The 56550-nt window shown below is 72.5% G+C and carries 54 protein-coding genes, 2 tRNA genes and 1 pseudogene (2 of these 57 only partly in view); 35 read left to right on the top strand and 22 right to left on the bottom strand.

The window, feature by feature from the left end; translation table 11 throughout:
* Window positions 1-1273, top strand: the 3' portion of a protein-coding gene (locus P696_RS0135720) for a hypothetical protein (protein ID WP_026416080.1). It extends 32 nt beyond the left edge of the window; the window shows 1273 of its 1305 coding nt (coding positions 33-1305); its start codon lies beyond the left edge, outside the window; the stop codon is at window positions 1271-1273.
* A 257-nt stretch (window positions 1274-1530) separates the two neighbouring features.
* Window positions 1531-2967, top strand: coding sequence for a cytochrome P450 family protein (locus P696_RS50295; RefSeq protein ID WP_064744209.1), 1437 nt, complete (start codon window positions 1531-1533; stop codon window positions 2965-2967).
* Here P696_RS50295 and P696_RS53305 read toward each other — a convergent pair.
* Complete coding sequence (locus P696_RS53305) at window positions 2958-3377, bottom strand: DUF3592 domain-containing protein (protein ID WP_051468542.1); 420 nt, start codon at window positions 3375-3377, stop codon at window positions 2958-2960. The two genes, P696_RS50295 and P696_RS53305, sit on opposite strands and share 10 nt — an antisense overlap.
* A gap of 340 nt (window positions 3378-3717) precedes the next feature.
* Here P696_RS53305 and P696_RS0135705 point away from each other — a divergent pair, with 340 nt between their 5' ends.
* From P696_RS0135705 to P696_RS0135695, 3 genes are all read left to right on the top strand, one after another.
* Entirely contained in the window at window positions 3718-4320 is a 603-nt protein-coding gene (locus P696_RS0135705) for a response regulator transcription factor (RefSeq protein ID WP_245627936.1), read from the top strand.
* 346 nt (window positions 4321-4666) lie between these two features.
* Window positions 4667-4739 (top strand) — tRNA-Lys (locus tag P696_RS0135700).
* Between the two features lie 158 nt (window positions 4740-4897).
* Window positions 4898-5248 carry an STAS domain-containing protein gene (locus P696_RS0135695; RefSeq protein WP_026416078.1) on the top strand — a complete coding sequence of 117 codons (351 nt, stop codon included), beginning with the start codon at window positions 4898-4900 and terminating at the stop codon, window positions 5246-5248.
* Between the two features lie 136 nt (window positions 5249-5384).
* Here the strand turns inward: P696_RS0135695 and P696_RS0135690 are convergent, their stop codons facing one another.
* From P696_RS0135690 to P696_RS0135665, 5 genes are all read right to left on the bottom strand, one after another.
* Window positions 5385-7391 (bottom strand): xanthine dehydrogenase family protein molybdopterin-binding subunit, encoded by a 2007-nt coding sequence (locus P696_RS0135690; RefSeq protein ID WP_026416077.1) that lies wholly within the window; start codon window positions 7389-7391, stop codon window positions 5385-5387.
* Window positions 7388-8332 (bottom strand): FAD binding domain-containing protein, encoded by a 945-nt coding sequence (locus tag P696_RS0135685; protein WP_026416076.1) that lies wholly within the window; start codon window positions 8330-8332, stop codon window positions 7388-7390. Before P696_RS0135685 ends, P696_RS0135690 begins: the two co-directional genes overlap by 4 nt.
* Window positions 8329-8847, bottom strand: coding sequence for a (2Fe-2S)-binding protein (locus P696_RS0135680; RefSeq protein WP_026416075.1), 519 nt, complete (start codon window positions 8845-8847; stop codon window positions 8329-8331). The genes P696_RS0135685 and P696_RS0135680 overlap by 4 nt, the downstream gene beginning before the upstream one ends.
* A gap of 486 nt (window positions 8848-9333) precedes the next feature.
* A complete protein-coding gene (locus P696_RS0135670) occupies window positions 9334-9858 on the bottom strand; it encodes a GNAT family N-acetyltransferase (protein ID WP_026416073.1) in 525 nt (174 codons plus the stop codon).
* Between the two features lie 68 nt (window positions 9859-9926).
* Window positions 9927-10364, bottom strand: coding sequence for a hypothetical protein (locus P696_RS0135665; protein ID WP_026416072.1), 438 nt, complete (start codon window positions 10362-10364; stop codon window positions 9927-9929).
* A 137-nt stretch (window positions 10365-10501) separates the two neighbouring features.
* Here P696_RS0135665 and P696_RS0135660 point away from each other — a divergent pair, with 137 nt between their 5' ends.
* The gene (locus tag P696_RS0135660) at window positions 10502-10972 is read left to right on the top strand and encodes a hypothetical protein (RefSeq protein ID WP_157430109.1); all 471 of its coding nucleotides are present in this window, start codon (window positions 10502-10504) and stop codon (window positions 10970-10972) included.
* Window positions 10973-11341: 369 nt separating this feature from the next.
* Here P696_RS0135660 and P696_RS58520 read toward each other — a convergent pair whose 3' ends face one another.
* Window positions 11342-13273 carry an ATP-binding cassette domain-containing protein gene (locus P696_RS58520; protein ID WP_051468540.1) on the bottom strand — a complete coding sequence of 644 codons (1932 nt, stop codon included), beginning with the start codon at window positions 13271-13273 and terminating at the stop codon, window positions 11342-11344.
* Between the two features lie 1347 nt (window positions 13274-14620).
* Window positions 14621-14869, bottom strand: a pseudogene (locus P696_RS59455) (FHA domain-containing protein); the annotation flags it as partial.
* Between the two features lie 770 nt (window positions 14870-15639).
* On the opposite strand from P696_RS59455, the gene P696_RS0135640 reads away from it, so the two are divergent.
* The 3 genes from P696_RS0135640 to P696_RS50280 all read left to right on the top strand — a co-directional run bounded on the left by P696_RS0135640 (window position 15640) and on the right by P696_RS50280 (window position 17854).
* Window positions 15640-16332 carry an LmeA family phospholipid-binding protein gene (locus P696_RS0135640; protein ID WP_026416068.1) on the top strand — a complete coding sequence of 231 codons (693 nt, stop codon included), beginning with the start codon at window positions 15640-15642 and terminating at the stop codon, window positions 16330-16332.
* A 73-nt stretch (window positions 16333-16405) separates the two neighbouring features.
* Window positions 16406-16478, top strand: a tRNA-Lys gene (locus P696_RS0135635).
* Between the two features lie 224 nt (window positions 16479-16702).
* Complete coding sequence (locus tag P696_RS50280) at window positions 16703-17854, top strand: CapA family protein (RefSeq protein WP_170026672.1); 1152 nt, start codon at window positions 16703-16705, stop codon at window positions 17852-17854.
* Window positions 17855-17876: 22 nt separating this feature from the next.
* Here the strand turns inward: P696_RS50280 and P696_RS0135625 are convergent, their stop codons facing one another.
* Complete coding sequence (locus P696_RS0135625; RefSeq protein WP_026416067.1) at window positions 17877-18281, bottom strand: roadblock/LC7 domain-containing protein; 405 nt, start codon at window positions 18279-18281, stop codon at window positions 17877-17879.
* Window positions 18282-18491: 210 nt separating this feature from the next.
* On the opposite strand from P696_RS0135625, the gene P696_RS50275 reads away from it, so the two are divergent.
* The 9 genes from P696_RS50275 to P696_RS0135580 all read left to right on the top strand — a co-directional run bounded on the left by P696_RS50275 (window position 18492) and on the right by P696_RS0135580 (window position 25767).
* On the top strand, window positions 18492-21020 hold the full coding sequence (locus P696_RS50275; RefSeq protein WP_157430108.1) for a sensor histidine kinase: 2529 nt from the start codon (window positions 18492-18494) through the stop codon (window positions 21018-21020).
* On the top strand, window positions 21017-21436 hold the full coding sequence (locus P696_RS0135615; protein ID WP_026416066.1) for a roadblock/LC7 domain-containing protein: 420 nt from the start codon (window positions 21017-21019) through the stop codon (window positions 21434-21436). Before P696_RS50275 ends, P696_RS0135615 begins: the two co-directional genes overlap by 4 nt.
* A 6-nt stretch (window positions 21437-21442) precedes the next feature.
* Window positions 21443-21811, top strand: coding sequence for a DUF742 domain-containing protein (locus tag P696_RS0135610; RefSeq protein ID WP_026416065.1), 369 nt, complete (start codon window positions 21443-21445; stop codon window positions 21809-21811).
* Window positions 21792-22409 (top strand): GTP-binding protein, encoded by a 618-nt coding sequence (locus P696_RS0135605; RefSeq protein WP_026416064.1) that lies wholly within the window; start codon window positions 21792-21794, stop codon window positions 22407-22409. The genes P696_RS0135610 and P696_RS0135605 overlap by 20 nt, the downstream gene beginning before the upstream one ends.
* 71 nt (window positions 22410-22480) lie before the next feature.
* On the top strand, window positions 22481-23245 hold the full coding sequence (locus P696_RS0135600; protein WP_026416063.1) for a glucose 1-dehydrogenase: 765 nt from the start codon (window positions 22481-22483) through the stop codon (window positions 23243-23245).
* Between the two features lie 143 nt (window positions 23246-23388).
* Window positions 23389-23610, top strand: coding sequence for a hypothetical protein (locus P696_RS0135595; protein ID WP_026416062.1), 222 nt, complete (start codon window positions 23389-23391; stop codon window positions 23608-23610).
* Window positions 23610-24077, top strand: a complete 468-nt coding sequence (locus P696_RS0135590; RefSeq protein WP_026416061.1) for a Clp protease N-terminal domain-containing protein — start codon at window positions 23610-23612, stop codon at window positions 24075-24077. Before P696_RS0135595 ends, P696_RS0135590 begins: the two co-directional genes overlap by 1 nt.
* Window positions 24074-24934, top strand: coding sequence for an ABC transporter ATP-binding protein (locus P696_RS0135585; protein ID WP_026416060.1), 861 nt, complete (start codon window positions 24074-24076; stop codon window positions 24932-24934). The genes P696_RS0135590 and P696_RS0135585 overlap by 4 nt, the downstream gene beginning before the upstream one ends.
* Entirely contained in the window at window positions 24934-25767 is an 834-nt protein-coding gene (locus P696_RS0135580) for an ABC transporter permease (RefSeq protein WP_026416059.1), read from the top strand. Before P696_RS0135585 ends, P696_RS0135580 begins: the two co-directional genes overlap by 1 nt.
* Window positions 25768-25877: 110 nt before the next feature.
* Here P696_RS0135580 and P696_RS0135575 read toward each other — a convergent pair whose 3' ends face one another.
* On the bottom strand, window positions 25878-27080 hold the full coding sequence (locus P696_RS0135575) for a S53 family peptidase (RefSeq protein ID WP_026416058.1): 1203 nt from the start codon (window positions 27078-27080) through the stop codon (window positions 25878-25880).
* Between the two features lie 261 nt (window positions 27081-27341).
* Here P696_RS0135575 and P696_RS50270 point away from each other — a divergent pair, with 261 nt between their 5' ends.
* Window positions 27342-27911, top strand: a complete 570-nt coding sequence (locus P696_RS50270) for a hypothetical protein (RefSeq protein ID WP_064744205.1) — start codon at window positions 27342-27344, stop codon at window positions 27909-27911.
* 58 nt (window positions 27912-27969) lie between these two features.
* Here the strand turns inward: P696_RS50270 and P696_RS0135565 are convergent, their stop codons facing one another.
* The gene (locus tag P696_RS0135565; RefSeq protein ID WP_026416057.1) at window positions 27970-29106 is read right to left on the bottom strand and encodes a serine hydrolase domain-containing protein; all 1137 of its coding nucleotides are present in this window, start codon (window positions 29104-29106) and stop codon (window positions 27970-27972) included.
* Window positions 29107-29452: 346 nt separating this feature from the next.
* On the opposite strand from P696_RS0135565, the gene P696_RS0135560 reads away from it, so the two are divergent.
* Window positions 29453-30946, top strand: a complete 1494-nt coding sequence (locus tag P696_RS0135560; RefSeq protein WP_157430106.1) for a S53 family peptidase — start codon at window positions 29453-29455, stop codon at window positions 30944-30946.
* A gap of 129 nt (window positions 30947-31075) precedes the next feature.
* On the top strand, window positions 31076-31717 hold the full coding sequence (locus P696_RS50265) for a restriction endonuclease (protein WP_051468537.1): 642 nt from the start codon (window positions 31076-31078) through the stop codon (window positions 31715-31717).
* Window positions 31718-31741: 24 nt separating this feature from the next.
* Here P696_RS50265 and P696_RS0135550 read toward each other — a convergent pair whose 3' ends face one another.
* Window positions 31742-32389 (bottom strand): response regulator, encoded by a 648-nt coding sequence (locus P696_RS0135550; RefSeq protein ID WP_034488390.1) that lies wholly within the window; start codon window positions 32387-32389, stop codon window positions 31742-31744.
* Window positions 32386-33624, bottom strand: a complete 1239-nt coding sequence (locus tag P696_RS0135545; protein ID WP_211245928.1) for a sensor histidine kinase — start codon at window positions 33622-33624, stop codon at window positions 32386-32388. Before P696_RS0135545 ends, P696_RS0135550 begins: the two co-directional genes overlap by 4 nt.
* 164 nt (window positions 33625-33788) lie before the next feature.
* Here P696_RS0135545 and P696_RS0135540 point away from each other — a divergent pair, with 164 nt between their 5' ends.
* Window positions 33789-34334, top strand: a complete 546-nt coding sequence (locus P696_RS0135540; RefSeq protein ID WP_026416053.1) for a GlcG/HbpS family heme-binding protein — start codon at window positions 33789-33791, stop codon at window positions 34332-34334.
* Window positions 34335-34430: 96 nt separating this feature from the next.
* Here the strand turns inward: P696_RS0135540 and P696_RS50260 are convergent, their stop codons facing one another.
* From P696_RS50260 to P696_RS0135520, 4 genes are all read right to left on the bottom strand, one after another.
* Complete coding sequence (locus P696_RS50260; protein ID WP_034488388.1) at window positions 34431-36242, bottom strand: DUF2207 domain-containing protein; 1812 nt, start codon at window positions 36240-36242, stop codon at window positions 34431-34433.
* A gap of 121 nt (window positions 36243-36363) precedes the next feature.
* On the bottom strand, window positions 36364-37989 hold the full coding sequence (locus tag P696_RS0135530; RefSeq protein WP_026416052.1) for a phospholipase C: 1626 nt from the start codon (window positions 37987-37989) through the stop codon (window positions 36364-36366).
* A gap of 225 nt (window positions 37990-38214) precedes the next feature.
* Entirely contained in the window at window positions 38215-39387 is a 1173-nt protein-coding gene (locus P696_RS0135525; RefSeq protein WP_026416051.1) for a Dyp-type peroxidase, read from the bottom strand.
* 52 nt (window positions 39388-39439) lie between these two features.
* Window positions 39440-40591 carry an EfeM/EfeO family lipoprotein gene (locus P696_RS0135520; RefSeq protein ID WP_026416050.1) on the bottom strand — a complete coding sequence of 384 codons (1152 nt, stop codon included), beginning with the start codon at window positions 40589-40591 and terminating at the stop codon, window positions 39440-39442.
* Window positions 40592-41040: 449 nt separating this feature from the next.
* On the opposite strand from P696_RS0135520, the gene P696_RS50255 reads away from it, so the two are divergent.
* The 5 genes from P696_RS50255 to P696_RS0135495 all read left to right on the top strand — a co-directional run bounded on the left by P696_RS50255 (window position 41041) and on the right by P696_RS0135495 (window position 45696).
* Window positions 41041-42930, top strand: a complete 1890-nt coding sequence (locus tag P696_RS50255) for a sensor histidine kinase (RefSeq protein ID WP_084338669.1) — start codon at window positions 41041-41043, stop codon at window positions 42928-42930.
* Window positions 42931-43036: 106 nt separating this feature from the next.
* Complete coding sequence (locus P696_RS0135510; RefSeq protein ID WP_026416049.1) at window positions 43037-43441, top strand: roadblock/LC7 domain-containing protein; 405 nt, start codon at window positions 43037-43039, stop codon at window positions 43439-43441.
* A complete protein-coding gene (locus P696_RS0135505; RefSeq protein WP_026416048.1) occupies window positions 43438-43791 on the top strand; it encodes a DUF742 domain-containing protein in 354 nt (117 codons plus the stop codon). The genes P696_RS0135510 and P696_RS0135505 overlap by 4 nt, the downstream gene beginning before the upstream one ends.
* Window positions 43772-44419: a GTP-binding protein gene (locus tag P696_RS0135500; protein ID WP_026416047.1), complete on the top strand. Its 648-nt coding sequence runs from the start codon at window positions 43772-43774 to the stop codon at window positions 44417-44419. Before P696_RS0135505 ends, P696_RS0135500 begins: the two co-directional genes overlap by 20 nt.
* On the top strand, window positions 44416-45696 hold the full coding sequence (locus P696_RS0135495; protein ID WP_026416046.1) for a cytochrome P450: 1281 nt from the start codon (window positions 44416-44418) through the stop codon (window positions 45694-45696). Before P696_RS0135500 ends, P696_RS0135495 begins: the two co-directional genes overlap by 4 nt.
* 7 nt (window positions 45697-45703) lie before the next feature.
* Here P696_RS0135495 and P696_RS0135490 read toward each other — a convergent pair whose 3' ends face one another.
* Complete coding sequence (locus tag P696_RS0135490) at window positions 45704-46921, bottom strand: cytochrome P450 (RefSeq protein ID WP_026416045.1); 1218 nt, start codon at window positions 46919-46921, stop codon at window positions 45704-45706.
* A 251-nt stretch (window positions 46922-47172) separates the two neighbouring features.
* Here P696_RS0135490 and P696_RS57135 point away from each other — a divergent pair, with 251 nt between their 5' ends.
* The 6 genes from P696_RS57135 to P696_RS0135460 all read left to right on the top strand — a co-directional run bounded on the left by P696_RS57135 (window position 47173) and on the right by P696_RS0135460 (window position 52537).
* Window positions 47173-47316 (top strand): hypothetical protein, encoded by a 144-nt coding sequence (locus P696_RS57135; RefSeq protein WP_170026670.1) that lies wholly within the window; start codon window positions 47173-47175, stop codon window positions 47314-47316.
* A 202-nt stretch (window positions 47317-47518) separates the two neighbouring features.
* Window positions 47519-48991: a hypothetical protein gene (locus P696_RS58515; protein WP_034488386.1), complete on the top strand. Its 1473-nt coding sequence runs from the start codon at window positions 47519-47521 to the stop codon at window positions 48989-48991.
* Window positions 48992-49109: 118 nt separating this feature from the next.
* The gene (locus P696_RS0135475) at window positions 49110-49526 is read left to right on the top strand and encodes a hypothetical protein (RefSeq protein ID WP_026416043.1); all 417 of its coding nucleotides are present in this window, start codon (window positions 49110-49112) and stop codon (window positions 49524-49526) included.
* Window positions 49527-49608: 82 nt separating this feature from the next.
* Complete coding sequence (locus tag P696_RS0135470; protein WP_034488843.1) at window positions 49609-50730, top strand: hypothetical protein; 1122 nt, start codon at window positions 49609-49611, stop codon at window positions 50728-50730.
* Entirely contained in the window at window positions 50727-51710 is a 984-nt protein-coding gene (locus tag P696_RS50250) for an ABC transporter ATP-binding protein (RefSeq protein WP_051468535.1), read from the top strand. The genes P696_RS0135470 and P696_RS50250 overlap by 4 nt, the downstream gene beginning before the upstream one ends.
* A complete protein-coding gene (locus P696_RS0135460; RefSeq protein ID WP_026416041.1) occupies window positions 51707-52537 on the top strand; it encodes an ABC transporter permease in 831 nt (276 codons plus the stop codon). Before P696_RS50250 ends, P696_RS0135460 begins: the two co-directional genes overlap by 4 nt.
* 21 nt (window positions 52538-52558) lie before the next feature.
* Here P696_RS0135460 and P696_RS0135455 read toward each other — a convergent pair whose 3' ends face one another.
* A complete protein-coding gene (locus P696_RS0135455; protein ID WP_211245927.1) occupies window positions 52559-53374 on the bottom strand; it encodes an esterase/lipase family protein in 816 nt (271 codons plus the stop codon).
* Between the two features lie 45 nt (window positions 53375-53419).
* On the opposite strand from P696_RS0135455, the gene P696_RS0135450 reads away from it, so the two are divergent.
* Window positions 53420-54082, top strand: a complete 663-nt coding sequence (locus P696_RS0135450) for an MOSC domain-containing protein (RefSeq protein WP_026416039.1) — start codon at window positions 53420-53422, stop codon at window positions 54080-54082.
* 56 nt (window positions 54083-54138) lie between these two features.
* Entirely contained in the window at window positions 54139-55116 is a 978-nt protein-coding gene (locus tag P696_RS0135445) for a quinone oxidoreductase family protein (protein WP_026416038.1), read from the top strand.
* Between the two features lie 25 nt (window positions 55117-55141).
* Here P696_RS0135445 and P696_RS0135440 read toward each other — a convergent pair whose 3' ends face one another.
* The 3 genes in view from P696_RS0135440 to P696_RS50245 are tightly spaced (at most 21 nt apart) and all read right to left on the bottom strand, a layout consistent with a single transcriptional unit that may run on beyond the window.
* Window positions 55142-55543, bottom strand: a complete 402-nt coding sequence (locus P696_RS0135440) for a VOC family protein (RefSeq protein WP_026416037.1) — start codon at window positions 55541-55543, stop codon at window positions 55142-55144.
* Between the two features lie 21 nt (window positions 55544-55564).
* Window positions 55565-56239 carry a response regulator gene (locus P696_RS0135435; protein ID WP_026416036.1) on the bottom strand — a complete coding sequence of 225 codons (675 nt, stop codon included), beginning with the start codon at window positions 56237-56239 and terminating at the stop codon, window positions 55565-55567.
* A protein-coding gene (locus P696_RS50245) for a sensor histidine kinase (protein ID WP_064744201.1) crosses the window boundary here: on the bottom strand, window positions 56236-56550 show its final stretch. The gene runs 1071 nt beyond the window's last position; 315 of the gene's 1386 nt are visible here — the last part of the coding sequence; its start codon lies beyond the right edge, outside the window; the stop codon is at window positions 56236-56238. The genes P696_RS0135435 and P696_RS50245 overlap by 4 nt, the downstream gene beginning before the upstream one ends.

Here is a 56550-nt window from a genome sequence, read left to right as displayed (position 1 = left end):
CCTGGTGGCGGCGGGAGGACTGCTCACCGCGCCCGCGCAGGCGGCGGCGACGCGTCCGCCCCTGCAGAAGATGACCGACGTGAAGGGCGTCCAGTACCAGCTGACGGAGAAGTACGACAGTCCCCTGTCCCCGCCCCCGGGATACGAGCAGGTGGGCATCGACGGTGCTCTGAGCGGGGATGATCGCGTAGCCCTCCTGGGCGTCGGCGACCCCGCGTGTCCCGCGAGCGTGAAGGCCAACCTTCCCAAGATGGGCACCACCAGGGCGTTCTGCTGGGACAAGGCGATGCAGGGCGTCGCCGGTTCCGCGAACGCCTGGAAGCAGCCGTGGGTGCCGCAGGGCATCGCGACGTCCGGCGAGGCGCGGGCCGGAGGCGTCCTCAGCGGCGGTCAGCAGGCCGCCGTGGCCAGCTGGAACTGGCAGAACGACAACCCGAGCGACATCCAGCACCCGACCAGCGACGGCAAGGACTACCGCAACAACTCCGTCAAGCTCGCCTTCGCGAACCTCGACGACGGCAAGTACCGCTGGGTCCTGCCCGTCTGGGACGACGGGACCGGCAACCTGCGCCGCGTGTACGGGCACGGCGGCGGGCTCGCCTGGTACGGCAAGTACCTGTTCATGGCGAACACGAGCAACTGGAACCACCAGACCGTCCCGCCCGGGGACGCGGGCAAGGGCGCCGTCCGGGTCTTCGACACCACCAAGATCTACCGGAGGCTGGACGGCAGGACCGGCGACTACCAGTACGTCATGCCCGAGGTCCGGCGGTACACGACCGGCTTCGAGCCCGCCTACATCTCGCTGGACCGCAACAGCACCGGCGGCGCCAGCCTGATCGCCGGGACCTACGAGTCGTCCCAGAACTCCGTCGCGGGCACCCGGATCGTCCGGTACGACTTCCTGGACGACGACTACCGCCTCGCCCCCGTGGCCACCGAGGGCTGGGTGTCCACCACGACCGCCGACACGGCGAACGCGATCAGCGACGTCCAGGGCGTGCAGGCCAACGGTGACACCCTCTACATCAACATGTCCGGCGGCTGGGTGAAGCCGCCGACCGTCAACAACAGGCTCGCCGTCGTCAACGTGCACGGCGACCCGAGCACCTGGACGATCAGCACCCGGACGGACTGGGCCGAGCACCCCGAGGACCTCGCCCCCTGGTACGAGGCGGGGAGCCCCTACCCGGTCAAGGAGCTCTGGGGCCTGACCGAGGCCGAGGAACAGCGCGCGATGTTCGCCGTGGCTCCGAGCCTCCTCAACGGCTGACGGCCATTCGCAGGGCGATGCCGCCCAGAGCGTCCCTCGCGGAGGGCTGATCACGGGTGTCCGGCGAAGCTCGATGATCACGCGGATGCCGGGGACCGATGTTCCGTAGGGGCCGAATCCGATCATCGGATTCGGCCCCTACGCCGTTCACCGGCCGGCCTGGCCCGCCCCTCCGTCGGCGGGACGGGTGGGTGGCCTGGCCGGGGTAGTAGTGGGGCGCTTGGGGTCAGGGTGGCGGCCCTGGGCGGCGGTTACACATGGACACGACGCATCGTTCCGCCGCGTCCGGACGCCGCCGGGGTGGTGGTGGCCCGGAGCACGGCGCCGACGGAGAGGACGCCGTGACCAAGCCCGTGGCGGAGCCCGTGACCGTGGACCTGATGGACGCCGACCTGCTGCGCGACCCCTTCCAGGGGTACTCCCGGCTGCGCGAGCGGTCGCCGATGCTGCAGGTCGCCTTCGGCGGCGCGGGATCGCCTCTGTGGCTCGTCACGCGGTACGAGGACGTCCGGTCGGTGCTGGGCGACCGGCGGTTCGTCAACAGCCCGGCGAACGTGCCGGGGCTCGGGCTGAAGGACGTCCGGGAGGCGACGGTCCGGAGCATGGGCGTCGCCGACGAGTACGCGCCGTACCTGCTCAGCACCGTCCTGGACGCCGACGGGGACGATCACCTGCGCCTGCGGCGGCTGGTCGCGCGGACGTTCACGCCCCGGCGCGTCCAGGAGCTGCTGCCCCGGGTCCAGGAGATCACCGGCCGGCTGCTCGACCGGCTGCCCGCCGAGGACGGCGTGGTCGACCTCGTGGAGCACTTCGCCTACCCGCTGCCGATCACGGTGATCTGCGAGCTGGTCGGCATCCCCGAGGAGGACCGCGGACTGTGGCGGGTCTGGGGCGCGGCGCTGCTCCGCCAGGACGAGCCGGAGGGCATCGGCGCGGCCGTCGCGGGCATCGTCGACTACGTGAGCGAGCTGGTCCGGCGGCGTCGCGCCGAGCCCGCCGACGACCTTCTCACCGCGTTGATCCGGGTGCACGACGAGGACGGCTCGGTGCTCAGCGAGTTCGAGCTGGTCACGATGGTCCTGGCGATCGTCCTCGCCGGGCACCAGACGACGGCGCACCTGATCGGGAACGGCATCGTGGCCCTGCTCGACCACCCGGACCAGCTCGACATGCTGCGCGCCGACCCGTCCGGGCTGATGCCGGGGGCCGTCCACGAGCTGATGCGCTGGTGCGGGCCGGTGCAGTCCACCCGGTTCCGGTTCGCGACCGAGGACGTGGTGATCGCGGGCCGGATCCTGCGGAAGGGCTCGCCCGTCCAGGCCAGCCTCGTCTCCGCCAACTTCGACCCGCGCCGCTTCGACGACCCGCACCGGTTCGACATCACCCGCCAGCCGGACGGCCGCCGCGAGGCCCATGTCGGCTTCGGGCACGGCCTCCACTACTGCCTCGGCGCGGCCCTCGCCCGCCAGGAGGCCGAGGTCGCCTTCACCTCCCTCCTCGCCCGGTTCCCGAACCTGTCCCTGGCCGTCCCCAGGGACGAGATCGACCGGGCCCGGACGCCGGGGGTCTGGCAGCTGGGCTCGCTGCCCGTCCGGCTCGGCCCGGAGGCACGCCGGGAGGCCGGTCGGGAGGCCGGTCAGGCGGCCGGTCAGGCGGCCGGTCGAGAGGCGGGCCGGGTGGCCGGTCAGGAGTAGGTGGTGATCGTGATGGCGGCGCCGGCGGTGGCGGCCAGCGTGCCGAGCAGGATGAACAGGACGCCCATCAGGGTGCCCACGCCGAGGAGGTTCTCCGGGCGGGCGCGGTCGGGGCGGGCCGGATCGTAGACGACGGTCACCTGGTCGCCGGGACGCGAGCGGGCGGGGTTCGTCCCCACGTCGGACGTGGTCCGGACGAACGAGCCGTCCATCGTGTGGAAGTGCAGGACGGGGTAGTAGTTGCCGCCGCCCTCCGACCCCCGCTCGAAGTTCAGCCCGTGGACGAGGCCGGGGACGCGGTGGCCGTTCCTCCGCAGGCGCCGGGTCGAGCGGATGCTGTACACGCCCGCCCCCGCGAAGAGCAGGCCGAGGAGGATGAACGCGGGCGGAAGGTACTGATGTGGGTTCATTTCGACCAGTTCGCCGGGATCATTGCGGGCCAGTTTCCCGCACCGGGGCGCTCCCGGCCAGCGAGCCCCGATCGGCCGGACGAGCCACAACCGGCCACCCAGCCGGGGCCTGATGGCGGCCGACGGGAGGTCTTACGCATTCGGTTGAAGGCAGTTGCGAGCCGGTTCGGACGTCGTGCCAGCCGTCACCGGAGGCGCGAGACGGCGGCTGAACTGGACGAACACCTCCGATCGAGGGCCGGGCATGGCCTCGCGGGGCGTGGACGGGAACCGGTCGTCCGTCCGACCCCGTGGTATCCGAATGATCGTCGGGTTATGCTCCTGCCCTGCACTGCCCACCGTGAACGCGACCACCGGAGACGGGATGAGCGTGGACGAGACGGCCCCCCTTCGCGTACTGGTGGTGGGCGGTGACGCCTCCGCCAGAGCGGACGTCGCCCGCCTGCTGTCGGCCAGCGACGAGCTGAACGTGGTCGCCGAGGCCGACCAGGCCGCGGCGGCGGTCGAGCTGACCGGCCGGCTGCGGCCCGACATCGTCCTGCTGGACGCGTCCGCCGCGCGTGCCGGACGCACCGCCGAACTGGCCCGCGCCGCCCGCGTGTTCGTCCTCGCGGGGCCGGACGACCCCGTCGCGGTCGACTCCGCCGTGCGCGGCGGCGCCTGCGGCCACCTGGTCCCCGGCGCGTTCACCGCCCGCGACGTCCTGCGCGGCGTCCGGGACGCGAGCCGGATCAGCATGGGCCTTTCCGCGCGCGAGTCCGAGGTGATGGACCTGATCGCCAGCGGACGGTCCAACGGCGAGATCGCCCGGCAGCTGTTCCTCAGCGAGAAGACCGTCAAGAACCACGTGAACCGGATCTACGCCAAGCTCGGCGTCAGCTCCCGCGCCACCGCCATCGCCCTCTGGCGCGGCATGGTCAGCGTCCTCCCCGGCCGCGACTGACCCCGACGCAGCCCCTCCGATCCGCCCCCGGGCCGCGCTCGTTCGTCCAGCGCTCGCCCCTCGGGGCCGCACTCGGTCCTCGGGCACTCGATCCCTTCGGCCCACGCTCGGCCCTCCGGCACTCGGGCCTCCGGGCCACAGCCTCCCGCCTGGCTCTCGATCCTTTGTGATCAATGGCGCTTCCCGACGGCGTGATCGAATTCCCTCCGGGGCCTGGAGGACGGGTTCCAGGGGCCTGGTGGGGCGGGTCCGCGGGGTCGGATAAACCGATTCGCGCAGGAGGGCGGGGCCCTGCTAATCTCTTTCTCGTCGCCAGGGAGGCCGCAGAGCCGACCGGAACGACAACGCGCCGTTAGCTCAATTGGCAGAGCAGCGGACTCTTAATCCGCGGGTTCGGGGTTCAAGTCCCTGACGGCGCACCCGCTACGAAAGCCCCGGGCTCGCTTCGACGCCCCGGGGCTTTCGTGCTTTCTTCGCCGAGCGCCCGTCCCGGCGGGAGCGTTCCTGGTTCACTGGAGGGCACCCCCGCCCCGGCGGGAGGCGACCGCCCGCCGTCGCGGTGAACAGGGGCGAAGCGATGGACGACTTCCAGGCGATCGTGGTCCGCAACCCGGACCACCGCGTCGTCGCCCTCTACGGCGACCTCGACACGGCCAGCATGCCGGCCCTGGAGGCCGAGCTCTTCTGCCAGCTGACCGAGAGCGACCTGCCGCTCGTGGTGAGCCTCGACGGGGTCGCCTTCTGCGACACCGGATGCCTGCGCTCGCTGATGCAGGCCGTCCGGCACGCGGACGCCGTCGGCTGCCGGCTGGCGTTCTGCTGCCGGCTCGAAGACCTCCTCCGCGTCCTGCGGGACGGGCGGATCACCGACCGCCTGGGGATCTGGCCGACCATCGAAGAGGCCGTGGAGGCCGTCCTCCGTCCGTGACCCCGGTCGGGGGGGGGAAGCCCGTCCTGCGTCCGTGGCCCTGGTCAGCGGCGGAGGCCGTCCTGCACGGGGCGGAGCCGTCCTGCGCCCTGACGCTGCTCAGGGGGGCGGGGCCGTCCCGCGTCGGTGATCCGGGTCAGGGGCGGGGGCCGTCCAGGTGTGGGAGGACGGTCTGGGGGGTCAGGGGGAGTTCGCGGAAACGGACGCCGGTGGCGTCGTGGACGGCGTTCGCGATGGCGGCGGCCATGCCGACGGTGCCGATCTCGCCGATGCCCTTGGTGCCCATGGGGTTGAGGTGCGGGTCGTGCTCGTCCAGCCAGACGGCCTCGACGGACGGGACGTCCGCGCTGGTCGGGACGTGGTACTGGGCGAGGTCGGTGTTCAGGAACCCGCCGTCGCGTTCGAGGACGGACCGCTCGGTGAGCGCCATGCCGACGCCCATCGTCATGCCGCCGATGAACTGGGACCGGGCCAGGACGGGGTCGACGACGCGTCCGACGGCGTAGACACCGAGCAGGCGCGGAACGCGGATTTCGCCGGTGGCGCGGTCCACGCGCACTTCGGCGAAGTGCGCGCCGAACGCGTGGTGGGAGTAGCCGGAGTCCTTCTTGACCTCGTCGGTGGTGTCGGCGGTGGCTTCGCGTGCGCTCGGATCCGCCAGGAGCTTCTCGCACGCGCGCACGATGGCCGTGCCCCAGCTCGCCGTCCCCTTCGAGCCTCCGGCCAGGGTCGCTTTGGGGAGGTCGCTGTCGCCGATCTCGACCGTTACGGCGTCGGACTCGACACCGAGGGCTTCGGCGGCGATCCGGGTGAGCGCGGTGCGCGCGCCTGTGCCGATGTCTATGGCGGCTATCCGAACGGTGTAGCGGCCATTGGATTCGCGGCGTGCCGTGGCCTTACTGCCGCTTCGGTAGACGGGGTACGTGGTGGCGGCGACGCCGAGCCCTTTTCCACTGTGAGCCTGCCAACCGAAGCGGCGGGCGCCTTCACGTAGGCACGCGACGAGATTCCGAGAACTGAAGGGGTGTCCTGTGGTGGGGTCGGTTTCGGGCTCGTTGCGTATGCGGAGCTCAATCGGGTCTATGCCGAGGGTCGTGGCGAGTTCGTCCATGGCGCATTCCAAGGCGAACATGCCGGGGGTGTCGCCGGGGCCGCGCATCCAGGACGGGCTGGGCACGTCGAGGCGGGCGAGACATCCGGCCATCCGGCGGTTGGGGGCCTGGTACATGACGCGGGACGGGTTGGTGGAGTCCTCGGTGAAGCTGCGGACGGTGGAGGTCAGCTCGTTCGCCTCGTGCGCGATGACGCTGAGGCGTCCGCTGTCGTCCGCGCCGAGCCGAACGCGCTGGATGGTCGGCGTCCGGTAGCCGGTGATCGCGAACATCTGCCGCCGGGTCACCGCGAAACGGACGGGACGTCCGACGACGCGGGACGCCAGCGCCGCGAGGACCACGTTCGGGCGCGGTGTCCCCTTCGAGCCGAAGCCGCCGCCGACGTGCGGGGAGATCACACGCACGTTCCGCTCGTCCAGGCTGAAGAGCCGCGCGAGGGTGGCGTGGACGCGGCTGGGACCCTGGTTGGAGTCGTGCACGGTGAGGCGGGTGTCACCTTCCCAGTAGGCGAGTGTGGCGTGCGGCTCCATCGGGTTGTTGTGCTCTGCGGGGGTTCGGTAGGTCGCGTCCACCATGATGGGGGCGTCCGCGAAGGCGGCGTCCGGGTCACCCATCTCGACCGGTGCGCCGTAGGGCTCGTCGGCCTGGGACTCGGCCGGGGATCTCAGGACGAGGTCGGGGACGCGCTGGTCGCGGTAGGTGACGTGGAGGAGGCGGGCGGCCTCGTGCGCCGTCTCGCTGGTTTCGGCGATCACCGCCGCGACGAGTTGTCCCCGGTAGGAGACCTGGGGGCTCTGAAACACGTTCAGCTCGCCGTCGCGGGGGTCCTGGACGAGCGGCGGGACGTTCTCGCAGGACAGGACGGCCAGGACGCCCGGCATCGCGAGCGCCTCACCGGCTCGCACCTCGTCGACCTCGCCGCAGGCGATGGTCGAGAGCACGGCCGCGGCGTACGCGACGTCCTCGGCCGGGAAGTCGACGGCGTACCGGGCCGCGCCGGTCACCTTCTCACGTGCCTCGACACGGCTCACGTCAGCTCTCCGAGGGTGCGGACGACCAGGTTGCGGGCGAGCGGGATCTTGTATCCGTTGTCGCGCAACGGCTCGGCCGCCGCGAGCTCGGCGTCGGCGGCGCGGGTGAAGGCGTCCTCGGTCGCGGGCCCGCCGCGCAGGGCCGCCTCGGCCCGGCGGGCGCGCCATGGTTTCGCGGCGACCCCGCCCAGCGCGATGCGGCAGTCACGGACGACACCGTCGGCGACGTCCAGCGCGGCGGCGATCGAAACCAGGGCGAACGCGAACGACGCGCGCTCGCGCACCTTCCTGTAGGTGCCCCGCATGGCGAGCGGCGGGACGCGGACGTGCGTGATCAGGTCGTCCGGGCGCAAGGCCGAGGCGCGGACCGGATCGTCGCCGTAGAGGTCGTCCAGGCCGGTTTCGCCTCGTCCGTGGACACGGACCCGCGCGTCCAGGGCGGCGAGCGCGACGGCCATGTCGGACGGGTGGGTGGCGACGCAGTCCGGCGTGTGGCCGAGGATGGCGAGGTTCTCGTGCTCGCCTTCGCGCGCGGGGCATCCCGTCCCGGGATCGCGGCGGTTGCAGGGGCGGGTGACGTCCTGGAAATAGGGACAGCGGGTGCGTTGCAGCAGGTTTCCGCCCACCGTCGCCATGTTCCGGATCTGGCCGGACGCACCCGTCAGCACCGCCCGCGCCAGCATCGGAAACCGCTCGCGGACGACCGCGTGCGCCGCGAGATCGGAGTTCCGGACGGCCGCGCCGATGAGCAGCCCGTCGCCGTCGGTCTCGATCTGGGCGTGGGGCAGGCGCGTGACGTCCACGAGGTGGGACGGGAGGGCGACCCCGAGGCGCATGAGGTCCACCAGGTTCGTCCCGCCGCCGAGGTAGGCCGCGCCCTCGGTGTGCTGCGCGACGGCCTCGTCCGGCGTCGTGGCCCGCGCGTAGGTGAAGGGCCTCACTCGGCGACCCTCCTGACGGCCTCGACGATGTTGACGTACGCGCCACAGCGGCACAGGTTCCCGCTCATGCGCTCGCGGATCTCCTCGCGAGTGAGGTCGGTGGGTTCGGCGAGGTCGTCCGTGACGGCGCTGGGCCAGCCGTCCTTGGCCTCGGCGAGCATCCCGGCCGCCGAGCACAGCTGGCCGGGCGTGCAGTAGCCGCACTGGAACGCGTCGCATTCGACGAAGGCCCTCTGGAGCTCGGACGGCTCGCCCGGCTCGCCCGCGTCCGCCAGGCCCTCGACGGTGGTGACCCGCGATCCGTCCGCCGCGACGGCGAGGACCAGGCAGGCGTTCACCCGGCGCCCGTCGAGCAGGACGGTGCAGGCCCCGCACTGGCCGTGGTCGCAGCCCTTCTTCGGCCCGGTCACGCCGAGCCGCTCGCGCAGCAGGTCGAGCACGGACGTGCGGGTGTCCACGGCGATCCGGCGCGTCCGGCCGTTCACGACCAGGGTGACCAGGGATTCCTCCGGCATGCTCGGAACCTACCCATGATCCCGCCGGAATCCCGCCGCGCCGCCCGGTGATTGTCCCGACATCCTCCCGCCACTTTTCAGAGCCCGCACGCCCGTTCAAAGCCCCCACGCACTGCGGAACTTGCGCGCACTGCCGAGCTTGCGCGCACGCCGAGCTTGCGCGCACGCCGAGCTTGTGCGCACTGCCGAACTTGTGCGCACTGCCGAACTTGCGCGCGTCTCAGAGCCCCGCGCACGTTGCGGAGCTTGCGCCGCACTACCGAGTTGGCGCGCGCGTTTCAGAGCCTGCGCGCCTTGCGGACCTTGCGCGCGTTGCGGAGCTTGCGCGCGTTGCGGACCTTGCGCGCGTTGCGGAGCTTGCGCGCGTTGCGGAGCTTGCGCGCGTTGCGGAGCTTGCGCGCGTTGCGGCACCAGGTGTTCAGGCGGTCGGCCGCAGATCCGGCGAGGTTCTGAGTCGACGTGGCCGGTTCCAGGCCACGCGTCAGGTCAGGGCAAGTCCTTGGCCATACAGACAGAAAAGGTGAGCTTTTGGTATGCGGGCAGGAGAGGGATGTGCTGGTATCCCTCTCGCTCGTACATGCGGACCGCATCGGGTTGCCTCGGGCCTGTCTGCAGGACGATCCGGGCCGCTCCGCGCGCACGAGCGGCCCCCTCCGCCGCGTACAGCAGCACCCGCGCGACTCCCGTCCCCCGGAACGCGGGCGCGACGTACATGCGCTTCAGTTCCAGCGCGAACCGGGTCGTTCCGGTGGGCGTGCTGGCTGGCTCGGGCTCGTCGTCCGCGTGACAGAGCGCCACGTGACCCGCCGCCACTCCTGCCACGCGCGCGATGCCGACCCAGGCGACCCGCTCCGGGTGGACGGTCATCGCCGCGACCATGTCCTCCACGACGGCGCCGGGCGGTAGCGGGATGTCGCCGTAGCGCTCGTCCAGTTCGGACTGCAGGGCGGCACGCAGCGCGGTCGCGTCCGAATCGTCCCAGGGGACGTCCCCGACCTCGATATCCGTCACGCCCGCGAGGCTATGCCAGCGGCATCATTTCAACCATCGACCTCCCGTGCTCAATCGACCTTCCGTACTCAGACGACGAACCTGCAGTAGAGCCGCCGATCGCGCTGGAGGGCCTGGCGCGCGAGCGCGCACAGATCCACTAGGAACTCCGTGAGCACGGCCGTGTCGGCCCGCTCGTCGAACTCCTCCGTTCGAGCCCACTGCTCGGCGGCCTGCGCGAACGCCTCCGGCTCCCCGGCCGCGAGCGCCCTGGTCAGGCCGTCCGACAAGGTGACCACGCAGACCTCGTGCCCAGGCGTGGACGCCACCAGCTTCGCCCACCGCCCGTCCGAGGACACCTCCTCGTAGGATCGCTCGGTCAGCAGCGCCTCGAGCGTGCCCAGCTGGACGGCGGGCTCGATCCCCTTGACGTCGAGCGCCCCCAGCGCGCACAACGACGGAAGCTCCAGGGCAGCCGCGGCGGTCGCGTCGTCCGCCGCGGCGAAATACTCGAACACCGCACCCACGTCACCACCCTGACATCCGCCTCCGACATTTCCGGGCCCTTGCCGTCCCATGCCCTCGCCAGTAGCGTGCCGCTCCACCGCCGCCTCAGACGGGAGGACGGGCCACCGCGCAGCTCATGGACCGGTCCGGTGCACTCATGACGAACCCGTTCGACGAGGCATCGCAGGGCGCGTTGCCGAAGGGCTGCCTCGTGGGCTGTGGCGCACTGTGCGTCGCCGCGTTCCTCCTGCTCGGCGGCATGTTCGTGGTGGGCAGGTGGCTACCGGGCGGGTTCTCGTGCGAGGACCAGGCGCCTAAGGTCAGAGCGCTGTCCGAGCCCGTCCGACAGGAGCTGTCCGGGTTGCCGATGGCCTCGGTCACGGCGGTCGCTTATTGCGACTCCGGTGACGCGCCATACCTGGATGTCAGCCTGTCGCGCGTGATGGAGCCGTCCGACGTCGTCCGGTATCTGGAGCGGACGGGATGGCGTCACGAGGCGGCGTCCGAGCGCGTTCAGCCGTTCGCTGATCGGGTCCTGCACAAGAGCGTCGCGGACCGGCCTTGCAGAGCCGTCGTCTCAAAGCACGGCAACAACTCCGCAACCCACGTTGAGGTGACCCTGCGCTGAGCGCGGAACGTCCCTGCGCTGAGCGCGGAACGCCCCTGCACTGCGCGCGAAACGTCCCATGCTGAGCGCGGCGCTTCCCTGCGCTGAGCGCAACGCGTCCCGGCACAGGGCAGGACGCGTCCCCTGCACTGGGCGCGAGGCGTCCCTGCGCTGAGCGCACGCGTCCCGGCACGGGCATGAGGCATCCCTGTGTTGAGCGTGGCGCGTCTCTGCGGCTGAGCGGATCGTTCTCGCCAGCACTGTCTTCCTAGAGCACCCTTCGCGTTGTCCACAGATCGCCGTTGGGCTTTCTGGGCAGGTGAGGCGGGTGCCACGATCGAAAGCGCGGGGTGGTGCCGGTCATGTCATGTCGTGGGAGGAAGGGGGTGATCAGAGGCGGCCACGGCGGCGCTTGGGGCGGAGCCGTTCGAGCTGCCACCAGGCGAGCACGGTGAAGACGACGCCGAGTCCGGCGAGGACGCCCATGTCCAGGGCCCAGGTGTTCAGGTCGGGCAGCCAGATGCGATCGGGAGGCTGGGACGACGGGACGATGTGGCCGAGGTCGACGGTGGAGGCCGCGGCGGCGAGGCCCCAGCGGGACGGGGCCAGCCAGGAGACCTGTTCGAGGCCCGGTTTACCCGCGAGGCGGACCAGGGCGCCGCACAGCACGAGCTGGGCCATCGACAGGACTATCAGCAGCGGCAGGGTCTTCTCGGAGCTGTTCACCGACGCCGACACCAGCAGGCCGAGGGTCATCGAGACCAGGCCGAGCAGGCCGGTGGCCAGGACCAGTTCCAGGAACGGGGAGGTGAAGACGCCGGACGGGGGCAGCTTCACGCCGGCCAGGCCGATGCCGACCAGCACCACGGCCTGGAAGGTCGTGATCAGTCCGAGGACCAGGAGTTTGGAGGTGAGATAGACGCCCGCGGAGAGGCCGGCCGCGCGTTCCCTGCGGTAGATCGTGCGTTCCTTCACCAGCTCGCGGACGGCGTTGCCGGTGCCGACGAAGCACGACGCGAAGATGAGCACCATCAGCTTGGACGCCGCGTCCGCGTTGCTGCCGGGCGGGCCGGTGAGCCCCTTGGGGGCGGGGATCGCCGCGATCAGCCCGCCCATGATCAGCGGCATCAGGCCGAGCAGCACCAGGTAGGAACGATCGGAGGTGATGACCGACAGGTATCGGCGGCACAGCGTGGAGAGCTGGGCGAACTTGCTCTGCCGCGGCGGCGGCGGGGCGGGCGGCCTGGCGTCGGTCGGCCCGACCGCACCGCCCATCCCGTACCCCACGTACCGGGACCAGCGTGGGGACGTGCGGAACTCGCCCGCCCAGTCGCGATCCGGTTCACGGTCGAACGCCTGGAACACCTCCGCCCACGCGTTGGCGCCGAAGTGCTGGAGCCCCTCCTCGGGCGGGCCGTAGTAGGCCATGCGCCCGCCGGGGACGAGCACCAGCAGCCGGTCGCACGCGTTGAGGTTCTCCGTGCTGTGGGTGACGACGATGACCGTCCGGCCGTCGTGCGCCAGGTTCCCCAGCAGTTCCATGACCGTCTTGTCCAGGCCGGGGTCGAGACCCGACGTCGGCTCGTCCAGGAAGAGGAGCGATGGCTTCGTCAGCAGTTCGAGCGCCACCGACACGCGTTTGCGCTGGCCACCCGACAGTTTGTCGATGCGTGTGCCGGCGTGCGGGGTGAGGCCGAGTTCGGCCAGCACCTCGTCCACCCGCCGCTCCCGCTCGTCCCGCCGGGTGTCGCCGGGGAACCGCAGCTCCGCCGCGAACAGCAGCGCCTGCCGCGTCGCGAGCTGGGTGTGCAGGATGTCCTCCTGCGGCACGAGCCCGATCCGGTGCCGGAGCTCGTCGTAGTCGGAGTACAGGTCGCGGCTGTCGTAGCGGACCGTCCCCTCGGTGGCGGGACGCGTCCCGGTCACGGCGCCGAGCAGTGTGGACTTGCCCGCCCCGGACGGCCCGATCACCGCGACCAGCGACCGCTCGGGAATCGGGAACCCGACCCCGTCCAGCAGCACCTTGCCCTCGGGCGTCCGCACGGTGAGGTCCTGCACGAGCACGGACACGTCCCCCGTGTCCACGAACTCGCGCAGCTCGTTCCCCACCAGCCGGAACGTGGCATGCCCGATCCCGAGCAGGTCGTCCTCGGTCAGCACGGCCCGGTCGATCCGGACCCCGTTGACGTACGTCCCGTTGTGGCTGCCCAGGTCCACGATCTCGGCACGCCCGACCCCGGTCACCCGCAGCTCGGCGTGGTACCGCGACACCACCAGGTCCGGCACCACGACGTCGTTGTCCGGCGACCGTCCGATCCGCACGCCCTGAACGTCCCCGCGCCCGCCCCGTCCGCGCCCGAACCCCCCACCACGCCGAGTCCCCGGCCCCCCAACCTGCGAACCCCCCACAACCTGCACGGCCCCACCCGCGACAGGCACGCCCCCGTGCCCCTCCACACCCCCAGCACCCCGCACGTCCGCAGCCCCAGCCCCAGCCCCACGCAAGGCTCCCTGCCCGCCCGCACCCCCACCGCGCGCGACCGCCTGCCCCTCCACACGACCAGCCGCGCGCGCACCCCACTGCTCACCCGCACGATCAGAACCCGAGGCAGGCCCTAGCCCCTCCGCAGGAACCGGCCCACGCAAGGCTCCCGCCCCACCCGCGCCACCACCTCGCACAGGCGCTTGGCCCTCCACACGGCCGAATGCTCGTGGAAGCCCCTGCTCGTCCACACCCTCAGGAATCCGCGCAGATCCCCGACCTTCCAATCCAGCAGGCCCGCGTCCCCGCCACTGCCCCTCGCCACCTGCACCCCGCGCGGGTCCCTGACCCGCCGCGCCGCCGACGCCCCGCCCAGGGGCCTGGGCCGCCGCGCCGCCGGCGCTCCGCGTGAGTCCTTGGCCTTCAGAGCCGCCGGGGCCTCGTCCAGGCCGCTGGCCTTCCGCGCCACCGGGACCCAGTGCGGAAGGTTGGCCCTCCGCACTGCTGGCACGCCGCCCGGGGTCCTGGGCCGTCGCGCCGCCGGGGCTCCGCGCAGCTCCTTGGCCCCCCGCGCCACGCGGCCCCCGCGCGGGGGGTTGACTCTCCGCGCCACTGGCCCCCCGCCCAGGGTCGCGGGCCGTCGCGCCTCCCGGGCTCCGCGTGAGTCCTTGGCCTTCGGAGCCGTCGGGGCCTCGTCCAGGCCGCTGGCCTTCCGCGCCAGCGGGACCCCGGGCAGGGCCCTGGGCCGGTGCGCGGCCGGGGCTTCGCGCGGGTCCTTCACCTTCTGGGTCCGCTGCGCCTCGTTCGGGCCACTGGCCGCCGGGGCCTTGGGCCGGTGCGCGGCCGGGGTTCCGTGCGGGGCCCCTATCCGCTGCGTCACGGGGGCTTCGTGCGGGTCCCTGGGCCTCAGCGTTGCCGGGGTCTTGGCTGGGACGTTGGGGTTGCGCGCTGCCCGGGGCCCGTGCGGGGGCTTGGCCTTCGGCGGCGCTGCTTCTCTGGGCTGGTGGGTGGCCGGGGGGTTGGGCGGGCTGGTGGGGGGTTGGGGCGAGTCTTTTGTCTTCGGCGGGGGCGGGGGGTTGGGGGAGTTTGAAGATCTGGCTGGGGTTGCGGTCGACGCCGGGTCTCGGGTCGGGGGGGTAGGTGGCCGAGCAGGCCAGGGGGGCGCCGTCGGTGGCGTGTCCCAGGTGGAAGAGGTGGTCGCCGTCGAGGGGCATCCGCTGGACGCGGTGGCCGTCGAGGAAGGTGCCGTTCCGGCTGCCCGCGTCCTCGATCGTCCAGCCGTCGGGGCCCGACCGCAGGATCGCGTGGTGCCAGGAGACCCGGGCGTCGGTCAGGACGATGTCCGACTGCGGGTCGCGTCCGACCCCGTACGTTCCGCCCGGACGCAGCCTGTGGATCCGCTCCCGTGTCCGGACGACCAGGAGCGGCGGTGCCATGGACCCAGCTGAGGGACCCGCCGTCATGTCCGGAGTGTAAGACGTCGCACCTGCCATTGACAGGACGGATTCGGCGGCTTTGCATGAGTCCATGCCGACCGGAATAGGCCGCGACCCGGAGAAGCGGGCGCGTCCGGTCCGGCAGGTCCCTCCCGCCCCAGCACCGCGCTCCGCCCCCACAGTTCACGTCGCGCGCGTCCACGATGTGGACGGTCGGACGCGTGCGGCTCGGCGCGTTCCGCGGCGGTGCCGGGCATCGGCCGCGGGGTCCGGGACGCTCGGGTCCGTCGGTTGCGGGGGTGTCCGGGGGCTTGCGTGGCGTGGCAAGTCGCAGGTCATGCCCGTGGAGGGATGGGGGTGCGGTCGGCACGGTCGCTTTGCGGTGCCACTCGCGTCGCAGAGGTGGCGCTTGCATCGCAGGGGTTGGGGCTTGACGACGTTCTCGGTCGTGCGCGTTCGGTGCTGGTGGTCGCAGGTGCGTGGGTGGCGGGGTCGCGTCGCTGGCGCTCGTACGGGTTTCGGGGCGTGTTGTCGGCTTGGTCGCGTCACGCGCGAGCGGGGTCGGGTGCGGTCCCGGGTGGCCGGGTGTGGTCTCGGGGCGTCGGGGTGGGCGGCGGACGAGTCTGTTCTCTGTGTGTCGCTTTGCGCGGTTCGGGGTTGGTGAACGGGGTGCGGAGGGTGATCAGGGTGCTTGAGCGGGTGGACGTCCGGGGTGGAGTCGTCGTTTCCGGTGGGCCTCGGTGGGCGGATTCGTTGGGGCGGTGGGGGGTGTGAGCGCGGCGGTCACCCGGGTGGACCGGCTGCCCCGGCCCCGGCGGCGGCGGTGGCCGATCGTGCTCGTGGTCGTCGTGGTGGCGTTGGGGCTGCTGGCGGTGATCGCGGACCGGGTGTCGTTGTACGTCACCGAGGACGCGATGGCCGGGGAGATCAAGAAGCAGGGGTTTCCCAGCAAGCCGGACGTGACCATCGAGGGCTTCCCGTTCCTGACGCAGGTCGTGGGACGGCACTTCGGGGGTGTGCGGCTGAAGGCGAGGAACATCCCGGCCGGGCCGTTGAGCGTGACGCGGCTGGACGTGCGGGCGACGGACGTCCGGCTGAAGTCCGACTACCAGAGCGGGACGCTCGGGAAGGTCACGGGGGAGGCGTTCGTGGGGTTCGGCGACCTCGCGAAGGCGGGCGGGAGCGAGGTGGAGCTCCAGGCGGACGGTCCGGACAAGGTCAAGGCCACCGTCGGGGCGTTCGGGCTGGGCGCCACGGCGATCGCTTCGGTGACCAAGGAGGGCAACAACATTCGCGTGAAGGCGCTCTCCGCCGAGGGGTTCGACCTGAGCGACCTGGGTGACGATCTCGACTTCACGGTGCCGGTGAGCGGGCTTCCGCTCGGGATGCGGTTCGACAGCCTGTCGGTGACCGGATCCGGGGTGATGCTGCGGGTCAGCGGCTCGCAGGTGAAGTTCGGGTAGGCGGACGGAGCGTCCTGAGCACGGATGGGGTCCTGCTAGAGTTGTCCTGTCGCCGGGGATGACCGGCGGCAAAGCGCCGTTAGCTCAATTGGCAGAGCAGCGGACTCTTAATCCGCGGGTTCGGGGTTCAAGTCCCTGACGGCGCACCCGTTTTCCTCAGGAAGTCGGCGTTCTTTGGACGCCGACTTCGTCGTTTCCACGCCCGATTCTGTACCAGGGCGGGTTTGCTCCTTCTCGGAACCCGGCGATAGGCCAGGGCGGGGAAAAAGCTGCTCATGGCAGGCCTTCTTCCGGTAGATCGCCGTTTCGAGTTCCGTGAAGGGGTTGAAGACCTCCCGGTATGGGAGCTTCGGTTCGGTTCGCGGCAGGCGTGCTGGCGATCGGCGCGCTCGGCGCGCTCGCGTCGGGGTGCGGGAGTGTGGACGCGCGATCCGTCCTCTCGCGGACGGTGGGCAGGCCGCCTGCCGTCCATGGAACCGACCGGTTCACCGTTGTGGGGACCGGGGACTTCCTTCTGCATTCGGTGCTCATCGAGCAGGCGGCTTCCGACGCGCGCGGTCATGGGTACGACTTCATGCCGATGCTCGCGCAGCTCAAGGCCCTGATCAGCGGCGCGGATCTGGCGGTCTGTCACCTCGAGACGCCGGTGGGCTCGCCGTCGGGGCCGTTCCGTGGATATCCGGAGTTCAACTCGCCGCCGCAGATCGTGAAGGCGATCCGGCGACTGGGCTACGACACCTGCTCGACGGCGTCCAACCATGCCATCGACCAGGGAGAACGGGGGGTGCGGCGGACGCTGGACGCGCTGGACCGGTCGGGGATCGGGCACGCCGGGACGGCTCGGAGCGCGCGTGAGGCGGAGAAGATCGACATGCGGGACGTCAAGGGGGTCAGGGTCGCGCATCTCTCCTACACCTACGGCACCAACGGCATTCCGAAGGCGGATGACTGGCTGGTGAACGACACCCTCAAGTCCGCACGGATTCTCGCCGACGCCGCTCGCGCGAAGAGCGCCGGAGCCGAGGTCGTGGCGGTCAGTCTTCATTGGGGCGAGGAATACCAGCACGCGCCCACGGCCGCGCAGCGGCGCTTGGCGAAGAGGCTGTTGCGCTCTCAGGATGTCGATCTGATCCTTGGCGACCATGTTCACGTCGTTCAGCCGTTCGAGCGGTTCAACGGCAAGTGGGTCGCTTATGGGATGGGCAATCAGGTCGCCAATCCGTCCGCGAATGCCGAGGCGACCCATGAGGGGCTGGTCGCGCGGTTCACCTTCGGCCGGGACGCGGAGGGGCGGTGGAGGGCTCAGCCGTCGTTCGTGCCCACGCTCGTCCGGTCCGGGCCGCCCATCAGGCTGCGGACGCTGACCGCCGATTCTGCGGAGCGAGGTGCCGTCGAACGCACGGAACGGGTGGTCCGCAGCCTTGGGTTCGACGTTCCGATCGCGCCGGACGCGGTGATCAGGCCGCCGTCCGCCCCGCCGAACGGTGAGGCCTCGCGGGTGACACCGCTCTCACGGCCGTGAGGCACCCCCCGGGCCCGGGGGGTCAGGAGAGGCGGGGGGACGAGGTGAGGTGCTCACCTACCTGGCGGACCAGGACGGCCATCTCGAAGCTGATCTGGGCCGGGTCGACCTCGGCGTCGCTGAGGACGGTCAGGGAGGCGCCCTCGCCCGCGGCGGTGACGAACAGGAAGGCGTCCCGCATCTCGATGATCGTCTGGTGCACCTCGCCCGCGCCGAAGTGGGACTGGGCGCCGCGGGCCAGGCTCTGCAGACCCGCGGCCAGGGCCGACAGGTAGTCGGCGTCCTCGCGGCCGAGCCCGGCGGACGCGCCCATCAGGATGCCGTCCGCGGACTGCAGGACCGCCCGGTTCACGTGCGGCACACGGCGGACCAGGCCGTCGATCAGCCAGTCGAGCCGGTCGTTCGGTTCGCCCCGCTGCGGCGTCACGGGAGCTCCTCTCGTCGGGGTCGGGCTCGCGGTTCCGGCGGCGCGGTCGGCGTCACCGAACGTCGCCACATGATCGCACCACCGGTACAACAAGATCCACAAAATCAGACAAATGATCAAACCAGCGGCTATGGTGTCCCGAGTTTTCGTCCCGTCCGACCCCCCGTCCGCCCCCGCCCGACGCTCCCCGACGCTTGAGAGACGATCACCGTGAAGAGCTCTCGACGACGCTCGATCAAGTTCTCGCTCTACAGCATGCTCGTCATCCCCCTGGTCTCCCTGGTGGTCCTCTGGGCCTTCGCCGCGCAGAGCGTCGCGAACCAGGCGATCGACCAGCGGCACATCGACACCGCCAACAAGATCTACGGCAACGCCGTCCAGCCCATGCTCATCACCCTGGCCCAGGAGCGCCAGGAGTCGGTGGTCTGGATCGCCGCCCACGGCAAGCAGCCGCGCACCGCGATGGACGCCGTCCGCAAGCGGATGGACGGCACGATCGTCCAGATGAACAAGGCGGCCAAGTCCGGCTCGTTCCAGAACACGCTGACGCCGCTGATGAAGCAGCGTCTCGCGACGCTGATCGACAGGCTCAACCGGATCGACACCGTCCGCGGGCAGGTGGACTCCGGCGCGTTCAACAAGCTCGCCGCGTTCGACGCCTACAACGAGGTGCTCGACACGCACTTCCGGTTCATCTACCTGCTCGTCGCCGAGAACGGCTACCAGCAGGCGTACCACCTGACCGGCATGTCCCGGGCGATGGAACTGGCCGGGCGCGAGGCCGCGCTGGTGGGCGGCGTGCTCGTCAGCGGCGGCCGGATGAGCGCGGACGAGCGCGCCGCGATCGCCAAGCTCGTGTACGAGCGCCGGTACCTGGAGGAGTCCAGCCTCTCGGAGTTCAACGGGGCCAACGGCGCGCCCTACAAGGCCGCCCTCGGGTCGCCGGAGGTGAAGAACTTCACCACGGTGGAGGACAGGGTGCTCGCCGTCCCCACCAAGTCCAGGCTCAAGATGAACCCCGTCACCTGGCAGACCGCGGTCGGCGGTTACCTGCAGCAGATGGACGGCGCGCTCGGCAAGTCCCGCGTCACGCTCGCCGCGGACGCCAAGAAGACCTCCGACGACACGTTGCTGCGGCTCGCGCTCATCGGCGCCATCGGACTCGTCGCGCTGCTGCTGACCGCGGGCCTGATGCTGCGGTTCGGCCGCCGGATCGTCCGCGACCTGCGCGGCCTGCAGAGCGCCGCGCACGACCTCGCCGACCAGCGCCTGCCGGACGTGGTGACGCGGCTGAAGCGCGGTGACGAGGTGGACGTCGCGGTCGAGGCCCCGCCGATCACGGTCGGCCGGTCGGCCGAGGTGGACAGCGTCGCGCAGGCGTTCTCGACCGTGCAGCGCACCGCGATCGAGGCCGCCGTCGGCCAGGCCGACCTGCGCAAGGCCGTCAGCGGCGTGTTCCAGAACCTCGCCCGCCGCAACCAGTCGCTGCTGCACCGCCAGCTGTCCATGCTGGACACCCTGGAGCGCAAGGCCGGCGACCCCGACGACCTCGCCGACCTGTTCGCGATCGACCACCTCACGACCCGCATGCGGCGGCACGCGGAGGGCCTGATCATCCTGGCGGGCGCGACGCCGGGCCGCGGCTGGCGGCATCCGGTGAGCATCCTGGACGCGCTGCGCGGCGCGATCGGCGAGATCGAGGACTACGCGCGCGTCGAGGTCGTCAGCAACGCCGAGGAGGGCATCGACGGCGCGGCCGTCGCCGACGTCATCCACCTGCTGGCCGAGCTGATCGAGAACGCGGTCACCTTCTCGCCGCCGAACACCCCGGTCGAGGTGGACGCGGGCATGGTCGGGCGCGGGTTCGTCGTGGAGATCCAGGACCGCGGCCTCGGCGTCAGCCCGGACAAGCTCGCCGCGCTCAACGATCGGCTGAGCCGCGAGCCGGAGTTCGAGCTGGCCGGCGGCGAGCAGCTGGGCCTGCTGGTCGTCGGGACGCTGGCGCACCGGAACGGCATCAAGGTCGTCCTGGAGCCGAACTCCTACGGCGGGCTGAAGACGATCGTCCTGCTGCCGCACTCGATCGTCGTCTCCGCCGACCGGATCGGCCGTCCGAGCGAGTCCGCACCCACAGACGCCGAGGCGGAGGCGCCGCCCGCGCCCGAGCAGGCGTCCACGGACACCGGTGGGTGGGTCGCGGTCGCTCCGACCGGACGGCTCACGCCCGCGACGACCGGTGGCATCGGCGGCTGGGGTGACGGATCCGAGGGGTCCGACGCCGCCGCCGGGGCGAGCGGACCGTACGCCGGTGCGCACGCCGCACCGCAGTCGAGCACACAGGAGGCGCGGCAGTTGGGAGTGCACGAGGCTCAGCCGTCCGGCGCGCACGCGGCCCCGAGCGCGCACGAGGCGCGGCCCGCGGGCGCGCGCGACGGGGCGCGGCCGGGTGCGTCCGGCGGCTATCCGACGGCTCCGAACGGGGACGGCGGGACGCACGCGGGCATGCCCCGGCGGGTGCGGCGCGCGAACCTGGCCCCGCAGCTGCGGGACGCCGAGCGGCCGAAGCCCGCCGCCGTCCCGGAGGACGAGCCGGGACGCGAGGCCGAGCGTGAGGCGCGGTCGCCGGAGCGGGCGCGGTCGGTCATGGCGTCCATGCAGAGCGGCTGGCGGCGCGGACGGGCCGAACCGGCCCAGCCGACGCGGCCCGCGGGGTGGAACGACGACGAGGTGGAGCGATGACGGAACCGGCGATGACCGCCGAACAGGTGCGCCTCCTGCTGGACGGCCTGGTGGCGCAGGCGGGCCCGAAGGGCGGCGGCGCGGTCGTGCTGTCCAGCGACGGGCTGGTCGTGGCGGCGTCCTCCGGCATGGGCCAGGAGGACGCGGAGCACCTGTCCGCGCTGGTCTCGGGCGTGCAGGGGCTCGCGCGGGGAGCGTGCCGGCGGTTCGCCGGCGGCGCGCTGATGCAGAGCGTGATCGAGATGGACTCGATGCTGGTGTTCATGGTCCCGGCCGGGGAGCACGCCTACCTCGCCGCGCTGAGCCCGGCCGAGGCGGACGCGGGCGCGGTCGCCTACGCGCTGGCCGAGACCGCCGAGCGGCTGGCCGAGCGGCCGCCGGTGATCCCGCGGCTGTCGGGTTTCGGCGTGAGGTGACCCTGCGTGAGCGATGACCGCTGGCTGGACGAGGACGCCGGGCCGATCTTCCGCCCCTACACCGTCACGCGCGGCCGGACCCGGCTGCGCGACGACAGCCTCAACCTGATCTCCCTGCTGGAGGCGACCGGGCTGCCGGTCCCCCGGCGGACCCGCCTGGACCCCGAGCACCGCCGGGTGCTGGCCGTCTGCGCGGAGCCGATCACCTTCGCCGACCTGTCGTCCGAGATCGACCTGCCCGTGGGCGTGGTCCGGGTCATCGTGGACGACCTGCGCGAGGAGAACCTGCTCCGGGTGCTCCGGCCGACCCCCACCGGCGACGTCCCGGACGAGCTCGTACTAAGGAAGCTGCTTCATGGACTACGCGCACTCTGACACCGCCGTCCACGAGCCCGCTGCCCGCCGGCGCGGCGGCGGGCAGCCGATCGCCGCCAAGATCCTCGTCGCGGGCGGGTTCGGCGTCGGGAAGACCACGATGGTCGGCTCGATCAGCGAGATCCGCCCGCTGCGCACCGAGGAGCTGCTCAGCGACCGGAGCGCGGGCGTGGACGACACGACCGGCGTCTCGGGCAAGACCAGCACGACCGTGGCCATGGACTTCGGCCGGATCACGATGGGCGACGGGCTGATCCTGTACCTGTTCGGGACGCCCGGCCAGCAGCGGTTCTGGTTCATGTGGGACGAGCTGGCGCTCGGCGCGGTCGGCGCGGTCGTGCTGGCCGACGTCCGGCGGCTGGCCGACTCGTTCGCCGCCATCGACTACTTCGAGGACCGCGGCACCCCGTTCATGGTCGCGGTGAACTGCTTCGACGGCGCCGAGCGCAAGGACCCGGCGGACGTCCGGATCGCGCTGGACCTCGACGCGGACGTCCCGCTCGTCATGTGCGACGTGCGCAGCCGCGACTCGGCCAAGGAGGTGCTGATCAGCATGGTCGAGCACGTCCTGGCCCGCACCGCCGCCGCGCGCCGCTGACTTTTCCGGGTCCGGCGCTGCCCCCGGCCCCGGAGAGACCCCCGCAATCCCCCGCTGAGAAGGAGACAAGCGTGAGCGGAAAGCTCGCTGGCAAGGCCGTCCTCATCACCGGCGCCTCGCAGGGCATCGGAGCGGCGACGGCGCGTGTGTTCGCCGGGTACGGCGCGCGCGTGGTGGTCGCCGACATCCTCGAGGACGCCGGACGCGAGACCGTCGCCCAGATCGAGAAGGACGGCGGCGAGGCCCGGTTCGTCCGGGCGGACGTCACGGTGGGCGCGGACGTCGAGGCCGCCGTGGCCGCGACGGTCGCCGCGTTCGGGCGGCTCGACGCGGCCGTGAACAACGCGGGCGTCGAGGAGCAGGGCTCCGCGCTGCACGAGGTCACCGAGGAGGCCTGGGACAAGCTCGTCGCGGTCAACCTCAAGGGCGTCTGGCTGTCGATGAAGTACGAGATCCGGCAGATGCTGGAGCAGGGCGGCGGCGTCATCGCCAACATGGCGTCCGTCGCGGGCCTGGTCGGCCTGCCGCTCGGCATCTCCGACTACTCGGCCACCAAGGGCGGCGTCGTCGCGATGACCCGCACCGCCGCGATCGAGTACGTCCGGCAGGGCATCCGGATCAACGCGGTCTGCCCCGGCGTCGTCCGCACCTCCCTGCTGGACGCCGCGATCGAGGGCGGCATGTTCACCGAGGCCGAGGCCGCCGCGCTGCACCCGTCCGGCGTCCTGATGGACCCCGAGGACGTCGCGGAGACCTTCGCCTTCCTCTGCTCGGACGAGTCGAAGCACATCACCGGCCAGTCGATCGCCGTCGACGCCGGGATGTCCGCCGGCTGACCACCGGCCTCATCCCGGAGGCCCCGCTTCCCGAAGGCCCCGCCCGGCACGCACCTGCCGTGCGGGGCCTTCGTCATTCCCGCGCCACCGCCCGATAAGCAACTCTGGTTGACACCTTCATATAAGCAACCTAGGTTGCCTATATGGAGGACGCGGAACGGGATCCGGGGGCGGAGCTGGCGGCCGTGGTGGCCATGCGGAAGCTCGCCGACCGGATGGAGGACGCGGCGGTCGAGAAGGCCATGCGGGCCGGGTGGAGCTGGTCGGACGTCGCGCAGGCGCTCGGGGTCACGCGGCAGGCCGTCCACAAGAAGCACGCGAAGCGGCTGATCGAGGCCGGGGTGCGGTTGCGGAGGAGGAAGTGATGGCGCGGACGTACGTGGATGCGCTGCTGGTGCGGGCGTCGGAGGAGGCGCGGCTCAGGGGGGCGCGGCTGACGGAGGCGGAGCACGTGCTGCTCGCGCTCGCGGGCGAGGCGGAGGGGGACGCGCCCGACCTGCTCGCGCCCGCGGGGCTCGACCGGCGGGCCGTCCAGGACGCGTTGCGGCGGGAGTTCGAGCACAGCCTCGGGGAGGCCGGGGTCTCGGTCACCGATGAGGAGGTGCTGCGGCCACGGGAGTCGAGGCGGAAGCCGTCCGATATCGGAGAGTCCGGCAGGCGGGTGCTCGAGGTGGGGATGGCGAGCGCGCGGAAGAGGGACCTGGGGCCCGCGCACATCCTGCTGGGGATCCTGGAGCTGAAGGTCGGCACGGTTCCGCGGGCGCTGGCGCTCGCCGGGGTGGACGTCGAAGACCTGAGGGCCCGGGCGCGGGCGAGGGTGGACGGGGCGTGAGCCGCGAGGTGGTCATCGAGGTCGACGACCTGCGGATGCGGTACGGGACGACCGAGGTGCTGCGCGGGGTCACCTTCCGGGCGCACCGGGGCGAGGTGCTCGCGATGCTGGGGCCGAACGGCGCGGGGAAGACGACGACGATCGAGATCCTCGAGGGGTTCCGGACACGGTCGGGCGGACGCGTCGACGTGCTCGGCGCGGATCCGGCACGCGGCGGCGAGGCGTGGCGGGCGCGGGTCGGGATCGTCCTGCAGTCGTGGCGTGACCACGGGAAATGGCGGGTCGGGGAGCTGCTCGCGCATCTCGGGTCGTACTACCCGAGGCCGTGGGACCCGGCCGAGCTGATCACGGCGGTCGGGCTCGCCGAGCACGCGGGCCGGAAGGTGCGGACGCTGTCCGGCGGCCAGCGGCGGCGGCTGGACGTCGCGATCGGCATGGTCGGACGTCCCGAGCTGCTGTTCCTGGACGAGCCGACCACCGGGTTCGACCCGGAGGCGCGGCGCGAGTTCCACGAACTCGTGCTCGGCCTGTCCCGGACGGAGGGCACGACCATCATGCTGACCACGCACGATCTGGCCGAGGCGGAGAAGCTGGCCGACCGCATCGTGATCCTCGACGGCGGGCGGATCGTCGCGGACGGCACGGCGTCCGAGCTCGCGGAGCGGATCGCGGGCGAGGACGAGGTGGCCTGGACCCTCGGCGGGCGGCGGCACGTCCGGTCGACGCGCGACGCGACCCGGTTCGTCCGCGCGCTGTTCGAGGAGCACGGGGACGCGGTCGAGGCGCTGGCCGTCCGGCCGTCCTCGCTGGAGGACACCTATCTGTCGCTGGTGCGGCGGGCCGAGGAGACGGTGTGATGCGGACGGTCCGGAGGGGCCTGGCACGCGGCCTGATCGAACTACGTCAGGCGTTCAGCGGGTCCGAGCTGGTCAGCCAGCTGCTCTGGCCGGTGCTGACGCTGGTGGCGGTCTTCTTCTACCGGGACCGGGAGTTCCGGCACACCGGGATCAGGCTGGGCGGGCTGGTGCTGCCGGGCGTGCTCGGCATGTTCGTCGCGCTCGGGATGGTCCTGGTGATCCAGTACCTGACCGTGGAGCGCGAGGACGGCACGCTGCTGCGGGCGCGCGCGACGCCGCACGGCATCCGCGCGTACTTCCTCGGGAAGCTGGTCACGACGTCCGGATGCGTGGTCGCGTACCTGGCGATCCTGCTGGTCCCGGGCGCGTTCATGGTGGACGGGCTGCGTCTCGGCTCGGCGTCGTCCTGGTTCACGCTGGCCTGGGTGCTGCTGCTCGGGCTGGTCGCGACGCAGTCGGCCGGGGCGGCGCTCGGCGCGCTCGTGTCGAGTCCGCGCGCCGCCGGTTTGATCACCCTGCCGGTGATGGCGGTGATCTCGGTCTCCGGGGTCTTCTACCCGGTCACCGCGCTGCCCGGCTGGCTCCAGGACGTCGCGCAGGTCTTCCCGGTGTACTGGCTCGGCCTCGGGATGCGTTCGGCGCTCCTCCCCGACGCCATGGCCACGGTCGAACTGCACCAATCGTGGCGGCACCTGGAGACGTTCGGTGTGCTCGGCGCGTGGGCCGTGGCCGGGCTGGTGCTCGCGCCGGTCGTCCTGCGCCGGATGGCCCGCCGCGAGTCGGGCGCGCGCGTCGCCGCATACCGGGAGAAGGCCCTCCAGCGCATCGGTTGAGAGCAGGGAGAGCGGGAAGAGCGGCGTGCGGCGGGCGGATCCCTCAGGGGGGTGAGGGGTCCGTCCGCCGCACGCGGTCATGCTCTGCTCAGCCGATCGGGATCAGCCGGTCAGAAGGCGCTGGTCCCGTTGGGGGTGCCGAGGCCGGTCGGGCCGTCCCAGCCGGTGCGGGCGGTGCACAGCTGCGACGGGGAGCAGGAGCCGTTGCTCCCGCTGGTCACGTCGAACAGGCCCGAGGTGTGGGAGTACGGGTAGTTGTTGTCCACCGAGGACGCGTTGCCCGCGAGGGCGTAGACGGCCGCGATGAGCGGGGCGGACGCGCTGGTGCCGCCGAAGACCATCCAGCCGGACTGGCCCTGGTAGGCGGTGCTGTCGTAGACGGCCACGCCGGTCGCCGGGTCGGCGACGGCCGAGACGTCGGCGACGGCGCGGTTGGAGCAGCCGGTGTTCGCGCTCGCCTGGCCGGTCAGCGCGGTGTTGTAGGACGAGCAGCCGCTGCCCGCGCCGCTCCAGACGGTGTCGGTCCAGCCGCGGGTGGTGCTGGAGGTGCGGAGCGAGGTGCCGCCGACCGCCGTCACGTAGTGGGACGAGGCCGGGTACTCGGTGCCGTAGCCGGAGTCACCGGAGCTGACGGTGATCGCGACGCCGGGGTGGTTGTAGTACTTGCCGTAGGAGGAGTCCGCGGCGTCCGAGCCGCCGTAGCTGTTGCTCACCACGTTGGCGAGCTTGGCCGCGGTGTTCTCGGCGGTGCCGAGGTTGGCGAACGTCGGGGACTTGGCCTCGACCAGGACGATCTTGCAGTTCGGGCAGGCCGCGGAGACCATGTCCAGGTCGAGCGAGATCTCCTGGGCCCAGCCGCCGTCCACCCGCGGGAGGCTGCTGCCGCCGGTCTGGTTGACCTTCTTGAAGCATCCGTTGGCCGTGGTGCAGGCGGGGAGCCCGTACTGCGACCGGTAGACGTTCATGTCGGCCTCGGCCGTCGGGTCGTCGTAGGCGTCGACGATCGCGACGGTCTGGCCGGATCCGGCCGTCGAGGACGGCAGCTTGTAGGCGCTCTGCAGGTTGGCGGGGCTGAGACCGCTGGGCGCCGCGGCGGCGGCCTTCAGGGTCTTCTCCGAGACGGCCACGTCGTTCCGGACGATCGCGTGGCAGTGCGCCTGACCGGCGTGGGCGGTCGCGCACGAGTGGTGCGTCCCGGCGGGGGCGGCCGGGAGCGCGGGGCTCGCGGAGGCCGTTCCGAAGGGGGTGCTCAGCACGGACGCCGCGGCCAGGATCATCCCGGTCATGGCGTACCGCAGTGGGGGTCGCCGCATGGGCTCTCCTCGTGAAGCGAAGCGGGGGGACAAGGGCGGCGCCCACGAGAGGCGCGCCGCCCGAGAGGATCACACGAGAAGAGCCGGTACGAATAGCCCAAAACCAGGCATTTCTTCACTTCTGTCACTGGTCGCCAGCGGAGCGTGCGGGCGGCTGTGACAGGACGCCAAACTTGCTCGCTTGAGCAAGCGATAGGGATTTCCCTCTTGCCGCCCAGAGGGCAGCATGTGAGCGTGCTCAGCTCAGACGACCTTCGCCGCATGTCCTCCGACGAGCGCGCCGAACTGCTGCGCGAACTGATCCTGCTCGCCGACGACGACCCCCTCGCCGCGCCGCACATCAGGCTGCGGCGGCGGCTCGGCCTCGCGATGCTCACCGCGTGCTGCGCGTGGCTGGTGCCCTGGACGGTGATGCTGGGCTTCACGCTGCCCGAGCACTACATCGCCGGGCAGTGGCGGGCGGCGTGGATCGGCTTCGACATCGGCCTGACCCTCGCGCTCGCCGGGACGGCGTTCGCCGCGTGGCGGCGGCTGCAGGTCGTCGTCCTCGGCCAGATCGTCTGCGGCACCCTGCTGGTCTGCGACGCCTGGTTCGACGTGATGCTGTCGTGGGGCTCGGGCGAGTTCCCGGTGAGCGTCGCGACCGCGCTGCTCGGCGAGCTGCCGCTGGCCGGGCTGCTGTTCTTCGCGGCCCGGAAGGTGGTGCTGACGACCGTCCACAGCATGTGGATACGCGAGGGCCGCGCCGGTCCCGAACCCCGGCTGCGGGAGATCGGCATCTTCACGATCGACCACCACCGCCCGCCCCGTCCGCGCGACCCGCAGGGTTAGCAGCGGGACGGGCGGCGGAGGCCGACGGCCTTTGGAGCGCTCGGGGGTGTGGGCGTGGTCAGCGGGCGGAGCGGGTGCGTTGGGCCGCTACGGCCCTGGCGACGGCGTGGAGGGCCGGGAGGGTGTCGGTGTCGTTGAACGAGTAGAACGTGGACCGGACGATCACGACCTTGCGGGCCGGGTCGACGTAGGTGACCTGGCCGCCGAGGCCGCTCGCGTAGTAGCCGTCCGTGCCGTCGATCCACCACTGCAGGCCGTAGGACGGGCTGACTCCGGACGGCTTGTGCACCCGCTCGACCCAGGACGCCGGGACGACGGTTCGCCCGGCGACGCGTCCGCCGTCCAGCATCATCTTCCCGAAGCGGGCGAAGTCGCGGTCGGTGGCGTAGATGCAGCAGTAGCCGAGCGCGTGCCCGTGCGAGTCGGTGCCGACGTAGTCGGTGTCGGCCATGCCGGTCGGCTCCCAGATGCGCTTCTGCAGGAAGCGCGTGAACGGCATGCCGTACACGTTCGCGACGACCTGCGCGAGAAGCGCGCTGTTCAGGCTCGTGTAGTTGAACTTGCTGCCCTGCGGCGAGACGGTGCGCCGCCCGGCGGCCCACTGGACGGGTGTGCTGAGGCCGAGGCTGAACGCCGGGTGCATGGCGATGTCGTCGGTCGTCTCGTCCCAGCCGATGCCGGACGACATGCGCAGCAGGTTGTAGAGGGTGACCTTGCCGTAGTCGGCATTCGCCAGCTCGGGGACGTACTTCGCGACCGTGTCGTCCAGGGAGTGGATCCGGCCCTCGGCGAGCGCGATGCCCACCGCGTCGCCGGTGTACGACTTGGCCATCGACCAGGACTGGAACCGGCTGTTCTTGCCGAACCCCGGGGCGTACCACTCGGTGACGATCCTGTTCCCGTCCAGGACGAGGAAGCCCTGCGTGCCGGAGGTGACCATGTAGTCGTTCAGCGTCTTCGTCGCGCCGTTCGAGGTGTAGGTGACGTGCAGGTCGCGCTGCGCGTCCACCAGCGTCACCGGCCTGGACGAGGGCCTGAGCGGGTCGAGCCCCGGAACGATCGACAGGATGTCCGGGGGTGAGGGGTTCGCGCCCCGCGCGGTGTCCGCGCGCGCGGCGGCGCCGGACGGCACGGCCAGCGCGGCGGCGGTGAGGACGGCGGCGGTGGCGAGGGACGGCATCCTGCGGCGGCGCATGGCGGCTCCCGGGTGTGGCCCGCTGGGCGACCACCCGGACCGTCTGGGTGATCAACCGGACCGTAGACCGCGGACTCCCCCGCCACAAGGACCCCGCGGCGGCGCGTCCCGATTTGAAGAACAAGAATGTTCTTCTGACGTCGGGGTCCATCCCGGACGGGCCCGCCGAGCCTGACCGGAATCGGCCGGAGCGTCCCCTCTTGACGGTGTGATCACCGAGGTCTTAGATGCATCTGCGGTGCACGCGGTCCTCCGCACTGGGCGGTGCGGGGACCAGGAAGCGGCCCCGGGGACACCGTCCGCGCGACGACCGCCGCGCGGTGTCCCTCTCGTGCCGGGAGTCCCCTTGTCCCTGCCCACCACCGCCCCCGGGCGCCGCGCGCCCCTCTGGCTCGCGGCGATCGCGCTCGCCGGGGCCGCCGTGGCCGCCGTCCCGGTGGCCGCCTCGTCCGGCGACGACGCCCTTCCCGCGCCGCGTCCGCACGCGACCGACTTCAGCTACCTGGGCGCGTCCGAGACGCCCCCGGCCCAGGGCGACTGCGCGTCCGTCGGCCGCCGCTGCTTCACCCCGAAGGCGCTGCAGAACGCCTACAACGTCGGCCCGCTGCACGCCAAGGGCCAGGACGGCCGAGGACGCACGATCGCGATCGTCGACGCGTTCGGCTACGACCAGGCCGAGGCCGACCTCAAGGTCTACAGCCAGCAGTTCGGCCTGCCGCTGATGTGCGGCATGCCGGACGTCGCGTGCACGCCGGGCATGCCGTCCATCACCCGCCTCCGGCAGGGCAACCGTCCGGTCGAGCAGCCGCCGGACAACAACGGCACCGGCCAGGAGGACAGCAACGGCTGGGCGCTGGAGATCGCGCTCGACCTGGACATGGCGCACGCCATGGCCCCCGGCGCGAACATCGTGCTGGTGTCCACCCCGACCGCCGAGACGCTCGGGACGCAGGGCTTCCCGCAGTTCATGAACCTCGAGCAGCAGGTCGTGGACAACGGGATGGCCGACGTCATCTCGCAGAGCTTCGGCTCCGGCGAGGAGGCGTTCCACACGACCTCGTCGCTGGAGAACCTGCGCCACGCGTTCAAGTCGGCGGCGGCCAAGGGCGTGACCGTCCTCGCGAGCTCCGGTGACGGCGGCAGCGAGAACGACTTCAAGTCGCCGGTGAAGAACCCGGCCGCGATCCCGTACGCGTCCGTCGGCTGGCCCGCGTCCGACCCGCTGGTCACCAGCGTCGGCGGCACCTACCTGTGCCTGGACGGCGCGACCGGCACGCACGTCGACAACACCAGCGCCCCCGCGGCCTGCTCGAGGTTCCCGGGTCAGCGCGAGGTCGGCTGGACGTTCGCCGGCGGCGGCTTCAGCCACGTGTTCGGCAAGCCCGCCTACCAGAACGCCCTACCCGCCGGGTCCACCGGCATCGGCTCGATGCGCGGCGTCCCGGACATCGCGTCCCAGGCCAGCTCGGCGACCGGCGTCCTCGTCCGGGACACCGCGCCCGGCGCGACCGGGATCAAGTGCCCGAGCGGCGACCCGTGCAGCTCCGGCTGGTACGTCGTCGGCGGGACGTCCGCGTCCGCCCCGCAGTGGGCGGGCATGGTCGCCATCGCCGCGCAGATCGCCGGGCACCCCCTCGGCCAGATCAACCAGTCGCTGTACGACCTGGCGAACGGCCCGGACTACGGCGCGTACTTCTACGACGTGACGACGGGCAACAACTCCAACCCCGACTACCCGGACATCCCGGGCTACCCGGCCACCAAGGGCTGGGACCCGATCACCGGCCTCGGCACCCCGAACGCCGCCACCCTGCTCCCGGCCCTCGCCGCCCACTCCTGACCCACCGCGCCACGGCCTCCTGACCGCTTCCGGTCGGGAGGCCGTGCCTTTGTGCCAACGGGGACGAGGAGTCCGTCAGAGATCCATGTCATGGTGACGGCAGTGCCTCGATCCCCCCGGAGGTCGCCGATGGACGCCCCACTCCCCTCCGACCACCCGGCCGCGCGCCGTCCTCCGGGACGCGTCGGATCCGCCGTCGCCGGGCTCGCCGCCGGGCTCCTCGCGACCATCCTGCTGTGGTTCTACTGGGAGCAGATCCTCTCCCTGCTCTTCGTGGGCGCGGTGGTCGCGGGCGGGGTCGGGCTCTTCGTCCGGCACCGGCGGCAGATCGCGCGCGAGCACGAGGCCGAGCTGCGGGCGCGCGAGGCGGAGCTGCGCGAGCGCGCCCACCTCGACCGGGTGGACGTCATGTCCGGCGTCGAGTTCGAGGAGCTCACCGCTCGGCTGCTCGAACGTGACGGGTTCCTGGACGTCGAGGTCGTCGGACGGTCGCGGGACCGGGGCATCGACGTGCTCGCCACGGCCCCGGACGGGCGGGAGCTGGCCGTCCAGTGCAAGCGGCAGGCGAAGCCGGTGGGCGCCGACCGGGTCCGGAACCTGATCGGGGCGGTGCACTCCAGCTACGCGGGCCGCGTCGGGGTCCTGGTCACCAACAACACCTTCACGGCCCAGGCGCGGGAGGAGGCGGGGCGGGTGGAACCGGGCCGCCTGTTCCTGGTCGGACGGGACGACCTCGCGCGCTGGATGGACGGCGGCCCGTTCCCGCCCTGAGCCCTGAGCTCCGCCGCTGGCGCGTCATTCGGAGAGGCGGATGAGGCGGCGGTCGGCGGCGGCCCGGACGGCGGCGGTGCGGGAGTCGACGCCGAGCTTGGCGAAGATGTGGACGAGGTGGGTCTTGACCGTGGCCTCGCTGATGAACAGGGCGCGGGCGATCCGGCGGTTGGACATGCCCTGGGCGAGGTGCTCGAGGATCTCGACCTCGCGGGGGCTGAGGGCCGGGGCGGGGTCGCGGACGCGGTTGACCAGGCGGGTCGCGACGGCCGGGGACAGGGCGGTCTCGCCCCGGGCGGCCGTCCGGACGCCCTGGAACAGCTCGTCCGGCGGGCCCGCCTTGAGCAGGTAGCCGGACGCGCCGACGTCCAGGGCGCGGGCGATGTCGGCGTCGGAGTCGTAGGTGGTCAGGACGAGGACGCGCGGCGGGTCCGGGAGCGCGAGGACGCGGCGGGTGGCCTCGACGCCGTCGATGCCCTCGCCGAGCCTCAGGTCCATCAGGACCAGGTCGGGGCGGAGCAGGCCCGCCTGCCGGACGGCCTCCTCGCCCGTCCCGGCCTCGCCGACGACCTCCAGGTCGTCCTCCCCGGCGAGCAGGGCGCGCAGGCCCGCGCGGACGACCGGGTGGTCGTCGGCGATCAGGACCCGGATCGGGACGGCCGGTTCGGTCACGGGTGGCTCCTCGGCAGGCGGGCGGCGACGACGGTCCCCTCGCCCGGCTCGCTCTCGACGACCAGGGTGCCGCCGACGCCCGCGACGCGGTCGCGCATGCCGGGCAGGCCGTACCCACGGTTCGAGCCGCCGCCCGAGCCGCCCGAGCCGCCCGAGCCGCCCGAGCCGCCCGAGCCGCCGGGGCCGCCGGGGCCGCCGGGACGGGGTGCGGCGGGGTCGAAGCCGCGGCCGTCGTCGGCGACGTCCAGCGCGACCTCGTCGTCCAGGTAGGACAGGGTGATCATGATGTGCTCGGCGGCGGCGTGCTCGCGGGCGTTGGCGAGCGCGCCCTGCGCGACGCGGTGCAGGGCGGCCTGCGCCTCGGGGGTCAGCGGGTACTCCTGGCCCTCGACGCGCAGGGCCGCGCCCTCCCGGTCGGCGAGCGAGCGCAGCGCGTGCGGCAGCGACCCGGCGGCGAGGTCGGACGGGGCCAGGGCGCGGACGAACCGGCGCGCCTCGTCCAGGTTCCCGGCCGCCTCGTCCGCGGCCCGCCGGACCAGGGCGCGGGCCGCCGCAGGGTCGGCCGGAAAGGACCGGTCGGCGGCCTGCAGCAGCATGCCCATGCTGGTCAGGCCCTGCGCGAGGGTGTCGTGGATCTCCCGGGACAGCCGCTGCCGCTCGCCGAGGATCCCGGCGGTGCGCTGGGTCGCGGCCAGGGCGTCCGCCATCCGGTTGAACTCCAGGAAGATCACCAGGATCATCCCGGACACCGCGACGGGCGCGAGCACCAGGCTGAGGTCGAACGTCGCGGTCAGCCTGAGCTGCGCGAACACCACGGCGGCGGTGACGACGACCGCGCCGAGGACGGCCGCCCGGCGGGTGAGCAGGCGCAGCGCGGCGAAGTACAGGGGCGGTGCGCACCAGGCGAAGCTCGGCGCGATCAGGACCAGAGACAGCCAGACGACCATCACGACGACCAGCCAGGCGAGCAGGCCGCGACGGCCGAGCCGGTCCCACAGGAGCGTCCCGGCGACGTAGAGGAGCGCGAGCAGGCCGCAGAGCGCGAGCTTGGGCCAGGCGCTCTCCTCCAGGCCGTGCCGGACGGCGAACCGGGACGCGGACGAGGCGAGCAGCAGGAAGAACGCCACGTGCATGGCCAGGTCGATCCGCGTCTGCGCGGTGCGCGCGGCGCGCCCGGCCTCGGCCTGCGGGCCGATCTCCGCTCCGCTTTCAGCTCCGGTCTCCGCACTGGTCACAGGCTCCTCCTCCCTGATCACGCACGGTACTCGGCGCGGCGGGACGGCCGGGCCTCCGGGGCATCCATCGTTCGGTTGATGCCGGTCCCCACCGTCCTTGCGATGGCAGGGGGCGGGCGCGCGGCGAGGCTGGAGACATCGCAAACGGAAAGGGACCGAACACCATGAAGAACATCAAGACCCTGGTCGGCATGACGGCGGGCGTGGCCCTGGTGGGCGGCGCCGTGGCGATGGGCGCGGCGACCGCGAACGCCGCCCCGGCCGCCCCCGCCGCCGCGAAGAGCGTCCAGGCCGTCACCCAGAACCGCGTCCTCACCGCCGACGCCGCCATGAAGGTCGCCGACGCGGCGCAGAAGGAGGCCGCCGAGCAGCACCAGCGCGTCGCCGTCGTGATCGTGGACCGGTCCGGCGACCTGAAGCTGGTCGTGAAGGGCGACGGCGCGGGCCCGCAGACCGTCGAGTCCGCCAAGCGCAAGGCGTACACCGCCGTCGCGTGGGGTCAGCCCACCTCGAAGCTGACGCAGAACGCGTCCGGTGCCGCGCCCTCGATCAAGGACATCCCGGGCACCCTGTTCCTCGCGGGCGGCGTCCCGGTCGCGTCCGGCGGCTCCCCGATCGCGGGCATCGGCGTCGGCGGGGCCCCGCAGGGCTCGATCGACGAGTCCATCGCGCAGGCCGGTCTCAACGCCATCGCGAACCAGCTCGGCTGATCTCCCCACCCCCGCGAGCCCGTCCCCGCGGGCTCGCCCTGACGAACCGGCCCGTGGCGCCCCCTGCCACGGGCCGGTTCGACGCGTCCGGACGGGTCACCAGGAATGGCCGCCTCCGCCGCCGTCTCCGCCGTGCCCGCCTCCCCCGTGACCGCCGCCCCCGGACCAGCCGCCGCTGTCGGTGCCTCCCCAGCCCCCGCCGCCACTCCCGTATCCGCCGCTGGACGGACGACGCCGCGTACTGGACGAAGCCGAACGCGCCTGACCCGGCCGCTTCGGCCTCGGCTTCGGCTTCCCCTTGAACATCCCGATCAGGTTGGTGAAGCGTTCCACGGCCTTGTCGGGGTCGCCGGTGTAGGAGTACCAGGACGGGAGCGTTCCGTCGGCCGCACGGGCGTGGTGGAAGGCCGCCATCCAGGACGTCTCGCCCCAGGCGGCGTTGTAGGGGAGGTACGCCTCGGCGTCGGGGTCCACCCGCTTGTCCCACACCGCGAAGATGAAGCGCTGGTACCGGACGCTCAGCTCCTGCCCCTTCCGCGTGTCCGGGCACCGTGGCCGGAGGAACCCGGACGCGACGGCGACGACGATCAGCGCTGTTCCGATCGCGGAGAGGTCGTCGAACCCGCCGTCCCCCGGGAGTCCCACCAGGACGAGGATGATTCCGACGATCCCGGTGACAAGGCACGCGGGAAGCAGCCAGCGGCCGACGCTGGGCGTGAATGTGCGCTGGTAGCGGCGTCCGCGCTCGCGGCTCGCCTGGAGGATCCGCTGTTCGGCTTCCCGGAGGCGCGGCCAGTCGACCGGTACGGTCCTGACCGGCCTCCGCGCGTCCGCCCTGGCGTCCGCCCTGGCCTGCCTGCCCTTCTGGGCCCGCGACGGACTGGTCGGCCCGACCCCGACCGGCCCGATCCTGACCGCGTCCCCAGGCTCGAAGAGGGCCTCCACGAACGCCCGCTCGTAGTCGAACTCGAGGGTCTCGTCGGCGGAGCGGACGCGGATGAGCATGACGTCCCGTCCGTCGTCGGCGATGCGCACATGCCCCCGGACGGCCAGGTCGAGCGCGAGGACTGCGAGCGGGTCCCACGGCTCAGCGCCGTTCGGAATGCTTCCGATCTCGACCGGCGGCGCTTCCCCGCGCGTGATCGACGCGGGCAGCCGCTTGCGCCGCCACCGGTCGAACAGCCGCAGGCCGACCCCGGCGAGGACGAGCAACAGCGCCAGTCCGAGCGCGACCAGACCCGGGACGCCGACCGTCAGCGGGGACGCGCCAAAACGCTGGTTCCGCACCGCCCCGGACGGAAACTCCGCCCGGACGGTCAGCCCCTCCCCCGCCCCGAGGCTCTGCCCGAACACCGCGTTCCCGTCCCCGGTGTTCCAGGCGCCCTTGCACGACGCCGTCGCGTTCCTCGGACCGGCGTGGCAGCCGAACGACCGGAGGGCGACCGGGCCCTTGAGGAGGACGGTCGCCGCGTCGATCGGGACCGTCCACTCGGTGCCGATCGCGTTCCAGTTCAGCGTGTCCGAGGCGACCGCGTGCCGGACGTCGTAGTCGATCGTGTAGTGCCGCTGCCCGGTCACCGGCGTGCCCGGATCCCCGATCCGGATGTCCAACTCGTCGCCGTGCTCGCTGACCTGGCTGGCGGCGGGCGCGTCCGGGCTGGAGACCCGCACGTGGCCGATCTTCACCCGCTTCGTGGGGATCTCCCGCTCGACCCCGTGCTTCCCGGACGCGTCGCCGAAGTCGTACGTGATGGCCTCGTGGACGCGCAGCAGGCCGTCCGCCCCGAGATTCAGTTCGACCGCGTACGAGCGGATGCGCTCGGAGGACACAGCCGAGGAGGCGTGCGCTGGAGCGGCGGGGAGGAGGGCGAGGCCGACCGCCGCCGCCGCGCAGAGGGGGAAACGCATGACTCTGGACCTACCAGAACCTCCGCGCGTTCCGGAAGAAGCGACCGCCCCCGCCGTCCGGGGAGGCGGACGGCGAGGGCGGACGATCAGGGCTCCGCCGGATGCGGCGGAAGCGGCGGGGTCAGGAGCGGGCGCCCGTGTTCGGGTCGAGGATCAGCTTCCCGGCGCGCGGCCTCTTGAAGTCGAGCAGGCCCTTCAGGCCGGTCACACGCGCGTCGAAGGAGTGGTCGCCGATGCGGCCGAGGTTCCAGTTGTCCTCGATGAACCGCAGGATCGACGTCTGCTCGCTGTAGGTGTGGTCGACGTGGTTCACCTTGCTGTACGGCGAGATGACCAGCAGCGGGAGGCGCTGGGACGGGCCGCAGCGGTCCTGGTAGCCGCCCGCCGCCGAGGGGGCCTTGCCGCACAGCGCGGAGGCGTCGACGGAGGAGTCCTTGGAGCCGTTCAGGAGGCGCGGCTTCTGGTGGTCGTACCAGCCGTCGGAGTCGTCGTAGGCGACGACGATCGCGGTGTCCTTCCAGAACTTGGACTTCTGGATCGCGTTGATGTACTTCACCAGGAAGCGCTGCTCGTCCAGCGGGTCGGAGTAGCCCGCGTGGCCGTCCTGGTAGGCGCCCGCCTTGACGAAGCTGACCGACGGCAGGTTGCCCGCCTGGAGCGTGGCGTCGAAGTCGGTCAGGTCGTACTGGTGGTTCGCCTGGTCCTGGTGGCCGATCCGGGCGACCGAGGTCGGCGGCAGGTGCTTCTCGTTGGCCGTCGACTTGTAGTACTGGAACGGCTCGTGGTGCGGAATGTAGTCGGTGGACGCGATGCCGCCGAGGTTCGGGTGGGTCGCGCCGCAGGCCGCGTAGGAGCCGTTCGTGCCGGTCGGCTTGAACCCGCCCTGGAACCAGCCCCAGGTGACCTTCCGCTTGTTCAGCAGGTCGCCGACGTTCGGACCGGTCATCACGCCCAGGTTGTTGGCCGCGGTGTGGTTCTTCGCCGAGCAGTCGTCGAACGCGGGCTGCGGGTCGTTGATCATCGTCCCGACGCCGTCCTTGTCCGGCGACTGGACGACGGACGGGTCGGTGACCTTCTCGTGGGTCCTGTTGTCCACGGCGTGGATGCCGTGGGTCTGCCCGGAGACCAGGTTGACGGCGCCCGGCGAGGACGGCCCGAACACCGTGTCCCACGAGTTGTCGCTCATGGAGTAGTGCTGCGCGTAGTTCCACAGCGCGGTGACGGTGTTGCCGTCGTAATAGTCCATGACCAGGCCGGGCTCACCGAAGAGGACCGGCTGGCCGGTGCACTTGTCCTTCTCGGTGGACTCGACGAACTTGTCCATCCTCCCCGCGTTCAGCGCCTTCTGCTCGCTGCCGTAGGTGTGGTCCTGGTCGCAGGTGAGCGCCTGCTTCGGCGACAGCCGCTTGGGGTTGTACTGGTTCGGGTTGTGCGTGAGCAGGCTCTTGGTCAGGCCGTTCACGCGCGGCGTGTTCCTCGCGGCGGTGAACTTCGTTCCGTCGCTGTTCGCCGCCTTCGGATACGTGCCGAAGTAGTGGTCGAACGAGTTGTTCTCGTCGAACAGCACGACGACGTGCTTGATGGGCGTCGCGGTGTGCGCCCGGGCCGCGTCGGTGAACGTCTCGGCCGCCGTGAGGGACGCGCCGTGCCCCGTGGTCGTGCCGCACGCGGCGGCGGTGGCGAGCGCGAGCGCGCCCGCGGCGACCGCGGTGGCGGTGCGCCGCCTGGTCCAGTTGCCGGGGGTCATTCTTCCTCCTGAACGGGTCACGGCCGCGGCCCGTCCGCACGGGGGCGAAGCCGGTCACCGGATTGATCTCCGGGCGGTACCCAACCAGCGCGCGGCGACGAACTCAAGGGTCCCGGGTAACAGGCGGGTGACCGGCACAGAACGGGCAGATGTTTCCTTGAGGAAGGTGAGCGAAAGGTTAATTAGGCAAGCGTAGTTCTTACCCTTGGCCGACGCGGCGGAGGATCAGGCGAGCAGCGCGCGGCCGAGAAAGTCGCCGCCGTCGCGGACGCCCGGCAGGACGAGGAAGTACCCGCCCCCGAAAGGACGGACGTAGTCGACGAGCGGCTCGTCCTTCAGGCGGTGCTGGACGGCCTCGAACTGGGACGGGATGTCGCGCTGGTAGCAGGTGAACACCAGGCCCATGTCGAGGTCGCCCGCCGCGTCCACGCCGCGGTCGTAGTTGAACCCGCGGCGCAGGATCCGGCTGCCCGCCGACTGCGCGGTGCGCGGGTTCGCCAGCCGGATGTGGCTGGTCAACGGGATGATCTTGCCGATCGGGTCGGCGGTGAACCTCGGCGGATCGAACTCGTCGTCGCCGTCCAGCGGCGCGCCCGTGTCGCGGGCACGGCCGATGATCTGCTCCTGCTCGGTGATGCCGATCCGGTCCCAGAACTCGACCAGCATCCGGATCAGCCGGACGACCAGGTACGTGCCGCCGTCGTCGGTCCAGACGAGGCGTCCGAGGTCGGCGGGGGCGGGGTTGGCGGTGCCGTCGCGGAAGCCGAGCAGGTTGCGCGGCGTCCCGGACGGGCGCGGCGGGCTGACGAACCCGTCCATCTTCCAGCGGATCTGCGCCGCGCCGCGGGTGTGCCGGGCGATGTCGCGCAGCGCGTGCACGACCGTGTCCTCGTCGCGCGCGGACAGCTGGAGGCTGAGGTCGCCGTGGCACCACGCAGGGTCGAGCGCGTCGTTCGGGAAGGTCGGCATCGTGGTCAGCCGGGGCGGACGGCGTCCCGCCAGACCGAACCGCCCGTCGAACAGCGACGCCCCGACACCGGCCGTGACCAGCAGGTTCCCACCGGGGACGGCCGGTCCGAGCACACCGGAGTCGGCCGGGGGCGCGGTGATGCCCGCGCCGTCCGGGACGCCGCCCGAGGTGAGGACGCGCGCCCGTTCGGTGATCGTCCGCATCAGGTCGGTCAGCTCGCGCCGGTTCTCCGCGATCACGTCGAACGCGACGACGGTCGTCCGGGGCAGCGGCGACTCCTCGACACCCGCCTGGTGCACGCCGTGGAACCCGCGCAGCGCGGTGTCCTCCTTCGCCTCCGACGCCGCCGCACCCGACACCGAGGCGGCGGCGACACCACCCACCCCGGCGGCGAACGCCCCGCGCAGAAACGATCGGCGATCGGTCACGTCACCCTCCAGGTCGTCATGGAATCCGGGGTGGTCATGGAATCCGGGGGCGTCATGACGTGCGGCGGGGGGCGGCGATCTCGGCGACCGGGGCCAGCAGTTCGAGCGCCTGGCCGGTCGTGCCGTCCAGGCGGCGGCGCTCCAGAGGGGACAGCTCCGACAGGGACGCGTGGCCCTTGAGCTGCGCGTCCAGGCGGGCGAGCCACGCGTCCACCTGAGGCAGCGCCGGGTACCGGGAACGCAGGACGGGACGCAGCGCGTCGAGCACGAGCCGCGTGCCCTCGACGTTCGCCGCCGCCGTCCTCAGCGAGGTGCCGCTGCCCTGGTCGGCCTCGCCGGTCAGCTCGACCCGGAGCGTCCCTTCGAGGATCTCGTGCGCGCGCAGGGGGAGATCGGCAGGGTCGATGCGCTGCTGCGGCAGATCGGCCTGGAGGGCGCGGACGTCCTTGTCGAGCCGGTCGGCGACGCGTCCGAGCGAGGACATGCTCTCGCCGTGCCACAACCCGTACTCGAGCCGGTGGAAACCCGTCCAGCCGGGATAGTGGACGCCGCCGGGCAGGCCCTCCGGACGCCCGTTGATCTGGCCGTCGAAGTCGCCGAACGTTCCGTAGGCGGCGCCCAGCCGCTCGTACGCGAGGTGCGCGGGCAGCCACGCGCGGCGCGCCTCGCCGACGTCGCCGGACGCGACCGCCGACCGCAGCGTCCCGGTCAGCCCGGTGAGCCTGCCGACGCCCGCGGTCACCTTCGTCCAGTACGACGACACCGCGCCGGACAGGTCGCTCGTGCTCACCGCCGGGACGGCCGGTCCGCCCGCGCCGCCGCCGGTGATCCGGACGAACGTCCCCGTGCGCGGGTCGCTCGCGCCGTCGTCCGAGCAGCGCAGCGCGTACTCCCCCGCGCCCAGCGTCACCCGCATCGGCCGCGTCACGCCGGGGCCGAGCCCTTCGAGCTCGGCGTGCACCGCGCCCGCCCGGTCCACGAGCCTGACCTCGGCGATCGCGCTGCCGCTGTTGCGGACGAGCAGCGTCTGCGCTCCTGGGTGCGCGTGGGTCCAGCCCGTCCCGCAGCGTCCGATCGACGCCTCCAGGACCGTCCCGGACGCGTGCGCGCCGCCGCCGGACAGCAGGTCGTCACCACCCACGACGGCCGCCGCGACCACGGCGACGGCCACGGCCGCACCGGCCAGCGGCACCCACGGTCGCATCGGGACACTCCATCGACGAGCGGACGAACGCGCACACTCTAGTCCTCGTCCAGATGCTCGTGACCACCGTGTTCCGGGGCGCCCGCCGTACCGGATTCCCGCAGGTGAACACTGGTGAACGGGCCGGTGAACACCCCGCGCGGAGAGGTCGCGGACCCCGCCCACCTGCGCTGACCCGGTGCGAGCGCGAGGCTGCGCAGCGTGGGGGGTGAGTTCGCGTGGCGGTCCGTGATCATCTAACGTCAGGACCCATGGCGTGCGCGGTCTTTTTCGCGAATATCCGGTGTCGCGCGGACGGGGTGCTGCATCCTACGGAGGGTGTCCGAACGCTCGACGCGACGTCGCGGCGGGCCGGTCGCCCGCGTCCCGTGATCCCGTCGACGCGCGCCGCCGTGAACCGGTTCGAGCGCACGCCGTCCGCCTGACCCCGCCCCCCGAGGACCCGATCCATGTCAGCACCCGTCCCCGCAGGTCGCAGGGGTGATCACGCCCCACTGGAACGCGCCCTCGCGGTGTGGCTCGTCGCCGTCGTCGTGTTCGGCGCGGCCTGGCTGTACGGCGTCTTCGAGGCCGGGGACGATCTCCGGCCCGTCGTCGCCTGGGGTGGCGGCGCCGCCGCGCTCGCACTCTGCGTGACGATCGCGCTCGCCGCCTACTACGCCGCGCTCGCCTCCCGCGTCCGCGAGGCCGCCCAGGCCGAGACCGGCGGCGCGACCACCCTGGAACGGCAGATCGCCGAGGTCGCCGACTCCACGCTGCCCGCGCTGCTGCACCGCGTCGGGTCCGGCGCGCCCGCCGACACCGCGCTCGGCGAGATCCTCCCTCCCGCGGACCCGGGGCTGCGGCGCGTCCTGCAGCTCACCGCGCTCGACGCCGCCGCCCGGCAGCGCGACGCCGCGTCCGCGCTGGCCGAAGTGAACGGCCTGGAGAAGGAGGTCGACCGGATCATCGGCGAGGCCATGCCGGTGATCGTGGAGCGCATCCGCCGGGACCGGGTCGGCCCCGAGACCGTCCTGCCCGAGGTCGGCGAGCCCGAGTCCCCGCAGCTGCGCCGCCTGCTCGCCCGCGTCGTCGACGACCTGGCCACCGGGGAGCGCGGCAGCGCCGCCGCGATGATGTCGTGCGCGAACGCCGCCGCCCGCATCCAGGCCGCCTGCACCCGGCTGCTCGGCGACCTGCGCGACCTCGAGCACCGCTACGGCGACGACCCGGTCTTCCACGACCTGCTCGACATCGACCACGAGGTCTCCCAGGCCGGACGCATCGCCGACTCCATCGCGCTGCTCGCGGGCGGACGCTCCGGCCGCCGCTGGACCAAGCCGATCGTCATGGAGTCGATCCTGCGCGGCGCTATGGGCCGCATCCACGACTACCGGCGCGTCAAGCTGCACTTCACCACCTCCTCGGCGATCGCGGGCTACGCCGCCGAGGGCGTCATGCACTGCCTCGCCGAGCTCATGGACAACGCCGCGACCTTCTCCGCGCACAACACCGACGTGCACGTGTACGTCGAGGAGGAGGACGCGGGGATCGTCATCACCATCGAGGACAGCGGCCTCGGCATGCGGCGGCGCGAACGCGCCCGCGCCGAGCGCCTGGTGAACGAGCCGTCCGACCTGACCGCGCTGCCCGGCACCCGCCTCGGCCTCGCCGTCGTCGGCCGCCTCGCCGCCAAGCACGGCCTGCGCGTCAGCTTCCGCCCGTCCTCGCGCGGCGGCACCGCCGCCATCGTCCTGGTCCCCCGCCAGCTGGTCACCCAGCCCCGCCAGGACCTCCTCCCGCCCGAACTCCGCGAACCGTGGGACGGCTCGTCCCGCCCGCCCCTCGCGGGCACCGCCGACCTCCGGGACGCCACCCCCCTCGCCGAACTGGACGCCGCGCCGGACACACCGGCGGAACTGCTGTCCGACGCGTCCACCACTCCTCCGGTCGAGCCGTCCCCGTCGCCGCTCACGAGCGACTCCCCGGACGAGACCGAGGACGACGGCGAGGACGACGCGTTCGAGCTTCCGCAGCGTCGGCGCGGCGAGACGCTGCGCACCTCCCCGGACCCGGTCCTCGCCGACGTCGGCCGCGACGAGGGCCGTCCGGCCCCCGGCGCGCGGTTCGCCGCGTTCCGCTCCGCCACCGGCGGCCCCCGGACGGTCGCCCGCGACACCGGCGCGAACCCCGCCCCCGAGGCCCCGAAGCCCCGACCCGCCACCTCCGACGCCGACACCCCCGCGCAGGACGCCCCGGAGACGTCCCCCGCCACCGAGACCTGGTCCGCGTCCGGCGACGGCGTGGCGTCCACCCCGCCGGACGCCTCGGCTCCGGAGCCGGGCCGGGGGCGGTCATGACCGCCCGCGCACAGCAGCGCCCCCACGGCGGACACCCCTCGGTCCGCCCGGCACAACAGATTGGAGGCAGGGGCGGACGTCCCGTGGCGTTCCCCCCGCGATCCCGATGAGTTCCGAAGAACGCGACCTGAGCTGGCTGCTCGACGGACTGCGCGACCGCACCCCCGGGGTGCGGCACGTGCTGGTGCTGTCCAAGGACGGGCTGAAGATCTGCTTCACCGCCGACCTCGACGTCGACCGGGCCGACCAGCTGTCCGCCGTGGCGGCGGGCGTGCAGAGCCTGTCGCTGAGCGCGTCCGCCGAGTTCGGCACCGGCCTCGGCGTGGGCCAGTCCATGCTGGAGTTCGCCGGCGGGCTGCTGCTGATCGTCCCCGCCGGGGAGGGCGCGCACCTGGCGGTCGTCGCCGCCGAGGACGCCGACGTCGGCCTGGTCGGCCACTCGATGAACGAGCTGGTCGAGCAGATGGGCTCGTTCCTCACCGCCCCGCCCCGGCACACGGCGCGGCGATGAGCGCGCGGCGGCACGAGCAGGAGGACCCGGACCGGTACTTCACCATCACCGGGGGACGCCGCGACGCGTCCCTCGACCTGGTGGCGCTCGTCGTCGCCGAGATCGGCCCGCTCCCCGGCATGTCGTCGGAGCAGGTGCGGATCCTGCGGCTCTGCCGCGACGCCCCGGTCGCGGTGGTCGAGCTGTCGGCGCACCTGGCGCTGCCGGTGAGCGTCGTGCGGATCCTGCTGCGCGACATGCTGGCGGACGGCCGGATCACCGTCCGCCACCCGGTCTCGGCCCCCGAACCCGAGCAACTCCCCGACCTGGAAACCCTGAAGCAGGTGCTCGTTGGACTCCACCAACTCTGACCCGCCCGCCGCCGGACCGGCGCTCGCCGAACCGTCCCCCGAGCGGGCCCCGCTGCGCGGCACCGCCGCCGACGGCCTGAAGATCGTCGTCGTGGGCGGGTTCGGCGTCGGCAAGACCACGATGGTCGGGTCGGTGAGCGAGATCCGCCCGCTGTCGACCGAGGAGCTGATGACGCGGGCGGGCGAGGGCATCGACGAGGCCGACGCCGTCCCGGAGAAGACGACCACGACCGTGGCGTTCGACTTCGGCCGCATCACCCTCAACGACCGGCAGGTGCTGTACCTGTTCGGCGCGCCCGGGCAGCAGCGGTTCTGGTTCCTGTGGGACCAGCTGTTCTCCGGCAGTCTCGGCGCGGTCGTCCTGGTGGACACCCGCCGCATCGAGGACTCCTGGTACGCCATCGACCGGCTGGAGCACCACCGCATGCCGTTCGTGGTGGCGGTGAACCGGTTCGCCGAGCGCGGGCCGTCGCTGCCGAAGGTCCGCGCCGCGCTCGACCTGGACGAGCACGTCCCGCTGGTCGAGTGCGACGCGCGGCTCCGCGAGTCCAGCAAGTCCGTGCTGATCGAGCTCGTCCGTCACCTGACCAGGCTGCACGACCGTCCCGCCGGAGAGGACGCGCGATGACCGACCCCGCCCCCGAGTCCGCTCCAACCCCCGAGACCACCGGGCCGCTCCATCCGGGGCATCCGCGGCCCGTCCGGCTGTACGGCCCGACGATCGCCGACGACCCGGCCGAGCTGTACCGGTCGCTGCGCGAGCGGTACGGGCCGGTCGTGCCGATCCTGCTGGACGGCGACGTCCCGGCCTGGTTCGTCCTCGGCTACCGCGAGGTGCACCACGTCACCGCGAACCCGCAGCTGTTCGCGCGCGACTGCCGCCGCTGGAACGCCTGGGACCGCATCCCGGACGACTGGCCGCTGATGCCGTACGTGGGCTGGACGCCGTCCATCATGTTCGCCGAGGGCGCCGAGCACCAGCGGCGCGCGGGCGCGGTCGGGGACGCCCTGGACGCCTTCGACCGCACCGAGCTCGGCATGATGGTCGGCCAGGTCGCCGACCGCCTCGTCGACACGTTCGCGGGGTACGGCCACGCCGACCTGATCGAGCAGTACTCGCACCAGATCCCGCTGCACGTCGTGGCGCGGCTGTTCGGCCTTCCCGAGGCCGACATCCCCACCCTGGTCAAGGACGTCGCCGACTCCCTCGACGTCGACTCCGACCCGGTCGCCGCGCACGGGCGCATCCACGCGCGGATGGTGCGGCTGGTCGCCGACAAGCACCGCGAGCCGGGGTCGGACGTGCCGTCCCGGCTCATCGCCGACCCCGCGGGGCTCACCGACGACGAGGTGGTCATCGACCTGCTCATCGTCATGGCCGCCGCGCAGCAGCCGACCGGCAACTGGATCGGCAACGCGCTGCGCCTGATGCTGGTGGACGACACGTTCTCCAACACCATGCAGGGTGGTCGCGGCAGCGCCTCCCACGCCCTGAACCAGGTCCTCTGGGAGGACACCCCGACGCAGAACTTCATCGGACGCTGGGCCGTGCACGACTGCCAGCTCGGCGACCAGCGCGTCCGGCGCGGCGACCTCCTCGTCCTCGGCCTCGCCGCCGCCAACCGCGACCCGGGCGTGACGCCCCGCGAGTTCGGCGGCCCCGTCGCCAACCGGGCGCACATGTCCTTCGGCCACGGCGAGCACGGCTGCCCCTTCCCGGCCCCCGAACTCGCCGAGGTCATCGCCAAGACGGCCGTCGAGGTCCTCCTGGACCGCCTCCCCGACATGGAGCTCTCGGTGGCCCCGGAGGCCCTCGAATGGCGCCCGTCCGTCTGGATGCGCGGCCTCTACTCCCTCCCGGTCAAGTTCACCCCCACCGCCGACCTCCCCCTCGACCTCCCCTGACCCCGCCTCAGGAGGTGGGGGTGAAGACGAGGGGGAGTTCGGCGGGGCCTCGGGTGAAGAGGCCCTGCTCGGTGAGAGTGTGGCCGTCGGCGACGCGGACGTCCGGCATGGCGTCCAGGAGCTGGTTGACGCCGACCTCGACCTCGGTCTTGGCGAGGAGCGCGCCGACGCAGAAGTGGCGGCCGAGCGCGAAGGCCAGGTGGTCGGCGGCGGCGGAGAAGGCCGTGTCGGCGGACAGGTCGTCGCGGAAGACGTCGAACGCGTCGGGGTTCGCGTAGCGTTCCGGGTCGCGGTTGGCGGCCCCGATGAGGGCCGTGACCGTCCTGCCCGCCTCGATCGTGCCGCCCGCGATCTCGACGTCCTCGGACGGCTGGCGCATGATCATGTGGACGGGCGGGGTGAAGCGGAGGGTCTCGGCGAACGCGCGCGGGATCAGCGTGCGGTCCTCGCGGACGGCGTCCAGTTGCTCGGGGTGGGCGAGCAGGTTCGCGAAGACGGCGGAGATCGCCTTGTCGGTGGTCTCGCCGCCCGCGGCGAGCAGCAGCGAGACGAACGACTTGATGTCCTCGTCGCTCATCGCGGTGCCGTCGATCTCGGCGGCGCAGAGCGTGGACAGCAGGTCGTCCCCGGGGTTCGCGCGCCGCTCCCGGACGATCGGGATCATGTACTCGGCCAGCTCGACGCGGGTGCGCTCGCCCGCGGCGGCGACGCCGGTGTCCTGCGTGAGGTTGCTCAGGAACGCGATGATCGAGGTGTACCACTTCTGGAACCGGGCGTGGTCGGCGCGGTCCAGGCCGAGCATGTCGACGATCACGCGGATCGGGAAGTGCGTGGAGTACTGCGCGACGAGGTCGACGCGTCCATCCTTGCGGAAGGCGTCGATGAGCTCGGCGGAGTTGCGCTCGATCACCGGCAGGAAGCGCGACTCCAGCTCGCCGCCCCGGAACGCGGGCGCGACCAGGGCGCGGCGGACGGCGTGCTCACGGCCGCTGAGCTGCAGGATCGTCTTCCCGTGGACGGGCTCGAGCTGCCAGTCGTAGTTCGCCGTGGTGAAGACCTGGTCCTTGAAGACCCGCGCGACGTCCTCGTGGCGGGAGACGACGTAGCTCTGCATGGGCTCGTGCCACAGCAGCGGCGCCTCCCTCCGGTAGGCGGAGTACGCGGCGTAGGGGTCGGCCGCGAACTCCGGCGACAGGATGTCGGGCACCTCCGGGGCGGTGGTCATGCGGTCCTCGCTCACGTCGTCGCTGTGCACGGTCACTGTGGGTCGTCGTCGTCCCGAGCCTAGGGAGCGGCTCCCCGCCGGTCGATACCGAAATGATCAAGTTTGTCCGAACCCTCGGCGGCAGCAGGTCTAGACCAAATTGCGATGTGGACGGGGTCATCCGCGAAAATCTGTTCGCTGTACTCACTTCCGTCCCGCCGCCGGCGAACCGCGCCGACGACGGACGGGACCACGGGAGGACGACGACAACGATGAGCGCCGCTCTGGCCAATCCCCGCCGCACCCGGCTCGACACCTGGCCGTCCCAGGGCCGCCAGGACCACGAGCCCGAGCCGACCGCCGCCCCGATGGGCTCCGCGACGCCCACGTCGGACGAGGAGAAGTCCGCTTCCTGAAGCGGCGCCCCGGGGCCCGTCCACGCCGGACGGCCCCGGGGCACACGGCCGTCCCACTCCCCCGGATCCCCGCCACGCGGCGCGGGATTCTTTTCGTCTGTCCGGGTTCCCCGGGATCCCGTGGAGATCCGGTGGCGTGGAACGTCCGCGTCCGATATGCCGTCCATGTCACAGAGGGCGGTTCCCCGTGGGAGGGGTGGGCGTGCGGCGGAGCGAGTTGTCGCGGGCGGAGCGGCGGGTCTGGCGGGCGTTCGCGCGGGGCGAGGAGGTCGACTTCCGCGACTCCCCCGACGAGGACGCGTCGTCCGGCGCGTCCTGGGGACGGGAGCGGACCGTCCGGGCGTCGGTCCTGCGCGCCCTCCTGCTGGACGGCCCGAGCCAGGACGGTGAGATCCCTGCGCTGCGCGTGAGCGGCGCGCGGATCGTCGGAACGCTGAACCTCCGGTACGCGACCGTCGAGCACGCCATCCGGCTCTGGGGATGCCACTTCGAACGCGTCCCGAACCTGTACGGCGGACGCTTCCGGCAGGTGAACCTGAGCAAGTCGTTCCTGCCCGGGCTGGAGGCGGCGACGATCCAGCTTTCCGGCGTCCTGCGGATCACCGACTGTGTCATCGCGGGCCCGATCGAGCTCGGCGGCGCGAACTTCGCGGGCGCGCTCTTCATGAACGGCGCACGGCTCGGGACGCCCGGCAACACCGACGCCAAGAGCGCCCTTCACCTCAACCACGCGACGCTCACGGACGACCTGTGGGCGCCCGGTCTCCAGGTGCACGGACGGTTCACGCTGGTCGGAGCGCGGATCGCCGGAACGCTGAACCTGGACGAGGCCGTCCTGGACCACCCGGGGCACACCGCCCTGGACGGCGAGATGGCGACGATCGCCAACGACGTCCGGGCCAAGCACCTGCGCGCTGACGGACGGATCAACCTCCGTGGCGCGAAGATCGGCGGACAGCTCAGCCTCTGGCACGCGAAGTTGTCGCATCCGGGCGATGTGGCGCTGCGGGCGAGCGGCTGCACGATCGGCGAGATCTGGTTCGGGGGTGAGGGCACCTCGATCGAGGGCCTGGTGAACCTGCGCCGCACGTCCGTCAGGCTGCTGAACATGCCGCCGAACCTGTGGCCGGAGTCGGTGTACCTGGACGGGCTGAGCTACACCTCGCTGACGCCGCGGATGGCCGCGGGTGCCCGCATCGAGGTGTTCCTGCGGGACAGGGCCGGGTACGTGCCGCACTCGTACGAGCAGCTCGCGGCGTACTACCGCCGGATCGGAAACGAGAGGAACGCCCAGAACGTCCAGATCGCGAAGCACCGCCACTACCGCCGGACGCGTCCCTGGTACGGCCGGGTCTGGGGATACCTCCAGGACTGGACGATCGGGTACGGGTACCGTCCGCTGCGCGCGGCGGGCTGGCTGGCCGCGCTGTGGGCGATCGGCGCGACGGTGTTCGCCCTGCATCACCCGCCGCCGCTGAAGGTGGACGAGCATCCGCCGTTCAACGCGTTCTCCTACTCCCTGGACCTGCTGCTGCCGATCATCAGCCTCGGCCAGGAGGACCGGTTCGCGCCGCGCGGCGGCTACCAGTGGCTCTCGTACGGGCTCATCCTGGCCGGGTGGACCCTCGCCTCCACGACGATCGCGGGCGTGAGCCGGGCGCTGAACCGGCAGTGAACTCGGCGGGGGCGCGGCGGGCCGGGGACGGGCATGATGGGAGTGCCGCACTCCTGACGGCACAACCTTGACGACACAGCCTTGACGACCGTTCGAGCCCGGCCCGGGGAGTCTCCTGATGGATCCGATCACGATCGCCGTTCTGACCGCCGCGACGGGGAAGGCCGTCGAGCTGGCGGGCGACCCCGTCCGGAGCGGGACCAAGCAGCTGTGGGCGCTGATCCGGGGTCGGTTCAAGGACGACGAGGAGCTCGTGAAGGCCGAGCAGGCGCCGGACGGGCCGGGAAAGGCGCTGGCCCTGGAGGGCGTCATCCGGCGGGCCGCCGAGGCCGACCCGGAGGTGCGGCGGGAGGCCGAGGCGCTGGAGGCGCTGATCAGGCAGGCGATGGACGTGAACCAGGAGTTCTGGCGCGAGCTGGAGGAACTGCGCGCGGCCGTGCGCGCCCAGGCGCGCCCGGGTTCGTCCAACAACTTCTACGGCCAGGCGCAGAAGGTCATCCAGATCGAGTCCAACAGCGGGACCATCAACTTCTGATTTCTTGCGGTGGCCGTCCGGCGGCGGGTGGCGCCAGGGACGAACTGACGCAAACCGGGGTGTGCCGCGTACGCTCACTGAGGTGAGCGTGGTGCGTCGCGATGCCCGGCGTCGCTGGGCGGTGGTGGTGGCGTTCGTGGCCGCGCTCTGCGCCACGCCGGTCGCGCTCGCCGCCTACCCCGCGTCGTCGTCCGGACGGGATCCTGCGGAGCAGATACAGCGCGCGCTCGGTTCCGGGACGCGCGCGCACGAGGGGCTCATAGAGGTCACCGGGTCGCTCGGCCTTCCGAACCTTCCCGGATTGGACGACGCGACCGGAGCGCTGCACGGGACGTCCCGGATGCGCAGCTGGTACGACGGGACGCATCGCTGGCGCGTGGCCGAATTGTCCATGACGGGCGAGCGCGACTACCTCGCCAACGCCGACGGACTCGACGTCTGGGATTACGAGCGGAACCAGCTCACCCGCATAGCCGGACGTCCCGTGGTGCGGCTGCCCAATGCGGCCGATCTGACTCCGCCCTCGCTGGCGCGCCGCCTGCTCAAGCTCGTGCGCGCGCGGGACAAGGTGACGGCGCTGAAGCCTCGTCGCATCGCCGGAGGGTCCGCCGACGGCCTGCGCATCACCACGTCCGACCAGGACACGACGATCGGAGCGGTGGACGTGTGGAGCGACCCGTCCACGGGGGTTCCGCTGGAGGTGGACGTGGTGTCGCGCGGGGCGGCGCGTCCCGCGCTGACGACCCGGTTCCTGGAGTTCACGGCGAAACGCCCGGCGACGTCGGACGTCGCGCCGCGTCCGGCCCGCGGGCTCATGCGCGGCACGGTCGACGCGCCGGACCTGCTGTCGCGGCTGGTCACGTTCACGAATCTGCGCCTGCCGGACCGGCTCGCCGGACGCGAGGCCATGCCCGGGACGGCGTCGGTCGCGAGCATCCGCGGCTACACGGGCGGGTTCGCGTCGCTCGCCGTCGCGCCGCTGCCGCCCCGGTACGGGCAGCGGCTGGTCGGCGCGGCGCAGGAGGCGGGCGCGGACGCCGTACCGCTGCGGCCAACGGCGGGACGCGGCGGCGAGTACCTGATGCTGACGACGCCGCTGCTGAACGCGATGCTGTTCCACGCGGACGTGGGAACGACGTTCCTGCTGGTCGGGGCCGTCCGGCCGGAGGTGCTGAAGACCGCGGCCGCGGAGCTCGCGTCGTGATCGCCACGCGTGGCCTGACCAAGCGGTACGGACGTGTCGTGGCCGTCCGGGACGTGGACCTCGCGGTCGGCGCGGGCGACCGGTTCGGGCTGCTCGGGCCGAACGGGTCGGGCAAGACGACGCTGGTCAGGATGCTGCTCGGGCTGGTCTTCGCGACGTCCGGGGAGATCGAGGTGATGGGCCGCCCGATCCCGCGCCGCACCGGCGAGGTGCTGCCGCGCGTCGGCGCGATGGTGGAGGGGCCGGGCGCGTACGGGCACCTGTCCGGACGCGCGAACCTGGCATTGCTCGACGCGTCCGGGCCTGGACGCGGGACGCGCCGGACGCGCCGCCGCCGCGTCGGCGAGGCCCTGGAACGGGTCGGGCTCGGCGGCGTGGACGACCGTCCGGTCAAGGCGTACTCGCTCGGCATGCGGCAGCGCCTCGGCCTCGCCGCCGCGCTGCTGCACGAGCCGGAGCTGCTGATCCTGGACGAGCCGACCAACGGCCTGGACCCGCGCGGCATCCGCGAGATCCGCGACCTGCTGCGCGCGCTGAACGAGGACGGCACGACGATCCTGCTGTGCAGCCACCTGCTCGGCGAGGTCGAGGAGCTGTGCACGCGCGTCGGCGTCATGGACCGGGGACGGCTCGTCCTGCAACGGGACATGTCCGACGTGCGTGCCCTGACCGGGCGCGTCGAGCTCCGCACCCCGGACGCGGCGCGCGTCGTCGCCCTGCTGGACGGCCGGGTCGAGCACCGCGACGGCGACCTGCTGCTGGTCAGGGCCGCCGACGCCGCCGAGCTGAACGCGCGCCTGGTCGCGGACGGCCTGCGCGTCACCGAGATCCGGCCGCAGCGGCGGACGCTGGAGGAGGTCGTCCTGTCCCTGACCGGCGCGAGCGCCGACCGTTTCGACCGTCCCGGCGCAGCCGCCGACGCCCGCGCTGGCACCGACGCCCGCGCCGACGCCGACCGAACCGCCGGGGAGCTGACGTGATCCGGACCGAGCTGGTGAAGATGCTGCGGCGGCCCCGGACGTGGGTGTCGCTGATGCTGCTGTGCGGGCTGCCCGGGCTCGTCGCCGCGTTCCTCGGCGTCACCAAGGTCGCGCCGCCCGCCGGGCAGGGCCCCGCGTTCCTGTCGGCGGTCCTCTCGAACGGGACGCTGTACCCGGCGGCGGCGCTCGCGATGGTGCTGCCGCTGTTCCTGCCCGTGTCGGTCGCGGTGGTCGGCGGGGACTCGGTCGCGGGCGAGGCGGGCTCGGGGATGCTGCGCTACCTGCTGCTCCGTCCCGTCGGCCGGACGCGCCTGCTGGTCGCCAAGCTCGCCGCGCTCGTCGGGTTCGTGCTGCTCGCGGTCGTCGCCGTGACGCTCAGCTCGTACGCGATCGGCATCGCGGTGTTCGGCGCGAAGCCCGCCTCGGCGGTGACGGGCGCGAGCCTGGTGACCTCGATGTCCGGGACGGGCCTGACCACCCCGCAGGTGCTGCTGCGCCTGGCCTGCGCGATGCTCTACGTCGGTGTGTCGATGCTCGGCGTCGGCGCGATCGCGCTGTTCCTGTCGACGGTGACCGACTCGGCGCTCGGCGCGGCCCTGGGCGCGCTCGCCGCGCTCGTGACCAGCCAGATCCTCGTCTCGCTGGACGCGGCGGCGGCCGTCCACCCGTACCTGCCGACGCGCTACTGGCTCGCCTGGATCGACTTCTTCCGCGCCCCGGTCCTGTGGCACGACATCCAGCGCGGGCTCGCGCTCCAGGCGGTCTACGTGGCGGTCTTCCTCGCCGCCGCCTGGGCCAACTTCGCCACCCGCGACATCACGAACTGACCGGGCGCCCCCCTGGGGAGGTCACGAGCCGTCCGCGCGCAGGGACGCGCAGTCCGACGGCGCCGGGGTCGTCATCAGGTCGCTGCCGAGGGCCCGCAGGACGAGGCCGCCCACGAGCGGGTCGGACGGCAGGGCGTCGTGGCCGGTCCGGACGTCCGGGCAGATCTCCTGCAGGACGACGTTGATCGCGCCGTCCAGCCGGGCGGACTCGGGAGGCGTGACGACCTGGTCGCGGGTCGTCCACACCGACATCCACTCGGGACTGTCGCCGACGCGGTCGCCGAGGCCGCGCAGCAGCGGGCTGTCCGGGACGAGCTGCTGGCACGCCGTCGGACAGGCCCCCGGCGACAGCGCCGCGCCCGCCGCCGAGACGTCCGCGCCCTGGTGCGGGGAGCCGAGCGTGACGATCCGGCGGGCCTTGTGCGCGCCGTTGTGGTCACGCGCCCACAGCCGCGTCACGACGCCGCCCGCCGAGTAGCCGACGACGTCCACCGAGGGCGCGCCGCCACGCAGCAACGCGTTCACCCTCCGGTCCAGCGAGTCGGCCTGTTTTCGCAGGTCACCGGTGCCGTTGCCGGGCGGGAGGACGATCACGGCGCGGCGGCCGAGGCGTTCGAACCGCCGCGCGAGGACGGCCAGGCCGTCCGTCCCGCCGCCGTAGCCGGGGACGAGCACGACCGGGCCGGGCGTGGACTGGTCGGCGGCGGGGCCCGCGTCGCGTCCGGCACGGGCGAGGGCGAACCGTCCGGCCACCACGAGGACGATCACCGCGACGAGCGCCGACATCCCGCCGACGTACCAGCGCCGTCGCGGGCTGAGTCCGGCGAGCCACCACACACGTCCAGATATACCCGCCCGAAGAGGGCCCTCTACTCTCATGCCATGGCGTTCCTCCTCTCACTGAACATCGGGCACCGGCGCGACAACCCGTGGCAGAGCTATTCCGGGACCGGAATCGACAAGCGTCCGGTGGACGGGCCCATCCGCGTCGAGGCCCCCGGACCGCGTGGCACCGGCGCGGTCGGACTCGCGGGCGACCGCGTCTACGACCTGCGCCACCACGGCGGCGACGACCAGGCCGTCTACGCGTACGCGCGCGAGGACCTGGACGCGTGGGGCGCCGAACTCGGCCGCGACATCCCCAGCGGCTCGTTCGGCGAGAACCTCACCACGTCCGGTGTGGACGTCAACGCAGCGCTCATCGGCGAGCGCTGGCGCGTCGGCCGCGACGTCCTGCTGGAGGTGTCCGCGCCGCGCATCCCGTGCCGGACGTTCGCGGGCTGGATGGACGAGCCCGGATGGATCAAGACCTTCACCGCCCGCGCCCTGCCCGGCACGTACTTCCGCGTCGTCGAGCCCGGCGACATCGCGAAGGGCGACGAGATCACCGTCGTCGACCGTCCGTCCCACGAGGTGAGCATCGGCCTGGTCTTCCGCGCCCTCACCCTCGAACCCGAACTCCTCCCCCGCCTCCAGGACGCCGGAGACGCGCTCCCGGCGGACACCCGTGAGACCGTGGCACGCCGACTTTCCCGATCGGAATGATTGAGAGCCACCGCGGGTTGGCCGGTGAGGGGAACACCGAGGACAAGGAGTCACCTATGCAGTCGACGGCGATCGTGATCCGGGAGCAGGGCGGGCCCGAGGTGATGCGGCCGGAACAGGTGGACGTGCCGTCCGAGGTCGGGGCGGGTGAGGCGCTCGTCGAGGTCGCCTACGCCGGGGTCAACTTCATCGACATCTACCAGCGCAACGGCCGCTACACGATGGAGACGCCGTTCGTGCCGGGCAACGAGGGCTCCGGACGCGTCGTCGCGGTCGGCGACGGCGTCACAGCGGTCGAGGTCGGCGACCGCGTCGCCTGGGAGGGCGTGGCAGGGTCGTACGCGCGGCACGTCGTCGCCCCGGCCGCGCGCCTGCTGCCCGTCGCGGACGACGTGGACGACGCGCAGGCCGCCGCGCTCCCCCTCCAGGGCCTGACCGCGCACTACCTCACGACCGAGTCGCACCCCATCGCCGCCGGGGAGACCGTCCTGGTCCACGCGGGCGCGGGCGGCACCGGCCTCGCGGTGACCCAGGTCGCGAAGATCCTCGGCGCGACCGTCATCACCACGGTCTCCACGGAGGAGAAGGCGAAGATCTCCCGCGAGGCCGGGGCCGACCACGTCCTGGTCGGCTACGACGGCTTCGACGCCCGCGTCCGCGACCTGACCGGCGGCCTCGGCGTCCACGCCGTCTACGACGGGGTCGGGCAGGCCACCTTCGACGGCTCCCTCGCGTCCCTGCGCCGCCGTGGCACGTTCGTCCTGTTCGGCGGGTCGAGCGGCGCCGTCCCGCCGGTCGACCCGATGCGCCTCAACGCGGCGGGATCGGTCAAGTTCACCCGTCCCACCCTCTGGGACTTCGTCGCCGACCCGGCCGAGCTCCGCGCCCGCTACGGCGACGTCCTCGGCTGGGCGTCCCAGGGCCGCCTTTCTGTGCGCGTCCACGCCGAGTACCCGCTCGAGGACGCCCCCCAGGCCCACCGCGACCTCGCCGGGCGCGGCACCGTCGGCAAGCTCCTGCTCCGCACCGGCTGACGCCCTCGGGGGCGGCGGACGGATCTCAGGATCCGTCCGCCTTCCCGAGCAGGTCCCAGCGGTTCCCGGCGATGTCGAGGAACACCGCGACCCGTCCGTACGGCTCGTCCCGGGGCTCGGTGACGAACCGCACTCCCGCCGCGACCATCTGCTCGTACTTCGCGTCGAAGTCGTCCACGTTCAGGAAGAACCCGACCCGTCCCGCGACCTGGTCACCAACTGCGGCCTCCTGCCGCTCCCCGTCCGCCCGCGCGAGCAGCAACCCCGTCCCGCCTCCCGCCGGACGCACCACCACCCACCGCTTGGCCCGCCCGTCGTTCGTGAGGGCCGGAGAGTCCTCCACCAGCTCGAACCCGAGTACTCCGACAAAGAACTCGATCGCCGGGTCGTACTCCTCGACCACCAGCGCCACCAGGTCAATCCGCATCCGCCGATCGTAGATCCACACTCACCCCGAATGGCCTGGGGTGATGAGGCCGGTCTCGTAGGCGACGATGATGGCCTGGGCCCGGTCGCGGAGGTCGAGTTTGGACAGGATGCGGGCGACGTGGGTCTTCACGGTGGCCTCGCTCAGGTGCAGGTGGGCGGCGAGTTCGGCGTTGGTGCGGCCACGGGCGAGGAGGCGGAGGACCTCGAGTTCGCGGGTGGTCAGCGGGGTCAGGTCGCGGTGCAGGGCGGTGGCGGGCTCGGCGGCGTCGGCGCGGGTGGCGAAGCGTTCGACCAGGCGGCGGGTGATGGACGGCGCGAGGAGGGCGTCCCCGGTGCGGACGAGCCGGACGGCGGCGGCGAGGTGCTCGGGCGAGACGTCCTTCAGGAGGAAGCCGCTGGCGCCCGCGGCGAGGGCGGCGTAGACGTAGCGGTCGAGGTCGAAGGTCGTCAGCATGATCACCCGGGACGGGGTGCCCGCCGACAGGATGCGGCGGGTGGCGGTCAGGCCGTCCAGTCCGGGCATCTGGATGTCCATCAGGACGACGTCGGGCCGCAGCGCGCGGACGGCCTCGACCGCGCGGGCGCCGTCCTCGACCTCGGCGACCACGTCGATCCCGGCGGCGGTGAGGATCATGCCGAAGCCGGTGCGGACGAGGGCCTGGTCGTCGGCGATCACCACGCGCGGCGCGGTCATCGCGCCGCCGGGAACGTGGCGTGGACGCGGTAGCCGCCGGACGGCGTGGGCCCGTGCTCCAGGACTCCGCCGAAGACGGCGACGCGTTCGCGCAGGCCGAGCAGGCCGCGTCCGTTCCCGGAGTGGGACGTGGCGCCGCCGCCGGTGTCGGTGACCTCGACGGTCAGCTCGCCCGGAGTGTGGGCGACGACGATGCCGACGCGGGCTCCGGCGGCGTGCTTGAGCGTGTTGGTGAGCGCCTCCTGGACGACCCGGTACGCGGCCAGGTCCATCCCTTCGGGCAGGTCGGACGGTTCGCCACTGACGATCAG

The organism is Actinomadura oligospora ATCC 43269, from assembly GCF_000518265.1.
GTDB lineage: Bacteria > Actinomycetota > Actinomycetes > Streptosporangiales > Streptosporangiaceae > Spirillospora > Spirillospora oligospora.
Note: the sequence above shows the minus strand (reverse complement) of the source record. Positions and strands in the feature narration are given on the sequence as shown.

Coding starts and splice junctions, on each gene's coding strand:
- P696_RS0135435 (WP_026416036.1), bottom strand. CDS start 56,239: ATGACCGCGCCGCGCGTGGTGATCGCCGACGACCAGGCCCTCGTCCGC.
- P696_RS53305 (WP_051468542.1), bottom strand. CDS start 3,377: ATGAACCCACATCAGTACCTTCCGCCCGCGTTCATCCTCCTCGGCCTG.
- P696_RS50260 (WP_034488388.1), bottom strand. CDS start 36,242: ATGCGTTTCCCCCTCTGCGCGGCGGCGGCGGTCGGCCTCGCCCTCCTC.
- P696_RS0135540 (WP_026416053.1), top strand. CDS start 33,789: ATGAAGAACATCAAGACCCTGGTCGGCATGACGGCGGGCGTGGCCCTG.
- P696_RS0135575 (WP_026416058.1), bottom strand. CDS start 27,080: ATGCGGCGACCCCCACTGCGGTACGCCATGACCGGGATGATCCTGGCC.
- P696_RS0135695 (WP_026416078.1), top strand. CDS start 4,898: ATGGACGACTTCCAGGCGATCGTGGTCCGCAACCCGGACCACCGCGTC.
- P696_RS0135520 (WP_026416050.1), bottom strand. CDS start 40,591: ATGCGACCGTGGGTGCCGCTGGCCGGTGCGGCCGTGGCCGTCGCCGTG.
- P696_RS0135680 (WP_026416075.1), bottom strand. CDS start 8,847: ATGCCGGAGGAATCCCTGGTCACCCTGGTCGTGAACGGCCGGACGCGC.
- P696_RS0135595 (WP_026416062.1), top strand. CDS start 23,389: ATGGAGGACGCGGAACGGGATCCGGGGGCGGAGCTGGCGGCCGTGGTG.
- P696_RS50265 (WP_051468537.1), top strand. CDS start 31,076: ATGGACGCCCCACTCCCCTCCGACCACCCGGCCGCGCGCCGTCCTCCG.
- P696_RS0135530 (WP_026416052.1), bottom strand. CDS start 37,989: ATGACCCCCGGCAACTGGACCAGGCGGCGCACCGCCACCGCGGTCGCC.
- P696_RS0135580 (WP_026416059.1), top strand. CDS start 24,934: ATGCGGACGGTCCGGAGGGGCCTGGCACGCGGCCTGATCGAACTACGT.
- P696_RS0135495 (WP_026416046.1), top strand. CDS start 44,416: ATGACCGACCCCGCCCCCGAGTCCGCTCCAACCCCCGAGACCACCGGG.
- P696_RS57135 (WP_170026670.1), top strand. CDS start 47,173: ATGAGCGCCGCTCTGGCCAATCCCCGCCGCACCCGGCTCGACACCTGG.
- P696_RS0135605 (WP_026416064.1), top strand. CDS start 21,792: ATGGACTACGCGCACTCTGACACCGCCGTCCACGAGCCCGCTGCCCGC.
- P696_RS0135590 (WP_026416061.1), top strand. CDS start 23,610: ATGGCGCGGACGTACGTGGATGCGCTGCTGGTGCGGGCGTCGGAGGAG.
- P696_RS0135510 (WP_026416049.1), top strand. CDS start 43,037: ATGAGTTCCGAAGAACGCGACCTGAGCTGGCTGCTCGACGGACTGCGC.
- P696_RS50295 (WP_064744209.1), top strand. CDS start 1,531: ATGGACACGACGCATCGTTCCGCCGCGTCCGGACGCCGCCGGGGTGGT.
- P696_RS0135445 (WP_026416038.1), top strand. CDS start 54,139: ATGCAGTCGACGGCGATCGTGATCCGGGAGCAGGGCGGGCCCGAGGTG.
- P696_RS0135490 (WP_026416045.1), bottom strand. CDS start 46,921: ATGACCACCGCCCCGGAGGTGCCCGACATCCTGTCGCCGGAGTTCGCG.
- P696_RS0135440 (WP_026416037.1), bottom strand. CDS start 55,543: ATGCGGATTGACCTGGTGGCGCTGGTGGTCGAGGAGTACGACCCGGCG.
- P696_RS0135450 (WP_026416039.1), top strand. CDS start 53,420: ATGGCGTTCCTCCTCTCACTGAACATCGGGCACCGGCGCGACAACCCG.
- P696_RS0135660 (WP_157430109.1), top strand. CDS start 10,502: ATGACGAACCCGTTCGACGAGGCATCGCAGGGCGCGTTGCCGAAGGGC.
- P696_RS50255 (WP_084338669.1), top strand. CDS start 41,041: ATGTCAGCACCCGTCCCCGCAGGTCGCAGGGGTGATCACGCCCCACTG.
- P696_RS0135505 (WP_026416048.1), top strand. CDS start 43,438: ATGAGCGCGCGGCGGCACGAGCAGGAGGACCCGGACCGGTACTTCACC.
- P696_RS0135475 (WP_026416043.1), top strand. CDS start 49,110: ATGGATCCGATCACGATCGCCGTTCTGACCGCCGCGACGGGGAAGGCC.
- P696_RS0135615 (WP_026416066.1), top strand. CDS start 21,017: ATGACGGAACCGGCGATGACCGCCGAACAGGTGCGCCTCCTGCTGGAC.
- P696_RS50270 (WP_064744205.1), top strand. CDS start 27,342: ATGTCCTCCGACGAGCGCGCCGAACTGCTGCGCGAACTGATCCTGCTC.
- P696_RS0135565 (WP_026416057.1), bottom strand. CDS start 29,106: ATGCGCCGCCGCAGGATGCCGTCCCTCGCCACCGCCGCCGTCCTCACC.